At 28.2% G+C, this 42,668-nt stretch carries 30 protein-coding genes, 1 tRNA gene and 2 pseudogenes; 20 read left to right on the top strand and 13 right to left on the bottom strand.

Annotated features, from left to right (window positions below; translation table 11 throughout):
• Positions 1 to 348 precede the first annotated feature (348 nt).
• On the top strand, positions 349 to 567 hold the full coding sequence (locus L8X28_RS06920) for a hypothetical protein (protein WP_263665901.1): 219 nt from the start codon (positions 349 to 351) through the stop codon (positions 565 to 567).
• 69 nt (positions 568 to 636) lie between these two features.
• Here L8X28_RS06920 and L8X28_RS06925 read toward each other — a convergent pair whose 3' ends face one another.
• Both L8X28_RS06925 and L8X28_RS06930 read right to left on the bottom strand, forming a co-directional pair.
• Positions 637 to 1,236, bottom strand: coding sequence for an RloB domain-containing protein (locus L8X28_RS06925; protein WP_263665902.1), 600 nt, complete (start codon positions 1,234 to 1,236; stop codon positions 637 to 639).
• Positions 1,229 to 2,371, bottom strand: a complete 1,143-nt coding sequence (locus L8X28_RS06930) for an AAA family ATPase (protein WP_263665903.1) — start codon at positions 2,369 to 2,371, stop codon at positions 1,229 to 1,231. Before L8X28_RS06930 ends, L8X28_RS06925 begins: the two co-directional genes overlap by 8 nt.
• A gap of 557 nt (positions 2,372 to 2,928) precedes the next feature.
• Between L8X28_RS06930 and L8X28_RS06935 the strand changes: the two genes are divergently transcribed.
• Complete coding sequence (locus L8X28_RS06935) at positions 2,929 to 7,698, top strand: type ISP restriction/modification enzyme (RefSeq protein WP_263665904.1); 4,770 nt, start codon at positions 2,929 to 2,931, stop codon at positions 7,696 to 7,698.
• A 6-nt stretch (positions 7,699 to 7,704) separates the two neighbouring features.
• Positions 7,705 to 9,258 carry a KAP family NTPase gene (locus L8X28_RS06940; RefSeq protein ID WP_263665905.1) on the top strand — a complete coding sequence of 518 codons (1,554 nt, stop codon included), beginning with the start codon at positions 7,705 to 7,707 and terminating at the stop codon, positions 9,256 to 9,258.
• Between the two features lie 294 nt (positions 9,259 to 9,552).
• Here the strand turns inward: L8X28_RS06940 and L8X28_RS06945 are convergent, their stop codons facing one another.
• Positions 9,553 to 10,050 carry a hypothetical protein gene (locus L8X28_RS06945; RefSeq protein ID WP_263665906.1) on the bottom strand — a complete coding sequence of 166 codons (498 nt, stop codon included), beginning with the start codon at positions 10,048 to 10,050 and terminating at the stop codon, positions 9,553 to 9,555.
• 1,256 nt (positions 10,051 to 11,306) lie between these two features.
• A tRNA-Leu gene (locus L8X28_RS06950) sits at positions 11,307 to 11,393 on the bottom strand.
• A gap of 159 nt (positions 11,394 to 11,552) precedes the next feature.
• On the opposite strand from L8X28_RS06950, the gene flgL reads away from it, so the two are divergent.
• Complete coding sequence (flgL, locus tag L8X28_RS06955) at positions 11,553 to 13,775, top strand: flagellar hook-associated protein FlgL (RefSeq protein ID WP_263665907.1); 2,223 nt, start codon at positions 11,553 to 11,555, stop codon at positions 13,773 to 13,775.
• A gap of 1,361 nt (positions 13,776 to 15,136) precedes the next feature.
• Positions 15,137 to 16,657 (top strand): annotated as a pseudogene (locus L8X28_RS08455) (DNA translocase FtsK); the annotation flags it as partial.
• Here L8X28_RS08455 and mltG read toward each other — a convergent pair.
• Positions 16,658 to 17,611, bottom strand: a complete 954-nt coding sequence (mltG, locus tag L8X28_RS06965) for an endolytic transglycosylase MltG (RefSeq protein WP_263665908.1) — start codon at positions 17,609 to 17,611, stop codon at positions 16,658 to 16,660.
• Between mltG and L8X28_RS06970 the strand changes: the two genes are divergently transcribed.
• The 10 genes from L8X28_RS06970 to L8X28_RS07015 all read left to right on the top strand — a co-directional run bounded on the left by L8X28_RS06970 (position 17,598) and on the right by L8X28_RS07015 (position 27,469).
• Positions 17,598 to 20,099, top strand: coding sequence for an AsmA-like C-terminal domain-containing protein (locus L8X28_RS06970; RefSeq protein WP_263665909.1), 2,502 nt, complete (start codon positions 17,598 to 17,600; stop codon positions 20,097 to 20,099). The two genes, mltG and L8X28_RS06970, sit on opposite strands and share 14 nt — an antisense overlap.
• A gap of 18 nt (positions 20,100 to 20,117) precedes the next feature.
• The gene (locus tag L8X28_RS06975; protein ID WP_263665910.1) at positions 20,118 to 21,014 is read left to right on the top strand and encodes a malate dehydrogenase; all 897 of its coding nucleotides are present in this window, start codon (positions 20,118 to 20,120) and stop codon (positions 21,012 to 21,014) included.
• Positions 21,015 to 21,187: 173 nt separating this feature from the next.
• Positions 21,188 to 21,502: a 4Fe-4S binding protein gene (locus L8X28_RS06980; RefSeq protein ID WP_133318853.1), complete on the top strand. Its 315-nt coding sequence runs from the start codon at positions 21,188 to 21,190 to the stop codon at positions 21,500 to 21,502.
• Positions 21,503 to 21,511: 9 nt separating this feature from the next.
• A complete protein-coding gene (locus L8X28_RS06985; protein WP_263665911.1) occupies positions 21,512 to 22,636 on the top strand; it encodes a 2-oxoglutarate synthase subunit alpha in 1,125 nt (374 codons plus the stop codon).
• A gap of 1 nt (position 22,637) precedes the next feature.
• Entirely contained in the window at positions 22,638 to 23,483 is an 846-nt protein-coding gene (locus L8X28_RS06990) for a 2-oxoglutarate ferredoxin oxidoreductase subunit beta (RefSeq protein ID WP_133318855.1), read from the top strand.
• A complete protein-coding gene (locus L8X28_RS06995) occupies positions 23,480 to 24,037 on the top strand; it encodes a 2-oxoacid:acceptor oxidoreductase family protein (RefSeq protein WP_263660781.1) in 558 nt (185 codons plus the stop codon). The genes L8X28_RS06990 and L8X28_RS06995 overlap by 4 nt, the downstream gene beginning before the upstream one ends.
• Positions 24,038 to 24,122: 85 nt before the next feature.
• On the top strand, positions 24,123 to 25,832 hold the full coding sequence (locus L8X28_RS07000) for an acetolactate synthase large subunit (RefSeq protein ID WP_263665912.1): 1,710 nt from the start codon (positions 24,123 to 24,125) through the stop codon (positions 25,830 to 25,832).
• A complete protein-coding gene (gene ilvN, locus L8X28_RS07005) occupies positions 25,829 to 26,296 on the top strand; it encodes an acetolactate synthase small subunit (RefSeq protein ID WP_039628356.1) in 468 nt (155 codons plus the stop codon). Before L8X28_RS07000 ends, ilvN begins: the two co-directional genes overlap by 4 nt.
• Positions 26,293 to 27,252, top strand: coding sequence for a UDP-3-O-(3-hydroxymyristoyl)glucosamine N-acyltransferase (gene lpxD / locus L8X28_RS07010; RefSeq protein ID WP_263665913.1), 960 nt, complete (start codon positions 26,293 to 26,295; stop codon positions 27,250 to 27,252). The genes ilvN and lpxD overlap by 4 nt, the downstream gene beginning before the upstream one ends.
• Positions 27,245 to 27,469, top strand: a complete 225-nt coding sequence (locus L8X28_RS07015; protein WP_133318859.1) for a hypothetical protein — start codon at positions 27,245 to 27,247, stop codon at positions 27,467 to 27,469. The genes lpxD and L8X28_RS07015 overlap by 8 nt, the downstream gene beginning before the upstream one ends.
• 1 nt (position 27,470) lies before the next feature.
• Here L8X28_RS07015 and ccsA read toward each other — a convergent pair whose 3' ends face one another.
• From ccsA to L8X28_RS07055, 8 genes are all read right to left on the bottom strand, one after another.
• Positions 27,471 to 30,170, bottom strand: coding sequence for a cytochrome c biogenesis protein (gene ccsA / locus L8X28_RS07020; protein WP_263665914.1), 2,700 nt, complete (start codon positions 30,168 to 30,170; stop codon positions 27,471 to 27,473).
• Positions 30,171 to 30,179: 9 nt separating this feature from the next.
• A complete protein-coding gene (locus L8X28_RS07025; RefSeq protein WP_263665915.1) occupies positions 30,180 to 30,779 on the bottom strand; it encodes a SoxW family protein in 600 nt (199 codons plus the stop codon).
• Between the two features lie 56 nt (positions 30,780 to 30,835).
• A complete protein-coding gene (locus L8X28_RS07030) occupies positions 30,836 to 32,854 on the bottom strand; it encodes a rhodanese-like domain-containing protein (RefSeq protein WP_412175530.1) in 2,019 nt (672 codons plus the stop codon).
• Positions 32,855 to 32,949: 95 nt separating this feature from the next.
• Positions 32,950 to 34,887 (bottom strand): cytochrome c family protein, encoded by a 1,938-nt coding sequence (locus tag L8X28_RS07035; RefSeq protein ID WP_263665917.1) that lies wholly within the window; start codon positions 34,885 to 34,887, stop codon positions 32,950 to 32,952.
• Between the two features lie 182 nt (positions 34,888 to 35,069).
• Positions 35,070 to 35,705, bottom strand: a complete 636-nt coding sequence (locus tag L8X28_RS07040) for a helix-turn-helix transcriptional regulator (protein WP_220566402.1) — start codon at positions 35,703 to 35,705, stop codon at positions 35,070 to 35,072.
• A 105-nt stretch (positions 35,706 to 35,810) separates the two neighbouring features.
• Complete coding sequence (gene ftnA / locus L8X28_RS07045) at positions 35,811 to 36,305, bottom strand: non-heme ferritin (RefSeq protein WP_220566403.1); 495 nt, start codon at positions 36,303 to 36,305, stop codon at positions 35,811 to 35,813.
• 73 nt (positions 36,306 to 36,378) lie between these two features.
• Complete coding sequence (locus tag L8X28_RS07050; RefSeq protein WP_263665918.1) at positions 36,379 to 37,677, bottom strand: sensor histidine kinase; 1,299 nt, start codon at positions 37,675 to 37,677, stop codon at positions 36,379 to 36,381.
• Positions 37,671 to 38,330, bottom strand: coding sequence for a response regulator transcription factor (locus L8X28_RS07055; protein ID WP_220566406.1), 660 nt, complete (start codon positions 38,328 to 38,330; stop codon positions 37,671 to 37,673). The genes L8X28_RS07050 and L8X28_RS07055 overlap by 7 nt, the downstream gene beginning before the upstream one ends.
• Positions 38,331 to 38,417: 87 nt before the next feature.
• Between L8X28_RS07055 and L8X28_RS07060 the strand changes: the two genes are divergently transcribed.
• From L8X28_RS07060 to L8X28_RS07080, 5 genes and pseudogenes are all read left to right on the top strand, one after another.
• A complete protein-coding gene (locus tag L8X28_RS07060; protein WP_257928718.1) occupies positions 38,418 to 39,401 on the top strand; it encodes a substrate-binding domain-containing protein in 984 nt (327 codons plus the stop codon).
• A 16-nt stretch (positions 39,402 to 39,417) separates the two neighbouring features.
• Entirely contained in the window at positions 39,418 to 40,332 is a 915-nt protein-coding gene (gene pstC, locus L8X28_RS07065; protein ID WP_047208303.1) for a phosphate ABC transporter permease subunit PstC, read from the top strand.
• Positions 40,329 to 41,417, top strand: a complete 1,089-nt coding sequence (gene pstA / locus L8X28_RS07070; protein WP_133318866.1) for a phosphate ABC transporter permease PstA — start codon at positions 40,329 to 40,331, stop codon at positions 41,415 to 41,417. The genes pstC and pstA overlap by 4 nt, the downstream gene beginning before the upstream one ends.
• Positions 41,414 to 42,154 carry a phosphate ABC transporter ATP-binding protein PstB gene (gene pstB, locus L8X28_RS07075; protein WP_133318867.1) on the top strand — a complete coding sequence of 247 codons (741 nt, stop codon included), beginning with the start codon at positions 41,414 to 41,416 and terminating at the stop codon, positions 42,152 to 42,154. Before pstA ends, pstB begins: the two co-directional genes overlap by 4 nt.
• Positions 42,155 to 42,213: 59 nt before the next feature.
• Positions 42,214 to 42,490 (top strand): annotated as a pseudogene (locus L8X28_RS07080) (DUF2920 family protein); the annotation flags it as partial.
• Positions 42,491 to 42,668 lie beyond the last annotated feature (178 nt).

Raw genomic sequence — 42,668 nt, forward strand, 5'->3', positions numbered from 1 at the left:
TGTTATAAAAATTATTAAATTAATATATTATCCAATCAACTTTAAAAATACAATATTATTTTTTAATTATAATATTTCAAAGATCTAGCTTTTATCAACTTTGTATTATATCCATAATTGCTTCGTTGATATTCTTGATATTTGCGAAATCTACAAATTTCTACTAAGAATAGTTTAAATAATATATTTACAGAAAAAAAAATTATTTATAAGTTATAAAGTCTATTTTTGATATATTCTTTATATTATTAGCTTAGGATTTTTAATGGGTGTAAGCGAAAATACTTTTGAAATTATCTTAGAAAAATTAAAATAAGCAAAATTAAATAATAAAACAAAAGGATAGATATGTTTAAAAACGAAGAATATATAAACCAGAGAAAAGCATTATGGATAAAAAGTTTTGAGGCTTTTAAAGATGATGAAGAATTTCACAAAGAACAATTAGAACTTGCTGAAGCAGGAATAAATGATGGATTTGAGGAAGATCAATTATATAAATTAAACCAAAATTGTAAAAAAAGACAAAACAAACTTACTTATAAATATTTAAATTGTTTTAGCTAAAAAACCAATTTCAGATATTATTGATTAATCTGTATATAATCACAATATAAAAAAAGAAGCAGAGTTTTTTTAAATACCATTATATTGTTCTAATAATTTTCTAAAATAATATAGATTACTTTGAGTTAGATTATTTAGTGAATTTTTATCAATCTCACGCTGATCATTGCAAAAAACAGCGATATTACAAAAATACTTTTCAGCATTTTCTATACATCCACCTTTATTTAATATTTGAGAATATAAATCGTTAGTAGATGATTTAAAATTCTTACTATCGCTATATCCTAATTTTTTATAAAAATTTGTTTTGTTATTTTTACTATTATCTACAAAATGAAATCTAAGCCAATCTTCAAAATCATCAAGAGTAAGAAATAAATGCTTGTCTTTTGAATTTTTTATATGTTTTATAAGTTTTTCTAAAATTTTTAACTCATTAGTATCACTTTTTGCTCTATCTAGATCCATTACAATAATAAGTTTATCAATATAAGGTGCTTTTTCTATTTTATAAAGAATGTTTTTATATGAATTATTATTTTTTAAATTTTTTACATCTATTTTAACATTATCATAATTTAGATATTTAAAAAGGGAATTAAAATAATCTTCTTCTGTTTTACCTTCACACCAAATCTGTATACTGGGTTTTGTTTTTTTATTCATCATAAAGCCCTTTTAAATAATCAATATATGCTTTTTTCTTTTCGCTTCTAATATCATAATCGTAGTAAGTTCTTATCTTACTCTCTAGGTATTGATCTTTTTGAATTAAAAATATTTGTTGTGAATTTAAAAAACTAACATCAAATAATAAAACATTATGAGATGAAACAATTAATTGTCCATTATGGTTTTCCTCTGTATTAATAAGATTGTTAAATATAAGTATTAGCGCCAAAGTGCTTATTGAAGAATCTAATTCATCAATAAAAACAATTTTTCCTTCCTTGATAATTTGGGTTATTTTATCTGCAAAATATACTATTTTTTTAATACCTTCTGATTCTATTTGATAATTAAATTTCTTTCCATTACGAACAAAAAAGATTTCGTATATATTCTTTCCATCTTTTTCATACTTTTTAAACTCAAAATCTTTTATAGTTTTATCTAGCAATTGAAAAATTTCCAAAATACTTTCTTTGTGTTCTAAAAAATATTTCTTTTTATTTTCTTCAAATTCAAAATTATATTTTTTTGAATAATTACTATTCATATAAACTTCGATATTGTTTATAAGATTTACAAATATTTCTTTTTGTTTTATGTCAAAATCTTTTAAGAAATAAAATATATTTTCACTAAGATTTCTTGAAAAGAATAACTCTAGCTGTTTATTTTTTTCTTTACTATCAATATTAAAAATAGCCTTATCATTCTCAAATTCATATATAATTTTATTATTTTTCAAAAAAGATTCTTTTAGGATATATTTTTTATCAAACTCTATCGAATATGTAAAAATATCTTTATTGTTATTAGATAACTCAATACTTAATTTTATAGAATTTGAATTTTCATTAAAGGCATTGTCTGTTAAATGCTCTCTTAGGGTATGAGAAAAGCCATATTTAATTATATTTAGTAAAATTTTTACGCCTATAAAAAAGTTAGTTTTTCCGCTAGTATTCTTTCCAAAAAAAACTGCTGATTTCATAGGTTTCCCAGCTTGTGATAAATTAAAATTATACTCATATTTTGTATTTTTCAACTTACTTTTTGGCTTTGCTGTAAAATCAACAATTTGTGTTTCTATTCCAAAAGAATATAGACCAGATATTTCTATTTTTCTTAACATAATATTTTCCTTTTGTGTTATTATAAAGCATTGATAGTTAATATAAACATAAAATATGTTTATATTTAAAAATATATAGTTTTAAAGTCTGTTTTGATATTTTTTATAATATTCACTAAAGAATTAAAGCTATAAAAATGAATTAATAAAAATACATTCTTAATCAAGGTAAAAAATAAACAACTTAGCAAATTTCAATATTGCACTTCATAGGCATATAAAATATTAGTATAAAACTAAATCCACAAAAATATATTTGCTCTTAATGATTTAAATGAAACATTCAATAAATATATTTTGAAATATTGTTAAGAATAAAATAAGTTATTATGAAGCCCTTTGAAATTAATATAATAATTATGGCTTCAAAGAAAACTAAAGCATAAAACTGTATAAGAAGATATCTCTATAAAGAAAACACTACTGATCTAATAAGCTTTCTAGTAGGTATAATATCCATTTATAATTACACAAAATAAAAATACAAAACTTTTATATTTATAAGTTACAAAGTTAATTTTTGATATATTCTTTATATTATTAGCTTAGGAGTTTTAATGAGTGCAAACGAAACTACTTTTGAAATCATCTTAGAAAAATTAAAAAAAGCAAATTTAAACACTAGATCGAAGGGATCTATGTTTGAAAAACTTTCAAAACATCTTTTAAAAGAAAAAGATACAGCAAATATTTATAAAAATATTTATCTTTGGGATGAATGGGATAAAAAAGATGGGCAAGATTGTGGTATTGATCTAATCATTCAAACAAAAGATGATGATTATATTGCAGTTCAATGTAAGTTTTATGAAAATTCAAAAGTAGATTTTAAAGATTTAAGTACTTATTTTAGCAAGTTGCAAAGTGGAATAGGGGAGATTAAATTTAGTAAAGGCATTATTATAAGTACTAGCGATCTTACTCAAAATGCTAAAAAAGAGATGGAGCAAATTTTAAAAAACACACCTATAGAATTGATCACTTTAGAAGATTTTTTAAATTCAAACATAAGTTGGGATAAATTTGATCCAAATAATTCTTTAGAGCTGCCAATTACTGCAAAGAAAAAACCAAGAGAACATCAAATACAAGCCATAAATAACACAAAAGAATATTTTGCAAACAAAAATAACACAAGAGGCAAGCTTATCATGGCTTGTGGTACTGGGAAAACTTTTACATCTTTAAAAATTATAGAAGAAATTACTCCTAAAAATTCCATTGTTTTATTTTTAGCTCCTAGTATAGCTTTAGTAGGGCAAACATTTAGAGAATATTGCAAAGAGAAAACTGATGATTTTGTTGCTTCTATTGTATGCTCAGATAGTAAATCAGGTAAAAGCATTGAAGATGATATAGATATTTTAGAATTGCCCATTCCTGCTTCTACTGATACACAAAGCATTAAAAAAGCTTACGATATAGCTAAAAAAGACAACAAAAGATTTATCATCTTTTCTACTTATCAAAGTGTTGAAAAAATCATGCAAGCTCAAAAACAAAACGATCTAGATGAGATTGATCTAATCATTTGCGATGAAGCTCACAGAAGTGTAGGAAATTTATATTCAGGTAAGGAAAAAGATAAACTAAATACTTTTACTCTATGCCATAGTGATGAAAACATCAAAGCCAAAAAAAGAATTTACATGAGTGCTACTCCAAAGATTTATTCTAGTTCTCAAAAAAGCAAAGCTTTGGAAAGTGATAATGAAGTATTTTCTATGGATGATGAAGAAATTTTTGGAGATGAAATTTATAGTATTAATTTTAGAGAAGCAGTTGAAAAAGGCTTACTTACCGATTATAAAGTTATTATTTTAGCTATCAAACAAGAAGGTATTGCAAACATAGCAAATACAGCCATAGCAAAATTAAAAGATGAAAAAAATGTAGATGAAAAATATGTAGATATAGACTTTGTATCTAAAATCATAGGTACGCATAAAGGTTTAGCAAGAAATGATTTAGTTGCTCTTGATGAAAATAACCAAATAGATAATGACTTTTTAGAAGAAATGGATAGTAATATTTCAAGAAGAGTTATAAATTTTTGCAAAAGCATAAGAGATTCTAAAAATATAACCAATTCTTTTAAAATTATTATGCAATGCTATGATGAAGCATTAAAAAAAGATTCTTTTAAAAATCTTGATATAAACATAGATCATGTTGATGGAACTATGAACTCCAATATAAGATTAAATAAACTAAATAATCTTAACTCCCCAAAAGAAAATACTTGTAATATACTAAGCAATGCAAGATGTTTAAGTGAAGGTGTGGATGTACCTGCTTTAGATAGTGTAGTATTTTTTGATGGAAGAAATTCTATGGTAGATATAATCCAATCAGTAGGTAGAGTAATGAGAAAAGCTCCAAATAAAAAAACAGGTTATATCATACTGCCTTTAGCATTAAGCGAGAATGAGCTTTCAAATTTAGATGAGGCTATAAAAAATACCAATTTTTTGAATATATGGAGTATCTTAAAAGCCCTAAGAAGTCACGATGATACCTTAGTAGATGAGGCTGTATTTAAAGAAAAGATCAAAATAGCTGTGGCTGATTATGTGGCAGATGAAAGCTCAAATAATACAGATAAAAACTATGAGCCAAGCTTGTTTGATAGTTTTACCTTAAGTGAGCTTGCAAACACGATGTATAATGCCATACCAACTAAGCTTGGCGATAAAGGTTACTGGCAAAGCTTTAGTGCAAAAACAGCTAAAATAGTAGAAAAATTAAATATAAGATTAAATGCTATCTTTAAAGATCATCCTGAAATTTTAGAAGAATTTTTAACTTCCTTAAAAGAAAATATTCACCCAAACATCAAAGAAGATGAAGCCATAGATATGATATGCTCTCACATTATAACTAAACCTATATTTGATGTTTTATTTGATAAAAATATGGATGATAATCCTATAGGAAAAGCTCTTGATGAAGTAAATCAAAAGTTAAATACCTTTGGTTTAGATGATGAAGAAACAAGATCTTTAAAAGCCTTTTATAAAAACGTAGAAGAAAATGTAAAATTAGCAAAAAGTCAAAAAAGCAAACAAGAACTCATTAAAAACTTATACGATACTTTCTTTAGATCAGCTTTTAAAAAACAAGCTGAAAAATTAGGTATAGTTTATACTCCTATACAAGTGGTTGATTTTATACTTCATTCTGTTAATGAGCTTTTAAAAAGACATTTTAATACAGATTTTAACGATGAAAATGTAAAAATATTTGATCCATTCACTGGAACTGGAAGTTTTATCACAAGATTATTAAGTAAAGAAAATGACTTAATTAGCGATGAAAATTTCAAAAACAAATACGAAAAAGCAATTTTTGCTCAAGATATAATCTTGCTTGCTTATTATATAGCGCTTATTAATATCACTCAAACGGGTAATGAGAGGATAAATACTTTAGATAAATTTAAAAATATAGCCTTAGCTGATAGTCTTGATTATTTAGATAATGTCAGCAAAGAAGACACATCTTCGAGTTTGGATTTTAAGGATTTAGAAGAAAATAAAAAAATCAAAAATTTAATTACAAGTGAAAAAATCAAAGTCATCATAGGCAATCCTCCTTATTCAGCTGGAGCAAGTAGTGCAAATGATAATAATGCAAACATTTCTCACCCCAATTTAGAAAAACGTATCAAAGACACTTATGGTAAAGAATCAAATGCAAACCTAGCTAAAAATACTAGAGATACGCTGATACAAGCTATATATATGGCAAGTGATAAAATAGAAGATAATGGTATTATAGGTTTTGTAGTAAATGGAGGCTTTATAGATGCAACAAGTGCTGATGGCTTTAGAAAATGCGTAGCTAAAGAATTTAGTGATATTTATATTTTAAATTTGAGAGGAAATGCAAGAACTTCTGGTGAACAAAGAAAAAAAGAAGGCGATGGTGTATTTGATAGTGGCTCAAGAGCAAGTGTGGCTATAGTATTTTTTATAAAAGACACAAATGCTAAAACAAATAAAATTCACTATTATGATGTAGGAGATTATCTAGATAGACAGAGCAAACTTGATAAATTAGATAATTTTAAAAGTATAATAAATGTGCCTTTTATAAATATAATCCCAAATGAAAAAGGCGATTGGATTAATCAAAGAGGAGAGGACTTTGATAATTTAATGCCTTTGAAATCCAGCAAAAACGAATATGCTATTTTTTACTATAATGCTACAGGTATAGTAACTGGACGTGATAGCTGGGCTTATAATTTTTCTAAAGAAAAGCTTGTAAATTCTATGCAAAAATGCATAGCTACTTATAATGAAGACTTAGCTAAATTTGATCATCAAACATTTTTTAAAAAAAATAAAAATATTAAAAAGTCTGAGCTTTATAAAGAGTTAAGAGATAAAGATATAACCATAGATGAAACTAAAATTTCTTGGACTGCTGGTCTGAAACAAAATTTTATAAATAATGAAAAAATTAAAGAATTCAATCAAGAAAATATAAGAATTAGTTTTTATCGTCCCTTTACTAAAGAATATCTTTACTGGGATAAAACTTGGAATGAAAGACAATCTCAATTTTCAAAGTTATTTTCTAAAAATGCAGATGAGAATTTGTTGATAAATATCTCACTAAAAAGTTATAATTTTTCAGCTTTAATTTGCAATTTATTAAGTAGCTTAGATTATATAACACACACTCAAGCTTTTCCGCTTTATTTTTACCAAGAAAATGGAAGTAAAGAATACGCTATAAGTGATTTTGCTTTAGATGAATTTAAAAAACAATTAAAAGATGAAACTATAAACAAAGAAGATATATTTTATTATATCTATGCGATATTTCATCATAAAAGTTATTTGGAAAAATATAAATTTGAACTTTCAAAAGAAGCCCCAAGAGTACCTATAAGTAAAGATTTTAAAAACTTAAGCATTTTGGGTAAAAAACTAGCCACTTTACATTTAAACTATGAAAACAATGAGATGTTTAAAGAAGTAGAATTTAAAGATGGAGTTTTGGCTGATACAGACAATGATGAGTTTTATAAAGTCACTAAGATGAAAAAACTAGGAAATGATATTTTTTATAATCAAAATATCACTATAAAAAATATACCAAATATTGCTTATGAGTATAAAATCAATGGCAAAAGTGCGATTGATTGGATTATCGATCGCTATCAAATAAGCATAGATAAAAAAAGTTTAATAGAAAATAATCCAAATGATTATCAAGGTGGTAAATATATCTATGAACTTCTTTTAAAAATCATTGATTTATCTATAAAAAGCGTTGATTTAATAAATGAGATTAGTAAAATGGAGTGTGAGTGAAAATATATGAGTAACAATGGTATTGATTTTGCAGATTTTATTTTTATAAATAGAAATGAATGCAAGAAAAAAATAGAAGAAATTTTTAAAGAAAATAAGGATAAGTCTATCGCTATTGCAATCAATGGAAAATGGGGTGTGGGAAAGAGCTATTTTTGGAAAAACGAAATGACTCCGTTTTTAAAGAAAGAACTAGACATAACTCCTATATATACCTCAGTTTTTGGAAAAAAAGATGAAAATGAAATCATTAAAGACTTAGTGTCTCAATTTTTAACAATAGAAAATAAAAATGCAGATAATATAAGAGATTTTATAGAAGGAACATTTAAATTTTTTGGTAAAAACATAGATATGGATTCGTTGTTTAAATTTTTTAAAAAAGAACATATGAAAAATACCATTGTTTGCATAGATGATTTTGAAAGATTATCAGATAAAATTCCAGTGCAGGATGTTTTAGGATTGATTTCTGAACTTAAGGAGAATAAAGAGTGTTCTGTAGTTGTTATCTATAATGAAGATGAATTATTTAAAAACGATAATTTTAATCAAGAAAATAATAAAGATAAATCTAAAATAACAAAAGAAAAAATGATATTTGAAAAATACAAAGAAAAAGTATTTGATTTTCAAATCAAATTTGCTCCATCATCAATAGAGCAATTTTCCATTTTTATGTCAGAAAAATTAGAAAAAAATTTTGATGCTTATAAATATTTTCCTGATATTATAAACATAGATAAACTTTTACAAACTCATAATTTTACAAATTTAAGAGAATTAAATAGAGTAAATTGTACTTATCAAACTCTTTTAAAAGATTTTTCTTTAGAAAAATATCCATCAGAAGAATTTAAAAATATATATAATTATATACTTTATCCAATAGCTTATGCTTATCATTTTGGACTTAAACCTGAATATTTTGAAAAAAACAATATAAAAGGAACTACAAATTTAAGTTCCCCGCACACTTCAATATATAGTAATTTATTAAAAGAGCTATTATCTTATTTAAAAGATGGTTTTGAAATCATGCAAAAAACTAGTTTTTTATATATTCCGCAATTATTTCCTAATCCAAATGGATATACGCCTATACAAGAATGTAAAATTTTTTTATTAAATTTTGTTAAAAAAATTATCGATGATACTAATTTTCACATGGAATATATCAAAGAATTAAACGATAAAACATCACTCGAAGAAGCTTCAATTTGTTTTTTCTTAAAACATAAAAATGATATCAAAAGCATTCCATATATGTTTGGATATAGAATATTAAATTATGCTTTTAATGATGAAGATAGTATTGAACTTAAAAGAACAAAAAGTTTTGCTTTAGAATTAGTAATAAAAAAACATGAAAAAGAAGTATTGGATTTATTTAATCAATGGTGTAATAAAGCTCATGAAGTAATAATTAATAATAAAAACGAACAAGAATATTTTTGGATTAATAAATTTACTTTTTATCTTCCATTAGAAAGTTTATCTAAAAAATTAAATATTCCAATACCTCAAAATAAGTTAGTAGAATTGTTTATTAAAAACTGATTTTACTAAGCAATTATAATTTTTATTCTTAAGATAATATATTATCAAAAAAGCAATATAATCTTTTATTCAATGATTAATTATTGTGAAATATTACTGAAAATTACTAACTAGTTATGATATTTAAAAAAGCATATAAAGAAAAGAGATAATTTTGATCTATATTTACAACTAATACAAAAAAGATTTACTAAACAAAATCTACAATCTTTCATAATCTAACAAAACAAGCTTATAAATCGATTTTAATTATTTAATGCTAGGTTGATATTACTTTATAGTAGATTTTTGATTTTAGGCTTGTTTTTGTTTGTTTTTAGCGGTATTTAATTGCAATAAAATCTTTATAATATTTTCAAAGTCTTTAACATCTTCATTTAATAAAGCATATTTATTGCTTAATATGGCGTATTTATAAGCATTGATAATATCTAAATCAGGATATTTTTCTTGTAAGCTTTTTATTTTACTTGATTGCTTTACTCTAGCAAGTTTTGATTTATAGAGATTTTTATATTTATCATAAAGTGAAGAACTAATGCCAATTAAAGCACCTTCATTTTTGGTTTCTTTAAAGACTCTTAAGACAAATTTGATACAGCCATTTTTTCTGTTAATGCGTCTTGTATCATAAGGATTTTTTAAAGAATATTTAGTGCAATTTACTACCCAAGTGTGAATTATTTTTTCTAATCTATCGCTTTTGTTTTGCGTAGGAGTTTCATCTAGTTTTATCTCATCTTTAGGATTATCAGCAGATACAGTTTTTTTGAAAAATATATTTTTAAACACAGAATAACTTGCCTTTTTTAACAAAAATTTATAATATTTTATCATACAAAAATTACAAAATCATAACATTTTCATTTTTTAAAAAAACACAGAAAATCTCAAAAAAATACTAAAGGTAACGAAAACATATAATCTAATACTTACGAAGTAATGTATTGCAAAAACGATTATTTTTAACAAAAATGACAAATTTTATAAAAATCTATAAAAAATACACCAAAAATTTATCAAAATATACGAAATATATACTTTTTAGGCTAAAGGTAACGAAAACGGCATATTTACATAAGTATGGAGTAGTGAATTATTTTTATATTGCGGAAAAATATACGAAATATATACTTTTTTATATTAAAGGTAACGAAAATGGCATATCTGCTTAGCATGGAGTAGTGATTATCTTAAAATGGGCTATTTTTTATAAATTTTAACCTATAAAACTCCAAAAAGAAAGCTTTAAAATACAGCTTAAAATTTCCATTTTACTAAACTTTTTATCAAAACAAAAAAAGGTAAGATTTTTTGAAAAAATTAACTTGTATTTTTTTGGATATTTTTTTCATAACTCTTTAAAAAAATGAAGATATATTTTAAGAAAAAATGAGAGTATTTTTAAGCTAGCGATCCAACTAAAATAAATTTCATTTTTATAAAAAATAAAAAAGATAAAATCAGATTAATTTTTATTTTAATATCAATCATGATCACCTCCTTATAAATTAATAAAATATAAAAAGGATCATAGCTTAAGCTAATCGCTAGCTTAAAAGTACTAAGTGATATAATTTTATAATAATTTTAAATTAAAATAATTTTTTTATATTTTTGATAAAAAGATTAAGATGTATATAAAATAATATTTGCTTAATCCTAAAAGCAAAAAACCGAAAAAGCCGAGAAACTATTATTTTACCAATGCTAATAATTATAAAATTTCATATGCTTTAATGGTTTAACTAATTTTAAGCCTTATGAATAAAATAAATAAATTATAATGTATTTAGTTTATACTGTCTTCTTTATAATAAAAAAAGAAATAGAAAATGAATTAGCAATTGAATATAAAAAAGTAAAATGTATTTTTATTTTATTCTTTTTTAAATATTTTTATAAAAATGAATTTCTTTTTTTAGATTATAATGATAAATTATATTATTTTAATATGGAGTATTAAAAATTAATTTTTGAGAAAAAAACCGCTACCAAAACCGCTCCCTGAGTTTTTTAAAAATTTTAGAAAACACTTTGAAAAGTAATGGTGCCCGAGGTCGGACTCGAACCGACACAAGGTTGCCCTTACCAGATTTTGAGTCTGGCGCGTCTACCAGTTTCACCACTCGGGCTTTTTGAAAGTTTTAAAATAATTAAATAGAGTATGATATTATACTAAAAAAAAATTAAAACAATATAAAATATTTTATATAAAAAATTTAAATATCATTAAAATTTGGAACTTTTTTTGCTTGTAAATAATTAAAAAAATTTATTTGCGGAGCAAAATAATGAGAATTAGCAATCAGTATAATTACTACACTTCTATACAAAACTACACAGATGGTCAGTCTTTGCTTAATAAATATAATTTGCAACTACAAACAGGTCAGCTTATTCAGCATTCTTGGGAAAATGCAAATGTTTATATTAATGGCTCAAGATTAGAATATGAGATGGCAAACATAGGTCAAATAGTTCAAGGAACTCAATCTGCTATGGAGCTAGCAAAAAACACAGATACTGCCTTGAAAAATATCACAGAACTTTTAGAAAAATTTAAAACATTACTCACAAAAGCTGCAAGTGATGGTAATTCTCAAGAATCAAGAGAGGCTATAGCAAAAGAACTCAAACTTGTAAGAGATTCTATTGTAAATATTGCTAATACTAGTATCAATGGGCAATATCTCTTTGCAGGATCAAATAGTGCAAATAAACCTTTTGATAATTATGGAAATTATACTGGGAATAAAGATAATATTTTTGTGGTAAGTGGTGCTGGCACCCAAATTCCTTATAATATACCTGGATGGGATTTATTTTTTAAGCCTGATTCAAATATCAATAAAATTATTTCAACAAATGTTTCTTTTACTGATGCTCGTTATCCGGACAAAAAAGAATTTTTAACCGGAGAATCTAAATTTTCACATTTAATAGGCCAAAACTATGTTCAAAATGGAGAACTTGATCCAGATAAAAATTTTCAAGATAGCTATGATGAGAAACTTCCTTTCCCGCATTCAGCTATGTATATTCAAGGTGTTAGACCTGATGGAACAAGTTTTAAAGCTACTTTAGATATAGATCCTGATGCAAAAATTGAAGATGTATTAAAAAATATTGGAAGATTATATGGAAATACAGAGGGAAATGAGGTTGTTAAAGTAGCATTAAATGATAGCGGGCAGATAGAAATAAAGAGCTTAAAAGAAGGAAGTAGCTCTTTAGATTTTCATGCTGTTGCTTTAACTCCACAGCTTCAAGATGAGCAACTTATTAAAGATTTAAAACAGGCTGCGGATGCTGAAGGTATTTCTATGGCAGAAGTAACCAATCGTATTATGCAAGCAGCGCATGGTGGAAATCTGAATGATACTAAAAGTCCCGTTACGATTGAATTAGATGGTAAACAATTTACTGTAGACTTGCACAAAACAGATTTTATTAAAAGTAATATCAATGGTGATAAAACTAATGGGGCTAGTTATGATGTGCCTTTTGAAAAAGATGGAAATACTGTTTTTGGCAATGTTTCTCAAGTGATTAAAGGTACAAGTGAATATGCTACTGATAGTACAAAGTTAAGTGAAGTTGTAGCAAATGCCAATGGAAGTATGCAAGGTCAACAACTCCAAATGGAAATTGTTTCCAAAAGTGGACGAACTTATAAGGTAACTATTGATTTGGAGAACTCAAGAGTAAGCTATCCTGATCCAAACGATCCTACTCAAACTATAAGTTTTCCTATTACTCACTCTCAATATAATGAAAACACAGGTAATGCTGTGGGTATGCAAACAAGACCTGAAGATATTACTTATGGCCAGTTAAATGATATTATCGGTATGTTTGCAAGTGATAATGTTCCCACAGCAACTATAAATGCAAATGCAAATGGTACTATCAACAATGGAGATTTTCAAATCATTCAACAAAATATAAATGATTCTAAAGGTTTTGTTGAAGTTAGTATGGACTATAAAGGTCGTATAAGTATTACTGATAAATTTTCAAGTAACACTAATATAGGTCTTACTATTAAAGATTCAAATTCAAATAGCGGTTTTCCTCCAGCAGGTACTTCTGTAAATGGATCAGGTTTTGTATTTAGTGCAAACAATTCTTTAACTATTGATGATCCAAATGTTGATTTGATTAAAGACTTAGATGAGATGATAGATGCTGTTTTAAATGGCAGTATGAGGGCTGATTCAGAAGGAAGTGATCCTAGAAATACAGGTTTACAAGGGGCTTTAGAAAGAATAGATCATTTGCAAGATCATGTTAGAAAAATGCAAACAACCATAGGAGCTTACACTAATAATATAGAAGAGACAAATAAAAGAATGACTTTTTTAAATATCAATGTAGCTTCTATTAAAAGCGGTGTAACTGATGCTGATTATGGGCAAACTTATATGCAGTTTATGCAAACTATGGTATCTTATCAAGCTATGCTTTCGGCTACTTCTAAAATTTCTCAAATTAGTTTATTAAACTACTTATAATTTTTTGATATAATAGCTTTTTTCTTTATAAAGGATATATTATAAAAAAAGAAGCTATTTTTGTTATTTCTAATATTTTTATTTTTTATTTTTGCTTAAGTGCTTTGATACCCGATCAAGCTTTAGTAAGTATTATAGGGTATTCCTTGGCAAAACTTAGTTATTTTTTATTTGGATCATTGACTAAATTTTACCCTTTTGTCTTTTTTTGGTTTAATTATCTTTTGTATAAAAATAACTATAATTTTGAACTTATAGAGCGTAGATTTAGTGTGGCTGTTTTTGCTTGTATTTTTGCTTCACTTATTTTTGCTTCAGCGTTCTTGCAAGATAAAGGCTATATAGCCTCTGCTATGTTTGTAATCTTAGATGGACTTTTTGGAAAAATAGGAAGTTTAATCTTGGTGATTTTGCTTTTAGCTTTTGCTTTTAGTATTTCTTTTCCGCAAATTATCAAAGAGGTATTTAAAATAGAGCTTGATTTTGATTTTTATTTAAAACTTGAAACTTTAATTAAAAATAAAATTTTTGGCTTTTTTGGTGGCGATAAATATGAAAATGAAACTAAAGAAGAGCAAGAAAAGCTCAAACAAGAGCTTTTAATTAAAGATAAAACAGAAGAACTTATCAAGGAAAAAGAGCTACCAAAAAAAGAAATCCAAGAGAATAAAAAATTTAACCTTGAAGATTTAAAAAATCAAGAATTAGAAGAGGTTGTGATTAGTGAAGAGGATAAAAAGCTAGGTTCAAGTTATATTCATGAGCTTTCAGAGCCTATTGCAAGTTTTGCTCAAAAAGCTAGTCAAATAAATATAAAGGAAGATGAAATGACCCCTGAAGAGTATTTATTAAAATACAAAAATAAAAGTGAAGATATTTATACTCAAACTTTAAAAAGTAAAAATTTAGATGAACCAAGCTATAAAAGACGCAATATGGATTTAAACGAAAACAAAGAAGAGGTGATAGAAGAAAATTCTTTGTTTGCCAAAGAGCTTAAAGAGCGTGAACAAATGCTACAAAAAGCTAAATTGTTAGAAGAATATAAAGCCTTGCAAAAAGAAAAAATCTTAGAAGAGCTTAATGAGGATTTTAAAAAAATTGAAGAATTAAATGCTATAGAAGCACAAAAAGAAGCTGAGTTTAAAAAAATTCAAAATAAAACTAGCTTTTTAGGGGTAAAAGAATTTAAAGATGAAGATTTTATTCCACAAAATGAAGTAAAAGAACTTGATTTTAGTGAAGATGATTTTGCCAAGCCTATTAGTATAGAAGAGCTAAGAAGTAAAAGAAACTATGAAAGTCCTTTTGTAGTAGAAGAAGCACAAAATGAAGTTAAAGAAGAAAAAATTCCATTTGAGATTACCCAAGAGCCTATAATAGAAGTAATAGAAAATAAAACACACCATTCTATCACTAATGAAGTGAGTGAAAATAAAGCTTTATTAAAAGATCTTGACTTTGGGAATTTTGAAAAACCAAAAGATTTTTCTTTACCACCCTTAGATTTTTTAACTATGCCAAAAGAAGGCAAAAGCGAGATAAATGAAGAAGAAATAGATAGAAAAATTTATGATTTATTGGAAAAATTAAGACGCTTTAAAATAGGTGGCGATGTAGTTAGAACTTACACAGGTCCTGTTGTAACTACTTTTGAATTTCGCCCAGCAGCAGATGTTAAAGTAAGTAAAATTTTATCATTACAAGATGATTTAGCTATGGCTTTAAAAGCTCAAACTATAAGAATTCAAGCTCCAATTCCAGGTAAAGATGTAGTGGGAATTGAAGTTCCAAATGAAAAAATCGATACGATTTACTTAAGAGAAATTTTAGAAAGTGAGGTATTTAAAAATTCTAGCTCACCTTTAACTATAGCTTTAGGTAAAGATATAGTAGGCGATCCTTTCATCACAGATCTTAAAAAGCTTCCTCATCTTTTAATAGCAGGAACTACAGGAAGTGGTAAAAGTGTGGGTATAAATTCTATGCTTTTATCTTTGCTTTATAGAAATTCGCCAAAAACCTTAAGACTTATGATGATAGATCCTAAAATGCTTGAATTTAGTATTTATAATGATATTCCACATTTACTTACACCGGTAATTACTGATCCTAAAAAGGCGGTAAATGCTTTATCAAATATGGTGGCTGAAATGGAACGCAGATATCGTTTGATGGCTGAAGCAAAAACTAAAAATATAGAAAATTACAATGAAAAGATCAAAGAACAAGGTGGAGAAATTTTACCATTTATTGTAGTGATTATTGATGAGTTGGCTGATTTAATGATGACAGCAGGTAAGGATGTAGAGTTTTATATAGGTCGTTTAGCACAAATGGCAAGAGCAAGTGGAATTCACTTGATCGTAGCCACGCAACGCCCTTCAGTAGATGTTGTTACTGGTGTTGTAAAAGCAAATTTACCAAGTAGAATTTCTTATAAAGTAGGGCAAAAGATAGATTCTAAGGTTATTTTAGATTCTATGGGAGCTGAAAGTTTATTAGGGCGTGGAGATTGTTTATTTACTCCTCCTGGTATGAGTGGTTTAGTGCGTTTGCACGCACCTTTTGCAAGCGAAAATGAAATCGAAAATATTGTAGAGTTTTTAAAAGCTCAACAAGTAGTAGAATATGATGAGAGCTTTTTAAAAGATGATAGTCAAGATGGAGCTTATAAAAGAAGTGAATTTGACGATGGAGATTTAGATGAACTTTATGAAGAAGCAAAGGCTGTAATCTTAGAAGATAGAAAAACTAGTATTTCTTATTTGCAAAGACGCTTAAAAATAGGTTACAACCGCGCAGCAAATATCATAGAACAACTTTCACAAACAGGTGTTTTAAGCGAACCTGATGCAAAAGGCCAAAGAGAAATTTTATAATCAATTTCTTATTGCCTTGTTATGATCTTTTAAAGTAGAGGTAAAAATATGCTTATTGGTTTTTTTATCTCTTACAAAGTATAAATATTCTGTTTTAGCAGGAAAAATAGCCGCCTTAATAGCTTCAAATGAAACATTACACACAGCTTCTTTTGGTATGCCATTAAATTTATAAGTATTGTAAGAACTATTATCTGATCTTATTCTTTGTGGAGTGATTTTTTCATGAGAGTATTTTCCATAATTTAATGTCCCATCCATTTGAAGCTTCATGCCTTTTCTTAAGCGATTTCTAATCACAGATGAAACTATAGGCATTTCTTCATTACTCGCTGCTTCTTTTTGTATAATGGAAGCAATGATGATATATTCATGCCATTTTTTTTCATTGTATTCTCTAAAAATTTTATAAGAAAGTTTTTTAAATTCACTTGCAGAGTAAGCTAAAAGATATTTTACTAAAAGCTCTTCTGTAATGCCTTTTGGAATTTTATAAGTTTCGGGAAAAAGCATACCTTCTTTAAAAGGGCTTTGTTTGTAAAATTCTTGCATTAAGGTTTTGGCATTTAAATTTAACTTTGGTGCTAATTCTTCAAAGAAAAATTCAGTCGTTTCCCCAGGAATTAAAGTAATAGTTTCAAGTGCTGCCTTAGCGACGGTAAGCTTATGTAAAAATTCAGCTCTATTTAGTTCTTTTGTGCCTATATTTATCCAGCCAGATTGTGGATGGCCTAAAAAATATAAAGTATATTTGTCAATATTGCTCATTTTATAGTTATTTTTATCTAATTGCGTTATAATCTTACTAACAGAACCTTGTGGTATAAAAACTACAGAGTTTGTTTTTATAGGTAAAAGTAGATAATAAAAAATGGATAAAAGAAAAATTAAAATCAAATCACAACATATTAAAAAAATTCTTAAATTTTTAGCATTACCTATGATACTTTTCATTGTTTTGTTTATTTACCTCAAAAATGGAATTTACATAGAAAAATTAGAAATTTCTTCTATTAATTTGGAGAAATTATATATTAAATTAGATAAAAAACTCATTTTAAATGCAAAAAAAGTTATAGTAAATTCTCAAAATCAAAACACTCAAAATGAAACTAGTGCGAGTAAAGCTGTACAGCTTATCAAAGATGTAAAATATATTTATTGGTTTTTTCAAGAAATCAATATAGATGAAATTTTTGTTAATAACTATCCCGTGGAATTAATTTATAAAAATAATCTATTTTTTGTAAACAGTAAAAATCTTTTAGTAAAAGTCAATTTAAAAATTAGTGATAAAAATATACAAGCTAATATTGATAATTTTCTTTTAAAAGATCATAACCTTAGTGTAGTTGGCTCTTTACTTATCAATCCTAAGACAAAATTTTATACTTTTAAAGGAGAAATTGATAGTGATTTTTTAAAAAGTGATGTCAAATTCTCACTTAAAAGAGAAGAGATTGCTTATGAATTAGAAAATATAAGCTCAAATAATATTTCAAAAATTTTTGATATTTTAGTGGAAAATGGAGTGCATTTGCCTTCTAATCTTGCTCTTTGGGTGGGCGGTAAGGTAAAGGCTGATTTTTATTTTATAGAGAAATTAAATGGCTTTGCAGATTTTGGAAAACATAGATATTATTTGAATGATATTAGTGCTAAAGGTTATGTAAATAACTTGAAAGTGGTTTTAGATAAAGGTATAGATCCTATCATTAGTCCTTTTGTAAGACTTGAATTTAATAAACAAAAACTAGAATTTATCTATGATAAATTATATTTTAACAATTACAATCTTAATCAAAGTCAAATTTATATAGACAATATGCTAAATGAAAAAGCAGGAATTTATATACGCATAAAAAGTGACAATGCTAGAGCTGATTATAGAGTGAATAAAATTTTGCGTTTATATGATATAAAATTACCATTTTTACAAAACAATGGTATTACAAAGACTGATTTAGTTTTGAAAATTCCTTTTGAACATCCTGAAAGAATTTCATATAAAGGAAATTTTGATATTGTAAATTCTAATATAAATATAAGTGACTTTAAAGTCATACAAGCAAATATTGATTTACAAAAAGATAAATTAGAGATTAAAAATGCAAGCGTACAAAGTGAATTAATCAGCGGTGATTTTAATGCAAGTATTGATTTAAAGCAAAAAAAAGGTGATTTTAAGACCTTTATAACAAATTTAAAATTACCACAAGATAGCTTAAAAATGGAAAATAAATTTCTTGATTTAGATCTTAACTATGATAAAAATATCAGTTTATATAATAAAGAGCTTACTACGACTCTAAATTTTGATCAAGGTATGTCTGTTTATGTTGCTAAGCTTGCAAAGTATAAGACTTATTCTAAATTAATGCAAAAAAATAATGTGCATGATGGAGAGTTGTCATTAGATACTTTAAATTTTAAAGATTTTGATGTAGATATAAATAATACTACTTTTGAATCATTTTTACTCTATAAGGATAATAATCCTTATGAGTATGATAGTTTTAGTATAAAAATAAAAGGAGAAGATTTTAATTTAACTAGCGCAAGTGGTAGTGTTTTTGCACAAAAAGACAATGATGATATTAACATTACTTTAAATAATGTTAATTTATTATTTTCAGAACAAGATACAGAAAACACACTAGATAATCTTGAAAATTCAAATTATAATATCAGTGCTAAAAATATAGATTTGATCTTAAAAGATTTTAACAAAACTTTAGATTTTGATCAATTTAATGCTAAAATCAAAAAAGACTATATAAAAGCTTGGGCTAATAGAAATGAGTCTAAATTTGAGCTTTTGCTTAAAGAAAATCAAATGCAAATTAGAGCTTTAAAAATGGATGATGATTTTCTAAATACTTTTATGCGTCAAAATGTTTTTGAAAAAGGCGAGTTTAATCTTTATGTAGATGGTAATAGTACTGATTTTTTTAAAGGCAAATTTTTATTTAAAGATACTTATTTAAAAGATTTAAAATTTCATCAGCAACTCTTAAGTTTTATTGATACCATACCTAGTTTGATTTTATTTAAAGCCCCAACTTTTAATGAAAAAGGTTTTAGTGTAGAAAATGCTGGTATAAGTTTTAATCGCAAAAAAGATCTTTTTGAAATAGATGCGCTAAATTTTAATGGTGATAGTGCAGATATTTTAGGTCAAGCTAAAATCAATTTAAGAAGTAGTCAAGTGGATGGTTTATTAGAGCTTAGAACGCTAAAATCAGCTAGTTCGGTTATTTCTAAAGTTCCAATTATCAATCAAATCATATTAGGCAAAGACAGGCAAATTAGCACACAAATTAAACTAGGTGGAACAATTGATAATCCCGAGTTTAAAACTCAACTTATCGCACAGAGTTTGCAACTTCCTTATCATTTGATAAAAAATATTTTTGAATTACCGACAAATTTAGTTAAATAATACCACAAAGGAGCTAAGATGAAAATTACCATCATAGGAGCAGGAAATGTCGGTGCAAGCATTGCTTATGCTTTAATTTTAAGAGAATTAATAGATGAGATTATATTGATTGATATTAATAAAGACTTGCTTTTTGCTAGAGAATTAGAACTAAGTCAAAGCATAGCCGCTTTTAATTTTGATATTAAAATAACTTGTACGGATGATTATACATACTCAAAAGATTCTCAAGTGGTTATTTTTACTGCAGGTGTAGCTAGAAAAGAAGGTCAAAGTAGAGATGAGCTTTTTGCTATTAATTCTAAAATTATGCTTGAGTGTGCAAAAAATATTAAAAAATTTAACAACGATCCTTTGTTTATCATAGTAAGCAATCCTGTAGATTTTTTACTCAACGCTCTTTATGAAAGTAAATTATTTTCATTAAAAAAAATCATTGCTATGGCAGGTGTTTTAGATAATGCTAGATTTAAATACGAAGTGAGCAAAAAATTAGATATAAAAACTTCTTATATAGATACTAAGCTTATAGGTTTTCACAATGATAGTATGGTTTTGGTAAAATCTCAAAGTAAAGTGCAAAATAAAGCTTTAAGTGAAGTCTTAAATAAGCAAGATATTGTTCAAATTGAACAAGAGGTTAAAACCGGTGGTGCTAAAATTATAAAATATTTAAAAACTTCAGCCTATTTAGCTCCTGCTAGTGCTTGCGTGAGAATGATAGAGGCTTTAAAAAGTGGAGAATTTTTACCAGTATGTGTGATTTTAGATGGAGAATATGGCATAAGAGAAAAAGCTTTTGGAGTTATGGCAAGGATTAGTCTTGATGGGGTGCTTGAAACTTTAGAATTAAAATTAGACAATCAAGAACAAATTGCATTAGAAAATTCTTTTATTCAGTATAATTATAAATAATTTTTTAGGAGTTTTTTACTCCTAATGTTACTTTGTGTTATAAAATCTTATTAGTTTTATTTTATCTTTTAAATAATATTTAATCATGCTATAAATTCGCTATAATAAAAAGTTTGTTTTAAAAATAATTTTTAATAAAAAATCATTAGAAAATTACAAAAAACTAGAAAGGAATATTAATGATTGCTCCAGAGAATACACCAGTTTGGGTTGATGAAGCAAGATGTAAGGCTTGTAATATCTGTGTTAGCTATTGTCCAGCCGGAGTTTTAGCAATGAGAGATGAAATCAGTGCAGTTTTAGGACAGATGATAGAAGTGGTTCATCCTGATTCTTGTATAGGCTGTAGTGAATGTGAAAGTCACTGTCCTGATTTTGCGATTTTTGTTGCCAAAAGAGATGAATTTAAATTTGCAAAGCTTACACCAGAAGCTAAAGAAAGAGCACAAGCTGTTAAAGAAAATAAATATAAAAAACTAAATGCATAGGAAAACAAAATGAGAGAAGTTATATCAACAGGTAATGTTTTAGTAGCCAAAGCTGCGATTGATTGTGGCTGTAAATTTTTTGGTGGTTATCCAATTACCCCAAGTTCTGAAATAGCACATGAACTAAGCCATATGTTACCAAAAAATGATGGTACTTTTATACAGATGGAAGATGAAATTTCGGGTATTAGCGTGGCCTTAGGTGCTTCTATGAGTGGAGTAAAATCCATGACAGCAAGCAGCGGGCCGGGAATTTCTTTAAAAGCTGAACAAATTGGTTTGGGTTTTATAGCTGAAATTCCACTAGTAATTGTAAATGTTATGAGAGGTGGTCCTTCAACTGGTCTTCCAACAAGGGTTGCGCAAGGTGATTTATTTCAAGCAAAAGCTCCAACACATGGAGATTATGCAAGTATAGCTTTAGCTCCTGCTTCATTAGAAGAAGCTTACACTGAAACTATTAGAGCTTTTAATCTAGCTGAAAAATACATGACTCCAGTATTTTTGCTTTTAGATGAAACTATAGGACATATGAATGGTAAGGCAAAATTACCTGATTTGGAAGAATTAGAAATTATTAATCGTAAAAAATTTACGGGAGATAAAAAAGATTATAAACCTTATGCAGCAGGTGAAAATGAAGCTGCTACGCTAAATCCTTTCTTTGAAGGTTATCGTTATCATATCACAGGACTTCATCATGGAGACATAGGCTTTCCAACAGAAGATGGAGCGATAGTAGATAAAAATATGAAAAGATTGTTTGGTAAAATCAAAAATAATACTAATGAAATTTGTACTTATGAAGAGTTTATGTGTGATGATGCGCAGTTTTTAATCATTGCTTATGGAAGCGTTGCAAGATCTGCTAAAGAAGCTATCTTAAGACTTAGAGAAGAGGGTTTAAAAGTAGGGCTTTTTAGACCTATTACGCTTTATCCAGTAGCTGAGAAAAAAATAGCTCAAGTGGTATCTAAATTTGAAAAAGTTATGGTAAGTGAGCTTAATATGGGGCAATATTTAGAAGAAATTCAAAGAGTAAGCAAAAGAGATGATTTTATTAGCTTGCACCGTGCAAATGGTCGCCCTATAACCCCAAGTGAAATTATTGCTAAAGTAAAGGAGAATATGTAAAATGGCTTTTAATTATGATGAATATTTAAGAGTAGATAAACTTCCAACACAATGGTGCTGGGGTTGTGGGGATGGTGTTGTTTTAAAAGCTATTATTAGAGCTATTCAAAAACTTGGCTGGAATATGGATGATGTTTGTTTAGTTTCTGGTATAGGTTGTAGTGGTAGAATGAGTTCTTATGTAAATTGCAATACAGTCCATACTACTCATGGTCGAGCTATTGCTTATGCAACAGGGATTAAACTAGCAAACCCTAAAAAACATGTAATCGTAGTAAGCGGAGATGGCGATACTTTAGCAATTGGTGGAAATCATACCATCCATGGATGTAGAAGAAATATAGATTTAACTCATATTTTAATCAATAATTTTATTTATGGTCTTACAAATTCACAAACTTCACCAACTACACCACAAGGCTTTTACACTGTTACAGCTCAAGCAGGTAATATAGACCCAAATTTTGATGCTTGTGAGCTTACTAAAGCCGCTGGGGCTTCTTTTGTAGCAAGAACAAATGTTATAGAGGCAAATAAGCTTGAAAATATCATTTTTAAAGCTTTATCTCACAAAGGTTATAGTTTTGTAGATGTATTTTCAAACTGCCATATTAACCTAGGTAGAAAAAACAAAATGGGCGAAGCTGTAAGCATGCTTGATTGGATTAAAAATCGTTGTGTTGAAAAGTCTAAATTTGAACAATTAGACTATGAACAAAGAGCGGATAAATTCCCTACAGGAATTTTACACCAAGATGAAAGCAAAGCAGAATATTGTGAAGCTTATGAGGAAGTTAGAAGAGCCTTGAAAGAAAAAAGAATGGTTGATTTGGGAGTATTAAAATGAAATATCAATTAAGATTTTGTGGTGAAGGTGGACAAGGGGTTATCACTGCAGGTGAAATTCTAGCTAAAGCCGCCATTAAAGAAGGGCGTAATGCTTTTAAAGCTTCTACTTATACTTCTCAAGTTAGAGGTGGGCCAACTAAGGTTGATATTATCGTTGATGAAAATGAAATCTTTTTTCCTTATGCAGTGGAAGGTGAAGTTAGTTTTATGCTTTCAACTGCTGATAAAGGTTATCATAGTTTTAAAGACGGTGTTTGTGATGGTGGTGTTATAGTTATAGAGCCAAATTTAGTTCATCCAAGTAAAGAAGATTATACAAGATGGAAAATTTTTGAAATTCCTATTATTACTATAGCTAAAGAAGAAGTAGGGAATGTAGCTACTCAATCAGTGGTTGCTTTAGCTATAGCTGCTTATATGAGTAAATGTATTGATATTGATGCATTAAAACAAACTATGCTTGATATGGTACCTGCAAAAACTAAAGAGGCAAATGCAAAAGCTTTTGATTTAGGTATAGAATACGCTAAAAAAGCACAAGTAGTTTCTTGATTTTCAAGAAACTCTTTCTTGTAAAATAATATTTATTAAATTATCGTTATAATATTTTCCATTTTAAGCAAAAAGGTAAAATAAAATGAAAGAGCTAAATGGCTCGCAAATGATTTGTGAAGCATTAAAAGAAGAAAATGTTAAAGTAGTTTTTGGTTATCCTGGTGGTGCGGCTTTAAATATTTATGATGAAATTTACAAGCAAACTCATTTTAAACACATTTTAGTCAGACACGAGCAAGCGGCTTTACATAGCGCTGATGCTTATGCTAGAATGAGTGGTAAAGTTGGTGTGGCAGTAGTTACAAGTGGACCTGGTTTTACTAATACAGTTACAGGTTTAGCTACTGCTTATAGTGATTCTATACCTTTGGTTTTAATTTCAGCTCAAGTTGCAAATTCTTTAATAGGAACAGATGCTTTTCAAGAAATCGATGCTATAGGTATTTCAAGACCTTGTGTAAAGCATAATTATTTAGTAAAAAATATCGAAGAATTACCTAAAATTTTAAAAGAAGCTTTTTATATTGCTACAACAGGTAGAAAAGGGCCTGTGCATATTGATATACCTAAAGATGTTACTGCTGCTATGGGTGTATGGCATTATCCTAAAGAAATTTCTATGAAAACTTACAAGCCAACCTATAAAGGAAATATCAAGCAAATTAAAAAATTAGTAAGTTTGATTAAAAATGCCCAAAAACCTTTATTTTACCTAGGTGGAGGTTGTATAGCTTCTAATGCTAGTGACGAATTAAGAGATTTGATTCATTTTTGCCAAATTCCTGCAGTTGAAACTTTGATGGCTCTAGGGATTTTAAGAAGTGATGATGAGCTTAATTTAAAAATGGCAGGTATGCATGGAAGTTATTGTGCAAATATCGCTTTAAGTGAGTGTGATTTGCTCATTGCTGTGGGTGCTAGGTTTGATGATAGGATTACTGGTAAAACAAGTGAGTTTGCTAAGGGTGCAAAAATCGTTCATATTGATATAGATCCAAGCTCTATTTCTAAAATCATCGAAGCGCATTTTCCTATAGTTGGGGATATTAAAAGTGTTATTTTAGATACCTTAGAAGAATTAAAAAAAGAAAGTTTTGACAACACAAAATACCAAGAATGGTTTAAAACTTTACAAAACTATCAACAATTATATCCTTTAATCTATGAAGATAGTGATGAAGTTTTAAAACCTCAATGGGTTATAGAAGAATGTGCTAGATTAGCTCCTGATGCAAGGATAATTACTGATGTGGGGCAACATCAAATGTGGGTAGCGCAATTTTATCCTTTTAATTATGCTAGACAACTTGCAACAAGCGGTGGGCAAGGAACTATGGGGTATTCTTTACCGGCCGCACTTGGAGCTAAATTAGCTGTAGATGAAGAAGTTGTAATAAATTTTGTAGGCGATGGTTCTTTTTTAATGAATATACAAGAGCTAATGACAGCAAGTGCTTATGGAATTAAAGTGATTAATATCATTTTAAATAATTCTTTTTTAGGTATGGTAAGACAATGGCAAAGTATGTTTTATAAAGAAAGATTTTCTAATACAGATCTAACAAGTCAACCTGATTTTGTTACTATTGCTAAAGGTTTTCATTGTGAGGGTTATAATGTTTTTAATAAAGAAGAATTTCAAAAAGCTTTTAAAGCAGCCTTAGAATCTAAAAAAACTTGTGTTTTAAATGTAGCTATAGATCGTTATGAAGATGTATTACCTATGGTTCCTGCGGGCGGAGCTATTTATAATATGATTTTACCTAGCTATAAAAACAAGGATAAAAAATGAAAAGAAGAGTAATTTCTGTCATTGTATTAAATGAGCATGGGGTATTATCACGCGTTGTCGGGCTTTTTTCAGGGCGTGGTTACAATATAGAATCTCTTACGGTTGCTCCACTTGATGATAAAGAATTTTCAAGGATAAATATCGTTACTTTAGGTGATGAAAAAGTTTTTGAGCAAATTATTAAACAACTTCATAAACTCATACCTACTTATAAGGTAATTGATTCTAGTGATTTTATAGAAAAAGAAACAGCCTTGGTAAAGATTGCTTTAAATGAAAATTTTGCAGGCTTAGATGCCATATTAAAAGCTTATAATGGCAGTGTAACTTATAGTGATGATGAGTTTATTATAGTAATGGCAAGTGATAATGCAAAAAATATCGATAACTTTTTAAAAACCATGAAAAAGTATAATCCTATTAGTGTTGTTAGAAGTGGTTCTATTTTAATGGAGGTAAAATGAAAATTAGTGAAATTGCTAAATTTTTAGGCATAGAATATTGTGGAGATGATATAGAAATTACAGCTTTGAATTCTTTGAATAATGCAAGTTTTACTGAACTTAGTTATTGCGATGGAGAAAAAAACTCTAAAAAAATTGCAAGTAGTGGAGCTGGGGCTATATTAGTCTCCAAAGAATTTGAAAATTTAGTTTCAAAAGATTGTGTTAAATTAGTTGTTGATAATCCACATTTGTCTTTTGCGCTTTTAAGTAAGCTTTTTGCAAAACCTTTAATCTCTAGTGAAAAGAAAAATTCTAAAATCGCTAAAAGCGCCAAGATTATGCCAAATGTTTATATAGGCGAAAATGTCCAAATAGCTGATCATGTAGTAATAATGGCAGGAGCTTATATAGGTGATAATGTAAGTATAGGTGAATATACTATAATCCATCCAAATGTTGTGATTTATAATGACACTAAAATAGGTAAAAAATGTCATTTGTTGGCAAATTGTGTTATAGGTAGTGATGGTTTTGGCTATGCGCATACAAAAAATGGCGAGCATTATAAGATTTATCATAATGGAAATGTTATTCTAGAAGATTTTGTAGAAGTTGGAGCTTGCACGACTATTGATAGAGCAGTTTTTGAAAGCACTATCATAAAGCAAGGCACAAAGATTGATAATCTTGTTCAAGTAGGGCATAATTGTGAAGTAGGGGAGAATTGTCTTATAGTAGCTCAAAGTGGAATTTCAGGTTCAAGTATTTTGGGTAAAAATGTTACTATGGGTGGGCAAAGTGCTACAAGTGGACATTTAGAAATAGGAGATTTTGCTACCATAGCAGCAAGAGGTGGGGTCACTAAAAATTTAGAAGGTGCTAGGGTTTATGGTGGTTTTCCTATTATGCTTCAAAAAGATTGGTTGAAATTTCAAGCAAAAATTATCACAGCTTTTAGGGATAAACATGAGTAAAAAAATATTTAAAACTATAGAATTACATGGCAGTAAAAGTGGAGAAATAAGCCTTTGTAATCTTTCTAATCCTTATGGTATAGGAAGTAATGATGTCTTAAGTATAGGTGTGGCTTTGAAAAAAGAAAATGGAATAGATTGGAAAGTTCATATTCCTTATGAAAATTTAAAAGATCTTATCCATGCACTTCAAGAAATAGAAAAAAGCAAAGCCTAGTTTAAAAACTAGGCGTATTTAAATCCCTTTTTCTTCCTGCGTTAATAATTAAAACAAAATTAAGCACAATCAAAACATACACAAAAGTTGGTATAGGAAAAGCGTCACCATTTGCATAAGAATGGAGCCCAGAAAGATAAAAATTCACTCCAAAATAAGTCATTAATATGCTATAAAAGGCTAAAACACTAGCACTTGCAAAAACAAAAATAAAATAAGTTTTAAAAATAAATCTTAAGTGCAATACCATAGTATAAACTACAATAGAAATCAAAGCCCAAGTTTCTTTTGGATCCCAACCCCAATATCTTCCCCAGCTTTCATTAGCCCAAACTCCGCCTAAAAAATTTCCTATTGTAAGCATTGCAAATCCTATTATCATAGACATTTCATTAACGCAGTGTAATTTAATGATGTTTAAATCTATATTTTTATTTTTACCCCTTAAAGCAAAAAGAATTAAACTCAAAATCCCTATAATAGAACAAAGTGCTAAAAATCCATAACTTGCTGTTATAATAGAAACATGAATATTAAGCCAATATGATTTTAAAACAGGTACTAAATTCCCAATTTGAGGATCCATAAAGCCAAGATGAGCCACAAAAAGTGAAATGCCTGCTAAAAAACTCGCACCACATAAAGCCAAGAGTGATTTTTTAAAAAATATCACAGCGCTCATCGCACAAGCAAAAGCTATATAAATCATGCTTTCATAAGCATTACTCCAAGGAGCATGCCCACCTACATACCAACGAATGATTAAAGCTAGTGCATGTATGATTACACACATGTTTAAAATGATGTAAAAAAATCTATATACAAAGGCAGATAAAGAAATATTTTTTAATATAGTATAAAAACTTAAAAAGAAAAACACTAACGCAAAGCTAATATAAACAAAAGTTAGACTATCAAAGATATTATAATGATTAAGTAGTATTTCAAGATTTAATCTTTCTTTTGGCGGTAAAACACTACTTCCATAGTGATTTTGAAAATCTTTTAAAGATTGTAAAATTTCATTCGCATCTTGCCATTGATTATTTTCAACACCATTACGAACTTGTAAAAAATAGCTAACTAAAAGCATTTGTAAACGCTCTACATCTTCTTTTGCAAAAGGTAAAATTTGCACCGGAGAATACCACTTTAAACTTTGCTCATTAATATCAGGAAAAATAGTTAAAGCTTGACCGCTATAAATATAATATGCATGATTTATTTTTTCATCTAAGGCTAGTAAATCTTTATCGAAGTTAGTTCTTAGTGAGGGCTTTTTGCGGTTAGCTTCCTCAATATAATTACTAAGTTTATATACCCCATTATCAAACACATCATCAAATGCTATGTATTTTTCATTTATATCTGTGCCTATTAATTCTCTTAGCTTGCTTGTTTTTGTAGCTATCATTTTGATTTTTCTAAATTCTTTAGGATAAATCATCATTGCTAGAAAAATTTGATCATAGTGAAGATTTAAAAATTTTTCTTTTTGAGTGATTTTATAAACAAACTCCATTGCCAAAGTATCTAAAGGCTTGATTCTACCATTATGATCTTGCACAAGTAATCTTGCAAAATTTAAAGAATGTTCATAGGAATTCTTTTGCAAATTTGAGATTAAATTTAAAATTTCATTTTTATCTTCTTGTGCAAAAAGTGGAGTTTGTAAATTTGCAAAAAGCAAAATAAACAATACAAAACTTTGACCTTTTTTTAAGTAAATGCTTAAACGATGAAATCTTGAGTTTTTATCAAATAAAACCCATAAAAATCCCAAAATCAATAAAGTATAACCTATATAAGTAGGGATTTTACCAGGATCTTTATTAACTGAAAGTATAGTGCCTTGCTCATCTTGATCATAAGAGCTTTGAAAAAATCTATATCCACCATAATCAAGAACATTATTCATAAAAATATCATAATCTAAGTTAATATTATTTTGCTCATCCATGATTTGAATTTTTGAAGTGTAAGAAGATGGACTCATAGAGCCTAAATAACGCTCTAGTATAAAATCTTTTAAGTGTAATGCAAAAGGAAGCTTAATTTCTCTTGGTCCCCAATTGATAGTAAAATTTTTTCCCTGTAAGTTAAAATGCACTGCTTGTTTGTTTGTAAAATTTGGATTTAAGATTATTTGTGTATTTGCTTTTTGATAATTAATATTTAATTTTAAGCTAGCAGGTGTGATAGAGTCTTTTTGTGGAGTGTATTTGATAGAGCTTATGATTAATTTTTCGCCATTTAAGTCAATAGTTTTTTTAAAATGCTTTTGAGTTAGCGTGGTAAAGCTAATAGGAAATTCAAAACTAACATTAGCATCAAAATCAGTAATTTTTATAAATTCTTCCCTAGTAACTATGGTACTCGAGCTTTGATTTTCTCTTATATGCATTCCACCTTCTAAGCCAAAATATCTAGTAAGTCCAGCACCGATTAAAATCACTATAAAAGATAAATGTAAAAGCAAGATAGAGTATTTTTTCTTTTGAAAAAGCTTGTTATAAAATATCACTCCGATTAAATTTAAACCTAGTAATAAATGCAACATATCAAACCAAGCATTATTATAAATCAAAGCTTTAGCTGCGCTAATACCAAAATCATTTTCTATAAAGGTTGCCACAGCACAAGCTATAGCATATATACTCATTAGTAAAAAACTCATTGCAAAAGAAAAAAAATACTGCATTTTTAACCTTTAAATATTATTTTCTTTATAAAAATGTATGAGTTTTTGTGCTATAGCTGCTTCGTCTAAATTTTGATTTTCTTTTTGGTTTAAAAACTCCATTGTAGCGCTTAGTCTTTTTGCGCTAATAAAACCAGGATAATTTAGCAAAGTTTGGCTGTTTTTGTTTAAAATTACAATAGTAGGGGTGGCTACTATATCATAAATACTAGAAAGTTCAGCTGTGCTTAAGTCGCTTTTATGGTTTTTATAAAATGTATGAATTTTTTTATAGCTTATATTTATATAATATGAGCTGTATTTGTCTTTTATAAGTTCTTGTATTTTTTTATCATTTTTAATTTCTTCTTTTAATTTATCACAATAAAGGCAGTGATTTGCGCTGAAAATGATTAAAATGTTTTTATCATCACTTTTTATATTTGTATTATCTTTAAATAAATAGGCTATTTCTTCATAAGATTTTTTATCTAAATCATTTGCTTTTTGTAAATTTTCTTTAGAAAATTGTGTGCCACTTGAGATTAAATTAGAATCAAGTTTTTCTTCATTAGAACAAGCTATAAAAAAAATACTTAAAAAACTAAGTGAGAGTATTGTTTTAAACATTTAAAATCCTTGAAAAAATTAGGAAAAGTCCTTATTCGCTATTATAGCGAATAAGGTTATAAGATAGTGTTAAAGAAAGTATAAAGCATTAAAAATAAAAATACTAAGCCAGTGATTAGCATTGCAAATCCTGCAAGTTTAGCTAGCCATTGATATGCTTTGAAGTTACTTTTATTTTCATATAAAGTGCTTAATTTTCCACTTTCTTTTAAGCGTTTATACCATACATTTCTTTCTTGTTTAATCTCTTCTTCGCTAATACTTCCTGAAAAAATCACCATATCCATAGGGAAGCGATCTGCTCTAAAATGCGTATTAAAGAAGTGAATTGCAAAAATAAATCCTGTAGCAAGTAAAGCTTCATCAGAGTGAAGTAGGGTTGCTAAGTTGATTGCTTCACCTGGTAAAAATTTACCAAAGAAAGCAGGAAACCATAAAATAAGCCCTGAAATACCAATGATAAACATACCCCAAAATACTGCTAGATAGTCAAATTTTTCCCAATAAGTCCAGCGATCAAATTGCGGTCTTGGTCCAAAACCAAAGAACCATTTAAAATGATCTTTCATATCTTTAAAATCTTGCCAATTTGGCATTAAAGAATCAGGCCCAAAAGTAGCTTTTAAAACTTTCATAAAGCTTATTTTGCCAGTTATTGGATCCCTTGCTACATCACGGCGTTTCCAATTTACGATGATGATTTCTCCAATGTGAGAGAAAAATACTGCAAACATTACTATGGCTGAAATATGATGTATAGTTGCAGCGTTAATGATATCTCCACCGCTTAAATCAATCATAGGTTTAGCCCATGTTGAATCATAGAATTTTTGCGGTAAGCCTGAGAATGCAAGACCCAAAAAGCTAACTGCCATAAAAAAATGCTGAATTCTATGGAAAGTGCTAAATCTTCTTACTCTTACTTTATCTTCATGTGCTGCTTTTCTTGCTTCTTTCCATTCTTTAGGATATTTTATACGCATAGCAATTAAACGCAAGCACCAAAGTATAGTATGGGCTCCAAAGAAAACAAATACAGAGATGACTAAAATAGTCATGAATATATAAGCACCATGTAATCCAGGATATTTTTCGCCATCACTATGATCAGCATGTGCCATCCAATTTGCGAAATTTTCATTTGCATTTGGGTGGCATGATTTACAAGTTTGAACACGGTTAATTGGCGAGAGAGTTGAGCTTCTTTCGCTTGATTTTAAAATATTATGTTTTCCATGACAATCAGAACAAGTAGCAACACTTGGAGTTTCACCTGGAGTGCTTAAAAACATACCTTTACCATGAAAAGTCATATGAAAAGTTGCACTTTTTTGTTTATGACATTGTGCGCATTTTTGATCGACTAATTGTTTTTGTGAATAAATTCCTGAATGTTTTGGGGTAATATGAATAGAGTGACAAGTTGCACAAGATGGTTTTTCTTTTTTCTTTTGCATATCTTGAGCGGGTAAGAACTTTTCTACTCCATGAGCGCTTTCTGCTAAAGCATTGCTTGCTTTTTCATGACAAGTTGCACATTTTTGATTGATTAGGTTTTTATTTGCTGCAATATCAGCTCTAATGCCTTTACCTTTTTGAGCATGACAATCACGACAAGATGGGGTGTTGCTAAATTTAAATCTTGAGTGGATAGTGTCTTTAAATTCGATAATTTCTTTAGCTTTTTCCCATTTAACTGTGTCTATTTTTTCAACTTTTCTACCTGAAGTTACCCATGATTCTATACCATCAAGCATTACAACAGAGTTCTTATAGCCAAGTTCTATAGCAACTGCAGCTGCTTGAGAAGCTTCAAATCTAAAACGATTTAAACCATAAAATACTAAATTTGCATTTTTATTATTAGGTAATAAATTTTGCCAATTTTCCACATAGGTTGATATGGAATTAGGTATATAACCATTAGCTTGTCTATCTTGCTCTGAATTGACATCAAAAAAATAAGTATTGTTTTGATCTAGCATTTCTTGAGCTTGTGCTAAGCTAATGCTTTTTACACCTTCTATTGAGCCTATTTCTCCATTAGCCTCAGCAAAAATAAATCCTGATGGCATAAAAAGAGTAAAAAGCACAATAAAAAGTCGAGTAATTAAATTTTTCAAGACTAGCTCCTTATTTTAAGGAAGAATTTTTCATTCTTCCTTTGTTTTTATTTACCATTTAGGATATTTTGTGCTTCTTGGATATAAATTAAAGCTTCTTCTATGATTTTCTTAGAATAAGCAGGTCCATGAACACCCCAAGAACCATCTTTTTCTAGTCTATCAGCTATGGCTTGAGCTTGATTAGTTAAGCTTAATACTTTTGATTTTTGCTCTATTGAAAGTTTATTTTTTTCAGCAAAAGTTTTATCAATATTTGCTATGCCTTTTCTAATTTTCTCATATCCTTCTTTAACAGGGTTTTGCCACTGCATTACTTTATCATAAATCATTTCTTGATTGCTAAAGTGAAGTTTTTCAGGTAAGGTTGATTGTACAGGACTATGACAACCACTTGCACCAGGACCCATTAGGTTAATATCACTAAAACTAGTTCTACCACAACTCCACATTAAATCAAGGAAAAATCTACCTTCATCATCTCTAGCTATAGTCCAACCACCAACTTTAGGCGATCTTTCTTTACCTTCTGGTGGATTAAGTGTTTTTGCGGTTTTATCTACTTTGATATTCCAAATATGTGAAGCTCTAACATTATCAAATCCACCTTTATCAGGGTTTTGAACCGCTCCAAAGTTTTCGCAACTCATCATATTTGGCATGTGACAAGCTGTACAGTTATCTTTTGCGTGAATTCCACCTTTTTTGAAAAAGCTTGCTTGAGTTTCATGACAATCTTTGCAAGTTTTTTTAAGTTTTGTTTTAGTATAACCGCTTTTCCAACCATTAAAAGTTACTTCATGCGGATCATGACAAGTATTACATCTCATACCCTTATCGTAGTGTGCTGAAGAATACATTTGAGCGCCTTCTGTTCCACACGCAGGACAACTTGATTTAAAATATGCGTTGAAAGGTTTTCTAGGATTGATTTTAGCATCGGTTTCATTGTATGAAAATCTTTGATGACATCTTTCACAATTTGATGGCATACCCGCACCTCTTGCTCCATAAAGATGTGCTCCAGCCCCATGGCATTCCTCGCAAGTAATACCTTTTGAGATGGTATGTTTTTGAAGTTCTTTTGGATTACCCAGTGCTTTGTAAAATTCTTCCTTGCTTTTAAAGTCAAATTTAAAAGTATGACAGGTTTCACAATACGCAGTAGCAGGTTGGAAAACCGCTTTTTCTTTATAGGTTGCAGCATAAGAGTTTGTTCCCCATACTTGAGAGCCATTTCCTCCAAAATCTTCCATTTTAGTAGGAAAACCAGGTGCAAATGCAGCTATTTTTTGTGCCATTTCAGGGGTTAAAAACTCACTCCAAAGTCTTGAAAATTGATTGCCTCCAGCGGTTAATTTACCACTTAAATCACTCAAATTTCCATCTTCAACATGGTAAGTTCCACGCACAAGCCATCTATCTATAAAACCATATTTTGTTCTTGGCGTTCCAATGAGAGCATAAACATCATTTGGATAAATTCCATCGGGTAAAATAGTAGCTTGAGAATTATACATAGGTTTTTTCAAACCTTCAGCTCCACCAACTTCTTCCATTTCATGTGGAAAACGCACGGTTTTTGCATGACGAGAGCGCTCCCAAGAAGCATATTGAGCAGGATGGCATTCACCACATTTTTTTGGACCCACAAATTTGTTTGGAAAATCCAAAAAAGATTCATAAGGCAAACGATAGGTAATAGAAGCTTGCTTTAAATCATGCTCGGCAGCAAATTTAGCTCCATTTTGATTTACAACCCAATTTTCAGTTCTATCACTATGGGTAAATTTACCCACTAAACGCCCTTCTTTTTCATATTTAAAAATAGGGTGATTTTTATAAAGATAATCAAAAAATGCATCTTCTTGAGCCACATAACCATCAAGGGTTCTAGGCTCTGAAGAAGCAAAAGCTTGTGTAGTCAAACTAATGCCCAATGCTAAACAAGCATAAGTGGCGACTTTAGCTAGTTTATGTTTCATAACTTCCCTTTCATGTAGTTTTGTTAAAAGATAAAAACACTCTTATTTATTATCTATTAACTTTTAAAACATAATTTTGACTATTTTTTAATAAAAATTAACTTAAAAATATAATTTATTAACTTTTTATTAATTTAAATAATAAAAATTATCATATAGAAAAAGAAGTTATTTGCTAAATATTAAATTCTACTAATAGTCCCTACTACCTTACCTACAATTAAAAAGTCTCCATTTTGATAATGAACATCCGCATAACTTAGGTTAAAAGAGTGTAAATAAACTCCGCCTTTATTGCTTTTAAAAATTTGTTTGATAAATAAACCATCTCTGGTATTTACTGCAAAAACTCCACCTTCTTTAAAGCTTTTGCTTTTATCTACTAAACACAAAGAATCATCTTTGATTTCAGGCTCCATGCTATCGCCTATACATGGGATGATATCACAATCTTTAGAGCCAAAAAAATCACTTAGTTTTTCATCTATAATCACTTCTGAAAAACTTACATTATCATTTAAAGCTCCACCTCCCATAGAAGCATTAACATCATAATATTTTAAAACATTATAGTTTAGATCATGCGTTAGAGTATTACTCTCAAGGGAATCTTCATAAAAAAACGCATTGATATTAATATTTCTCTCATTTAAAAAATGAAGTATTTGTTTATAAGGTATGGAATTTCTAAATTTCATACTATAAAAGGTATCAGGATTGATATTTAGCATCTTAGCTACATCAGAATCTTTGGCGTTTTTTATTCCTTCTTTTTGGAGTATAAATTTTAATTTATCAGTAATTTCATTCATTTGCATAAAAATCCTTTTAAATAAAAAGTATTTTAGCAAATTTAATTTTATTTTGCAAGAATTCTTTTAAATTAAAAGATATTTAGCTTCCAAATTTATGGAAGCTAAATATTATTTATTAGTCAGACTTTTGATGTATTGATCTACCATGTATAAGCCATTACCATTATCGCTTATGAGTTTGATTTTATCCACTATACCTCTAAAAAGCGCTTCCTCTTCGTGTTGTTCGCTTACATACCATTGTAGAAAATTAAAAGTAGAATAATCTTTACTTGAAAGCATAAAATCTACAAGATTATTAATAGAAGCAGTGATACTTTGCTCATGCTCAAAAGTTTTTTCAAATACATCAAGCAATGATTTAAAATCACTATCAGGTTTTTTAACTTCTTTTAATTCTACTTTAGAATCAGTTTCATTCAAATAAGTGATGAGTTTTCTAGCATGATCACTTTCTTCTCTTGCATGCTCGAACAAAAATGCCCCTGCACCATCAAAACTATGCTCATAGCACCATGAACTCATACTCAAATACAAATTTGCTGCATACATTTCTTTATTAATTTGCTCATTTAATAAAGCTACTACTTCTTTTGAAAGCATTTTCTCTCCTTTAAGTGTTATTGCTTTATTATATTAATATAGTTTTATTAAAAAGATATTAATAATAAAAAAATTATTTTGTATTTTTTATACTAAAAGAAAAAACACTGCCTTTTTGTGGGTTAGATTGAATTTTTAAAGAACTTTTGTGTAAAGTGAGTATTTTTTTAACTAAAAACAATCCTAGTCCGAAAGAATTGTTTTGGCTAGTATTGATTTTATAAAATTTTTTTGTGATTAATTTTAAGTATTTTTCCTCTATGCCTATGCCTTGATCTTGTATAGTAAATTCTTGGTTTTTAACTTCAATAAAAATATCTTTTTGACTATATTTTAGTGCATTGCTAATGAGATTAATAATAACTTGCTCAATGAGAAAAGAATCTGCTTTTATGAAAGTTTGCTCTCCTTGAATTTTAATCCTGCTTTCATTAAAATTTTCAACAATATTTTTACTTAAAGCATATAAATCAAAATTTTCTTTATTTAAAGATGTGATATTTAAATTAAAAACAAAATTTAGTTTGTGTGTTAGTTGGTTGATTTTTACGCTTTGCTTGTGAATTTTTTCAAGCATAAATTTTCTCATAGTTTCATCATTATGTTCTTTTTCTAAAGATTGCAAACTTAAATTTATAACACTTAAAGGATTTTTTAACTCATGTGAAATAGCACTGATTAAATTTGAAAGTTGAGTGTTTTTCATTTTAATTTTTTTGGCTTGTTTTTTATTTTGTAATTCTTTCTCATAAAATAATTTTTTTATTTTTAATAATCTTAAATTTAAAGAATTTAAATCATAAAAAAAGTTCTTTGTAAAATGAAATTCTGATTGACTCTTTATATTTTTAATAAACAAAAGTAATTCTTGAAAGTATTTTTTAAAAAAGTTAAATATAAAAATATATATTGCAGTTAATACTGCTAAAAAAAGTAAAAAAATCAAAATATTTTTTATCCAAAAATCTTGTATTTTTGCGTTTATTTTTGGATAAACAATGATGATGTATTTATATCCTTCATATTGATAAGCTTTATAATAAATTTCTTTATTATTAAAAAATTCATGTGTAAAATCTGCGTTAAATTGATTTTTAAAGAAATCAAAATCATCTAAAGATGAGATGGTTTTTCCATCTTTTTTGATGATAAAATCTGCTCTTGTTTGTTGAGAAAATTCTTGAATGTTGTTTGTATTGAGTGTTTTTATAATGCTAAATTTTAATGTATCATTCAAGGTTTTTAATTTTTGCTCATAAGTGCTTTTTATAGTGTTGTTTATATATTGTTCATTAACAAAATAAAACAATCCTATAAAAAATATACAAAAACATATAAAAAATAAAGCAAAAAAATTTCTGATTTTTAACACAATTTATAACCCACCGAGCGCACTGAAATGATATTTTCTTTAATTTGTGGAATTTTTTGTTTTAATCTTAAAATAGCCGTATTGATTGTCTTATCGCTTGTTGTGTCATTTTTCCATACCTGCTCACTTAAAAATTGACGGCTTAGAAGTTGATTTTTGTGATTAAAAAAACACTTGAGTAATTCTACATCTAGGGTTGATAAATTTTCAAATGTATTTGTTTGATGAATTAATTTCCTTTCTTCTATATATAAAGTAAAATCTTGATAAGAAATTTGTTCTTTTGGAGTTTTATTTCTTTTAGTTACGGCTTTGATTCTAAATAAAAGTTCATTAAAATCAAAAGGTTTGCATATATAATCATCGCAGCCTTGCTCAAAACCTTCCAAAATATCTTTTTGTAAAGTCTTTGCACTAAGAAAAATCACAGGCTCCATATAACCTTTTTTTCTTAATTGTTTTATCATCTCTACACTATCGCCACTTGGTAAATTTCTATCCATGATGATTAAGTCTATTTCATTTGTATCTAGAAAGGTTTCTAAGTCAAAAAAATCAAAATAATTATAAATTTTTATATTTTCTTGACTAAGTCTTAAACTAATTAACTCATTTAAATCTTTATCATCTTCTATCAAAATAACATTTAGCATACAAAATTATATCAAAAAATACATGTATCCAAAATGTTTCCAAGTTTTTTTAAATTTTCATTACTTTTTTTAAAACAAGGAGAAAAAATGAAAAAACTTTTGGCTTTAAGTGTGGCTACCTTTGTTAGTTTAAACGCAGCAGAATTAAAAATAGCAGGTTCATCTACTGTCTATCCTTTTACTTCTTTTGTTGCTGAAGAGTATGCTTCTATAAAAAATACAAAAACACCTATAGTTGAAAGTCTTGGCACAGGCGGTGGTTTTAAAGTGTTTTGCGAGGGAATTACTGATATTTCTAATGCTTCAAGAGCAATCAAGCCAAGTGAATTTGAAACTTGTAAAAAATCAGGTGTGAGTGATATAGTCGGGATTATGATAGGCTATGATGGCATAGTTTTAGCTCAAAATAAAATCAATGCTCCATTAAATATAAGCTTACATGAGTTATTTTTAGCTTTGGCCAAAGAAATTCCACAAGATGGAAAATTAGTCCCAAATCCTTATACAAATTGGCAACAAATCAATAAAAATCTACCAAATAGAAAAATTACAATCTATGGTCCTCCATCAAGTTCAGGAACAAGAGATAGTATAGAAGAGCTTGTAATGGTAGATATTTCTAAAAAAATTCCTGAATATAAAGGTGCATATAAAACTATACGCCAAGATGGAGCATTTATACCAAGCGGAGAAAACGATAATTTAATTGTTTCAAAACTTTCTGTTGATAAAGAAGCTTTTGGGCTTTTTGGATACGGATTTTTAGCTAGTAATGATGATAAGATTAATGCAGTTGATATTGATGGTGTAAAAGCTGATGAGAAGAATATTTCCGAAGGAAAATATAAACTAGCTCGTTCTTTGTTTATATATATGAATGCTAAGAAAAATCCAGAAGTATTTGAATTTGCAAAAATTTATATGAGTGATGATTTAGCTAAAAGCGGAGCAGAATTAGAAAAAATAGGATTGGTTCCTTTGGATGAAAAAACTTTAAAACAAACCCAAAAACATATAGAAGAAAAAGGTTTATTAACTGATGAGCTTGTTAAAGCAGGGAAAGTTTTTTAATTTTTAGGATGAAAAATTGATAAAAGAAAAAATAATAAAATTAACGCTTTTTCTTTGTGCTTTTGTTAGCGTAGTAGTAAGCTTTGCTATTATGCTAACTATTTTAATAGAGGCATTAAAATTTTTTCAAAAAGAAAGCGTATTTACTTTTTTATTCTCAAGTCAGTGGGCAGCAGATGCTGCATTTGTAGGTGCTGATGGAAGTAGCAAACATGGGGTTTTTGGTGCCTTGAGTTTATTTTGGGGAACTTTTTATATTTCATTAATAGCAATGCTAACAGCCTTACCTTTAGGTGTAATGTGTGCTATTTATCTTGGAGTATTTGCAGGTAAAAAATCTAAAAACTATTTAAAACCTATTTTGGAAATCATAGCAGGAATTCCTACTGTAGTTTTTGGATTTTTCGCAGCCATAGTTGTAGCTCCTTTTATAGTGTGGTTTTTTTCTCTTTTTGGTATAGAAGCTAGTTTTCAAAGTGCCCTAGGTGCAGGTTTTATCATGGGTATTATGATAGTTCCTATAGTGGCTTCACTCTCACAAGATTGCATTGAAGCTGTAAGTTTAAAAAGGATAAATGGAGCTTATGCTTTAGGTATGACTAAAAAAGAAGTTGTTTTTGCAGTAATTTTACCAGAAGCAATGCCAGGTATAGTTGCAGCTTGTCTTTTAGGACTTTCAAGAGCTTTAGGTGAAACAATGATTGTTGTTATGGCTGCTTCACTGCGTCCAAATTTAACAATGAATTTTTTAGAAGATATGACAACAGTGACTGTAAAAATAGTAGAAGCATTAAGCGGTGATCAAGCTTTTGATAGTTCTTTAGCTTTAAGTGCATTTTCTTTAGGGCTTGTGCTTTTTATTATTACATTAATCATTAATATTTTTAGCGTTTATTTGATAAATCGCTTCCATAAAAGGAAAAATTTATGAAAAAACTTTTTAAACAAAGAAAAAAAGCTTCAAAAAATTTCAAAAGATTCTGTAAAATGGGGCTTTATATAAACCTTATTTTTCTTTGTATTTTTTTATCAAGCGTAGGGTATCTTGGGATAGGAGCTTTTAAGCAAACTTACATTTATGCCCAGGCTGATAGAAATAGCCCTTCATATGAGCTTTTATCGCGTGCTGAACAAAGGAAAATAAGAACGGGTCAAATCAAAGAAAAATCTTGGCTTTTAGCAAATTCTGAAGTTGATCAATATATGAAAAAAAACTACAATAAACTAAGCGATGAACAAAAAACTTTAGTTGATGAATTAGTTCAAAAGCAAGAAATCAAACTAAGTTTTAACACAAATTTTTTCCTTAATGGAGATTCTAAATCACCTGAAAATTCAGGAATCTTTGCTTCTGTGGTTGGAACTTTACTTGTGATGATAGTATGTATGGTTGTAAGTATCCCAATAGGAGTTGGAGCAGCTATTTATTTAGAAGAATTTGCTCCGCAAAATGTATTTACGCATTTTATAGAAGTGTGTATTAATAACCTTGCAAGTATTCCTAGTATTTTATTTGGACTTTTAGGACTTGGGGTGTTTATTAATCTCTTTGGGATGCCTCGTTCTAGTGCTTTAGTTGGAGGATTAACTTTGGCTATTATGAGCTTACCTATTATTATTGTTTCAACTAAAGCTGCCTTAAAAAGTGTGGATATTAATATGAAAAATGCAGCATATGCTTTAGGCATGACTAAAATTCAAATGATAAAAGGCATTATGCTACCTTTGGCAATGCCTATGATTTTAACAGGTTCTATTTTAACTTTAGCTCAAGCTATTGGCGAAACCGCACCTTTGATGATTATAGGTATGATAGCTTTTATACCTGATGTGGCAAATAGTGTTTTTGCACCAACAAGTGTTTTACCTGCTCAAATTTTTTCATGGTCAGCTATGCCAGAGCGTGCATTTTTAGAAAGAACAGCAGCAGGGATTATAGTGCTTTTATCTCTTTTGGTGATTTTAAATTTAGCAGCAATACTTTTAAGAAGATATTTTCAAGGAAAATTAAAATGATAGCAAAAACAACAAATCTAAATTTATTTTATGGTAAAAAACAAGCTTTATTTGATATTAATATGGAAATTCAAAAAAATAAAATCACAGCTTTAATAGGTGCTTCAGGATGTGGAAAATCCACATTTTTGCGTTGTTTTAATAGGATGAATGACAAAATAGCAAAAATCGATGGTCTTGTTGAGATTGATGGAAAAGATGTTAAAAATCAAGATTTAGTCGTGCTTAGAAAAAAAGTTGGAATGGTATTTCAACAACCTAATGTTTTTGTAAAAAGCATTTATGATAATATTTCTTATGCTCCAAAACTCCATGGGATGATCAAAAACAAAGATGAAGAGGATGCTTTGGTGGAAGATTGTCTTAAAAAAGTAGGGCTTTTTGAGGAGGTTAAAGATAAACTAAAACAAAATGCTCTAGCACTTTCAGGTGGTCAGCAACAACGCCTTTGTATAGCAAGAGCTTTGGCCATAAAGCCAAAATTATTACTTTTAGATGAACCAACTTCTGCACTTGATCCTATATCTTCAAGCGTTATAGAAGAGCTTATTAAAGAATTAAGTCATAATCTTTCTATGATCATGGTAACGCATAACATGCAACAAGGTAAGCGCGTGGCTGATTATACTGCATTTTTTCATCTAGGCGAACTTGTAGAATTTGGAGAGAGTAAGGAATTTTTTGAAAATCCAAAACAAGAAAAAACAAAAGCTTATTTAAATGGAGCTTTTGGATAATTTTTATTTATTTAGAAATTTTGATGATATAATTAATCAAAATTTCTAAAAGGCTTAATATGCTTAAAAACCAAACCTATTTTATAGACTCTTGTGATGATGTAGAATTAAATATAAAAAGAGAAAGTAAATTAGAATATAGAATCACTTATGATGATAGTAAGCAAATGAAAGCTATTGTTTTTATCATAGGTGGGTATGGAGCTAATGCAAATATACATTTTCTAGAAAGTTATAGAAATTTTATAGCTAAAAAATTTGATGTAGTAACTGTAAATGTATTTTATCATTGTTTTTGTCAAAGAAGATCGGATGTGGAAAAATATAGTGCAACTACTACTTTTATGGAAGATGATTTACCGCATTTAAAAATAGCATTGAAAATTTAAATATCAATACAAGTAATTTAAACACTTATAATGCTTGGCAATATTATGAGTATTTAAATCAAGCAATTTCTAGCTTAAAAGGGCAAAATTTGGTAGATCAAAATTATCAAGCATATTTTACTTCC

This window comes from Campylobacter sp. CNRCH_2016_0050h (assembly GCF_025772605.1).
Lineage (GTDB): Bacteria > Campylobacterota > Campylobacteria > Campylobacterales > Campylobacteraceae > Campylobacter_D > Campylobacter_D lari_D.

Bases quoted from the DNA above. Each gene is read 5' to 3' on its own strand.
- ftnA (WP_220566403.1), bottom strand. From the start codon at position 36,305: ATGCTTTCAAAAGAAGTAGTAGCTTTATTAAATGAGCAAATTAATAAA.
- L8X28_RS06940 (WP_263665905.1), top strand. From the start codon at position 7,705: ATGAGTAACAATGGTATTGATTTTGCAGATTTTATTTTTATAAATAGA.
- L8X28_RS07060 (WP_257928718.1), top strand. From the start codon at position 38,418: ATGAAAAAACTTTTGGCTTTAAGTGTGGCTACCTTTGTTAGTTTAAAC.
- L8X28_RS07015 (WP_133318859.1), top strand. From the start codon at position 27,245: ATGAGTAAAAAAATATTTAAAACTATAGAATTACATGGCAGTAAAAGT.
- L8X28_RS06970 (WP_263665909.1), top strand. From the start codon at position 17,598: ATGATACTTTTCATTGTTTTGTTTATTTACCTCAAAAATGGAATTTAC.
- L8X28_RS07040 (WP_220566402.1), bottom strand. From the start codon at position 35,705: ATGCAAATGAATGAAATTACTGATAAATTAAAATTTATACTCCAAAAA.
- ilvN (WP_039628356.1), top strand. From the start codon at position 25,829: ATGAAAAGAAGAGTAATTTCTGTCATTGTATTAAATGAGCATGGGGTA.
- L8X28_RS06995 (WP_263660781.1), top strand. From the start codon at position 23,480: ATGAAATATCAATTAAGATTTTGTGGTGAAGGTGGACAAGGGGTTATC.
- L8X28_RS06990 (WP_133318855.1), top strand. From the start codon at position 22,638: ATGGCTTTTAATTATGATGAATATTTAAGAGTAGATAAACTTCCAACA.
- L8X28_RS07035 (WP_263665917.1), bottom strand. From the start codon at position 34,887: ATGAAACATAAACTAGCTAAAGTCGCCACTTATGCTTGTTTAGCATTG.
- L8X28_RS07030 (WP_412175530.1), bottom strand. From the start codon at position 32,854: ATGCCATCAGGATTTATTTTTGCTGAGGCTAATGGAGAAATAGGCTCA.
- L8X28_RS07025 (WP_263665915.1), bottom strand. From the start codon at position 30,779: ATGTTTAAAACAATACTCTCACTTAGTTTTTTAAGTATTTTTTTTATA.
- L8X28_RS06975 (WP_263665910.1), top strand. From the start codon at position 20,118: ATGAAAATTACCATCATAGGAGCAGGAAATGTCGGTGCAAGCATTGCT.
- L8X28_RS06935 (WP_263665904.1), top strand. From the start codon at position 2,929: ATGAGTGCAAACGAAACTACTTTTGAAATCATCTTAGAAAAATTAAAA.
- L8X28_RS06920 (WP_263665901.1), top strand. From the start codon at position 349: ATGTTTAAAAACGAAGAATATATAAACCAGAGAAAAGCATTATGGATA.
- L8X28_RS06985 (WP_263665911.1), top strand. From the start codon at position 21,512: ATGAGAGAAGTTATATCAACAGGTAATGTTTTAGTAGCCAAAGCTGCG.
- flgL (WP_263665907.1), top strand. From the start codon at position 11,553: ATGAGAATTAGCAATCAGTATAATTACTACACTTCTATACAAAACTAC.
- L8X28_RS07055 (WP_220566406.1), bottom strand. From the start codon at position 38,330: ATGCTAAATGTTATTTTGATAGAAGATGATAAAGATTTAAATGAGTTA.
- L8X28_RS07000 (WP_263665912.1), top strand. From the start codon at position 24,123: ATGAAAGAGCTAAATGGCTCGCAAATGATTTGTGAAGCATTAAAAGAA.
- mltG (WP_263665908.1), bottom strand. From the start codon at position 17,611: ATGAAAAGTATCATAGGTAATGCTAAAAATTTAAGAATTTTTTTAATA.
- L8X28_RS06930 (WP_263665903.1), bottom strand. From the start codon at position 2,371: ATGTTAAGAAAAATAGAAATATCTGGTCTATATTCTTTTGGAATAGAA.
- pstA (WP_133318866.1), top strand. From the start codon at position 40,329: ATGAAAAAACTTTTTAAACAAAGAAAAAAAGCTTCAAAAAATTTCAAA.
- L8X28_RS06925 (WP_263665902.1), bottom strand. From the start codon at position 1,236: ATGAATAAAAAAACAAAACCCAGTATACAGATTTGGTGTGAAGGTAAA.
- ccsA (WP_263665914.1), bottom strand. From the start codon at position 30,170: ATGCAGTATTTTTTTTCTTTTGCAATGAGTTTTTTACTAATGAGTATA.
- lpxD (WP_263665913.1), top strand. From the start codon at position 26,293: ATGAAAATTAGTGAAATTGCTAAATTTTTAGGCATAGAATATTGTGGA.
- pstB (WP_133318867.1), top strand. From the start codon at position 41,414: ATGATAGCAAAAACAACAAATCTAAATTTATTTTATGGTAAAAAACAA.